The following is a 57,671-nucleotide window of genomic DNA, read 5'->3' as shown; positions in this document are numbered from 1 at the left end:
GGTAAATAGTGAGGTACCATTGCCGTAAGGGCTTTCGTTAATAAGCGCAATGGCTTCTTCAAGGGTATCAACAAACATACACGCCAATACTGGGCCAAAAATCTCTTCTTTGTACAAGTTCATATCTTTGGTTACATCAGTAAATAACGTAGGACCTACCCAGTTACCTTGCTCGTAACCTTCAACGCTAAAGTCAGAGCCATCAATTAAACAGGTAGCGCCTTGTGCTTTACCATCCGCAATCAGTGATAAAATACGTGCTTTTGCAGCAGGTGATGTTTGTGGGCCATAAGCGGCATCAGCATCATCCCAAACACCTGGGCGTACACCTTCAAAGCCTGCTTTAATTTCATCAACCCAGTCTTTTGCTTGACCAACAAATACCGCCACAGAAATACCCATACAGCGCTGACCTGCTGCACCTACAGAGGCACCCACAAGGTTATTAACAACATGCGATTTACTCGCATCAGGCATAATTACCATGTGGTTTTTAGCGCCAACACACGCTTGAACACGTTTTAAGTTTTGTGTGCCTTTAGAGTAAATGTATGCACCTACACCACATGAACCCACAAATGAAATAGCACGAACGGCTTTGTCTTCTAATAAGCGGTCAACTTGTGGTTTTGTACCGTGTACTACTTGTAACACGCCTTTAGGTGCACCGGCTTCAATAAATAGCTCAGCTAAGCGCATAGGAGTAAGTGGATCTTGCTCAGACGGTTTTAAAATAAAGGTGTTACCACACACAATTGCCAGTGGGAACATCCACAATGGGATCATTGCCGGAAAGTTAAATGGCGTAATACCTGCACACACACCCAATGGTTGCATGTAAGAATACGTATCAATTTTGCGTGCTACGTTTTCCATGGTTTCACCCATCATTAACGACGGCGCATTTGCAGCTTGTTCAACTACCTCAATACCACGCCACACATCACCTTTTGCATCTTCAAACGTTTTGCCTAGCTCATGACAAATAATAGTGGCTAGTTCATCATGGTTTTCTTTTAATAGCGCCGCGTATTTCATCATAATGCGCGCACGCTCAGTAATAGGCACATCTTTCCATGTTTTAAATGTTTCGCTGGCTGATGCAATCGCCGCATCCATCTCTGCGTCTGTAGCGCATGGCACTTGCGCGAGCACTTCTTGATTAGCTGGGTTTACAACATCAATTAATTCATTTGACGTTGACTGAACGAACTCGCCGTTAATTAGTAAGGGTACTTGGTGCATAATAAATCCTATTGACTCAATTTAATTGCCGCAGCGCTGTGATTGTTATAGTTGCTGCGGCTTTGTTATCAGTTAAAGTGCTTCGACTGCCATAGCAACGGCTTCACCGCCACCTATACACAAAGACGCAACGCCTTTTTTAAGGCCTCGGTTTTTAAGCGCATGAATGAGTGTTACTAAAATACGTGCGCCACTAGCACCAATTGGGTGACCCAAAGCACACGCACCACCATTAACATTCACTTTGCTTTCATCGAGCTTTAATTCGTTAATAGCCAACATAGTAACCATGGCAAACGCTTCATTAATTTCCCATAAATCAACGTCGGCGGTTGTCCAGCCAGCTTTTTCAAGAACGCTGTTCATTGCGCCCACTGGGGCTACGGTAAATTCACTTGGTTTTTGAGAGTGAGTACTGTGAGCAACAATTCTACAAAGTGGTGTTAAACCCTCAGCTTTTGCTTTTGATTCGCTCATTAGTATTAACGCAGCACCACCATCTGATATAGACGATGAATTAGCGGCAGTAATAGTGCCATCTTTTTTAAATGCAGCTCTTAAGCTTGGAATTTTTTCAGGGCGTGCGTTGCCAGGTTGCTCATCAATAGAAACAGTGACATCGCCTTTACGCGTTTTAATAGTGTGCGGAGTGATCTCGTTATCAAACCACCCATTGTCTATGGCTGCGTTTGCTTTACTTAATGAACCCAGTGCAAACGTATCCATTTGCTCACGACCAATACCGTATTCATCGGCTGTGTCTTGAGCAAAGCAACCCATTGCTTTATTGTCGTAGGCGTCTTCTAGGCCATCACTCATCATGTGATCTTTAATTTCGCCATGTCCCATACGCATACCGCCACGGGCTTTAGGAATAAAGTAAGGTGCATTGGTCATGCTTTCCATACCACCAGCGATTGCAGATTCAATAGAACCTGCTTTAATAAGGTCATTCGCTAACATCGCGGCTTTTAAGCCCGAGCCACATACTTTATTAATAGTGGTAGCGCCGGTGCTTAGTGCAAGCCCCGCTTTAAGCATTGCTTGACGTGCAGGCGCTTGGCCTAAGCCGGCTGGTAATACGCAGCCCATAATTACTTCATCAATTGCATCATTGCTTAAACCCGTTTGAGCAAGTGCACCTGCAATTGCCGTAGCACCAAGCTCGGTAGACTGCGCATCACTTAGTGCGCCCATAAATCCACCCATTGGGGTGCGTTTTGCTGCTACAATTACAACGCTTTCGAAAGACATAAAAGGCTCCATTTTCAATTAACGCAAACATGTTTTATTATGTTTAGCTTAATGTTTAAACTAATCTGATAAACACGAGCATACATAAAATTTACGTTTACGCCAACGTAAATCTAAAATCAACTTTCTAATTAGTGTAAAAACTGTAAAGTTAGCTTGCTAAAAAATTATTACATACTGTCTAACTGGCTTATAACGTTTATAAACACTCAACTTCTGCTATATTTCCGCTTTTATTTTATACGTCTAAAGTATAACAACCAGATCGCACTTTACCTTTACGTAAACTTCACTTATATTGGAGTTATTCGAATGAGGTAAACATTACAATGAAATCAGATAATCAAACAAACTTTGCAAATTCAGCCAACGAGCCGGCTAAAAACGAACAAACTTTTAGCATTAGTGAATTGGCTAAAGAATTTGATATTACCACCCGCTCTATCCGTTTCTACGAAGACCAAGGGTTAATATCGCCAGAGCGCAATGGCCAAACACGTATTTACTCAAAGCGCGACAAGGTTCGCCTAAAGCTAATACTGCGCGGTAAACGTTTAGGTTTCACCTTAGCTGAAACAGGTCGTTTGTTTGAACTGTATGATGCTGATAAATCAAGTGCAAAACAGTTAGTTACTATGCTTGACCTTATCAGTGAGAAAAAAGCCGATCTTTCACAACAGATGGATGACATTAAAGTGGTTCTTATGGAACTGGTCACCGCTGAACGTCGCTGTCGCGACACGCTTAGCAAAATAGATGAATAAAATATAACAACGTCATCAACACACAGGAATTAATCATGAGCACTATTTCACTATATAAAGAAATGAACTTTGGCCTTGGCGAAACTGCAGATATGATCCGCAGTCACGTAAACAGCTTTGCCAGTCAAGAAATTGCCCCACTAGCTGAAAAAACTGACCTTGATAATGCGTTCCCCAATGAACTTTGGCCGCAAATGGGTGAAATGGGCGTGCTTGGCATGACCGTGGATGAAGAGTTTGGTGGTGCTGGTTTAGGCTATTTAGAGCACGTTATTGCCATGGAAGAAATTAGCCGTGCAAGTGCCTCTATTGGTTTAAGTTACGGTGCGCATTCAAACCTGTGTGTTAATCAAATAAACCGTAATGGTTCACAAGCACAAAAAGAAAAATACTTACCTAAACTTATTAGTGGTGAGCACATTGGTGCACTGGCTATGAGTGAGCCTAATGCGGGCTCTGATGTTGTTTCTATGAAACTTAAAGCAGAGAAAAAAGGCGATAAATACATTTTAAACGGTAATAAAATGTGGATCACTAATGGCCCTGACGCTGATACGTTGGTAATTTATGCAAAAACAGATTTAAACGCCGGCGCTAAAGGGATTACAGCCTTTATTGTAGAAAAAACATTTCCTGGTTTTTCAACCGCACAAAAGCTCGACAAACTCGGCATGCGTGGCTCAAATACCTGTGAATTGGTATTTGAAAACTGTGAAGTACCTGAAGAAAATATTTTAGGTAACTTAAACGAAGGCGTTAAGGTACTTATGAGTGGCCTTGATTATGAGCGTGTTGTTTTAGCGGCTGGCCCACTTGGCATAATGCAAGCGTGTATGGATATTGTGGTGCCTTACATCCATGAGCGTAAGCAATTTGACAGCCCTATTGGTCAATTTCAGTTAATACAAGGCAAAATTGCTGATATGTATACACAAATGAACGCAGCTCGCTCATATGTGTACACAGTAGCAAAAGCATGTGATCGCGGCGAAACCACCCGTAAAGACGCTGCTGGCGCAATTTTATATGCCGCTGAGCTTGCAACTAAAATGGCATTAGACGCAATTCAAATTTTAGGCGGTAATGGTTATATAAATGAATACGCAACAGGTCGCTTGCTGCGTGATGCGAAATTATATGAAATTGGTGCCGGCACCTCAGAAATACGCCGTATGTTAATTGGTCGCGAATTATTCACTGAAAGCCGCTAAGGATTAGTTATGACGATTTTAAAATCGAGCGTTAATCCGCATGATCCAAATTTTGTGCAAAATCACAACAACATGTCGGCGCTAGTGGATGATTTACGCAGTAAAGCAGCAACAATACGTTTAGGCGGCGGCGCTGCTCTAAAAGAGCGCCATGAAGGCCGTGGTAAATTGTTTGTCCGTGACCGTATTACCACTTTGCTAGATGAAGGCTCGCCATTTTTAGAAATATCGCAATTTGCTGCCTTTGGCGTTTATGAACAAGATATTCCTTGTGCCGGTGTGGTTGCAGGTATTGGTCGCGTTAAAGGCGTTGAATGTATGGTGATTGCTAATGATGCGACAGTAAAAGGCGGCACCTATTTCCCGCTGACTGTTAAAAAGCATTTACGCGCTCAAGACATCGCCGAACGTTGTCATTTACCGTGTATTTATTTAGTTGACTCAGGTGGCGCAAACTTACCTGAGCAAGACGACGTATTCCCTGACAAACTGCATTTTGGTCGTATTTTTTACAACCAAGCGCGTATGTCGGGTAAAGGCATTCCACAAATTGCTGTGGTTATGGGGTTATGTACTGCAGGTGGTGCGTATGTTCCTGCTATGGCCGATGAAAGTATTATTGTAAAAGAGCAAGGCACTATCTTTTTAGCTGGTCCGCCGCTGGTAAAAGCTGCCACCGGGGAAGTAGTTACTGCAGAAGAGCTTGGTGGCGCCGATGTACACTGTAAAACATCAGGTGTGGCCGATCATTACGCAGAAAATGATGCTCATGCATTGTCGATTGCTCGCCAGTGTATTGAACGAATTAACTATTCGCGTCCTACCTCACCATTACTCGAAGAAGTAAAAGCCCCTCGTTATGATATTAACGAACTTTACGGCATTGTCGGTACTGATCTTAAAAAGCCATTTGATGTCCGTGAGGTCATTGCACGTACTGTTGATGACTCATCGTTTGATGAATTTAAACGCTACTTTGGTGAAACACTGGTAACAGGTTTTGCCAGCATTTATGGTCATCCCGTAGGCATAGTGGCCAACAACGGTATTTTATTTAGTGAGTCAGCGCAAAAAGGCGCACACTTTATTCAATTATGCGCTCAGCGCAACATTCCACTGGTATTTTTACAAAACATCACTGGCTTTATGGTCGGTAAAAAATACGAGTCTGAAGGCATTGCTAAACACGGCGCTAAAATGGTAATGGCGGTATCGTGTGCCGATGTACCCAAATTTACTATTTTAATCGGTGGCTCATACGGTGCAGGTAACTATGGTATGTGTGGCCGAGCATTTGAACCGACCATGATGTGGATGTGGCCAAATGCCCGTATTTCGGTTATGGGTGGTGAACAAGCCGCTGGTGTGATGGCGCAAGTAAAACAAGATGGTTTAGCCCGCAAAGGCGAAAGCATGAGCGAGCAACAAATTAACGATTTTAAAAAGCCAATCATCGATCAATACGAACAGCAAGGTCACCCTTATTATGCCAGTGCCCGTTTATGGGATGATGGCATTATTGACCCGGCCGATACACGCAATGTTCTTGGGCTTGCACTTAGCGCAGCTAAAAATGCCCCTGAGCGTGAATCGAAATTTGGCGTATTTAGAATGTAATGGGAGCTTAAAATGTCAGTAACACTACAAATAACAAAATCTAATGTGGCTGTACTTGTTTTAAGTCGCCCAGAAAAACGTAATGCCTTTAATAGCGACGTTATCCATGAGCTTATTCAATGTATTGAACATGCTAATACGCTCGATATTCGTGCCCTAGTATTAAAAACTGAGGGTAAACACTTTTCAGCCGGTGCCGATTTAGCCTGGATGAAATCGATGGCAGATAACAACTATAACGATAATTTGGCCGATTCAATGCAGCTGGCGAAGCTAATGCAAGTATTAGCACAAAGCCCACACCCTACTATTTGTGCGGTACAAGGTGCTGCATTTGGTGGTGCATTGGGATTAATTGCTTGCTGTGATATTGCGCTCAGCAAAGATGACGCTCAATTTTGTTTAAGTGAAGTTAAATTAGGCTTAATTCCTGCTGTTATAAGCCCTTATGTAATAAAAGCTATTGGTGAGCGCGCTGCTCGACGTTATTTTTTAACGGCTGAAGTATTTGATGCGCATACAGCCAAACAGCTGGGGCTAGTTCACCAAATTACAGGGAATTTAGACTGTGCACTGGATAACCTATTACAAACGCTGATAGATAATGGCCCGGTAGCGGTTAAAGCAGCTAAAGCGCTTATTAATGATGTGGCAAACAAAGAAATCGATAACGAAATAATTGCGCTCACTGCAGAACGTATAGCCAAAATTCGTGTATCAGACGAAGGTCAAGAAGGTCTAACTGCCTTTTTTGAAAAACGCCCTCCCCAATGGCAACTCTAGGACGCATTATGAACACAGTACACTTACAAAAAATTCTGATTGCTAATCGCGGAGAGATTGCTTGTCGTATTATGCGAACAGCAAAGCAAATGGGCTTGACCACGGTTGCGGTTTATTCAGATGCAGATAAAAACGCGCAACATGCAAAAATGGCCGACGAAGCCTACCATATTGGTGCCGCCCCAAGTAAAGATTCATACCTAGTCGCAGATAAAATTTTGCAGGTTGCTAAAACCAGTGGCGCTGATTGCATTCATCCAGGCTACGGCTTTTTATCAGAAAACAGTGAATTTGCTAAAGCCTGTGAAGCAAATAACATTGCTTTTATTGGCCCACCAGCAACGAGTATTGAAGCAATGGGTTCAAAAACCCGTGCTAAAGAAATAATGGCCGCGGCAAACGTTCCTTTAGTACCTGGTTACTATGGTGATAAACAAGACCCTGTTTTTTTGCAATCTGAGGCTGAAAAAATTGGTTACCCTGTTCTTATCAAAGCGGCCTTTGGCGGTGGCGGTAAAGGGATGCGAGTGGTAGAAAAGCCGAAAGACTTTATAGCTGCACTTGAAGGCGCTCAACGTGAAGCCATTGCCGGTTTTGGTAACGATTTAGTGCTATTAGAGCGCTACGTTAATCAACCTCGCCATGTTGAAGTACAAGTATTTGCAGATAATCACGGTAACTGTGTTTATTTGGGTGATCGTGACTGTTCGTTGCAACGCCGACACCAAAAGGTGATTGAAGAAGCCCCTGCTCCAGGTTTATCTGACGCGCTGCGTAAAGAAATGGGCGAAGCGGCTGTTCGCTGTGCATTAGCCATTAATTACCGTGGTGCGGGTACTGTTGAGTTTTTACTTTGCGGTAATGAATTTTTCTTTATGGAAATGAACACTCGCCTGCAAGTAGAGCACCCAGTGACCGAAATGGTAACCGGCGTTGATTTAGTGAACTGGCAAATTAATATAGCGGGCGGGCAAACACTGCCGTTAAAGCAATCTGATATTCAACTGCAAGGCCATAGCTTTGAAGCGCGTATTTACGCCGAAGACCCTGCAAATGACTTTATTCCGTGCTCAGGCACCATTGAAGCGCTACATGTCCCCGTTAATAGTGAATTTGTTCGCATAGATACCGGGATTGCCCAAGGTGATGAAATAAGCCCCTACTACGACCCAATGATTGCAAAGTTAATTGTTCATGATGATAATCGCGAACAAGCGCTTTCTCGTTTGCAACAGGCGCTTGAGCAATTTCATTTAGCAGGCTTTAGTACAAATATTGGCTTTTTACATAACTTAGCTTGCCACGCAAGTTTTAAACAAGGCGCGCCAAGTACACACTTTATTGCTGAGCAAGGTGATTCACTCGCTGCAGTTGATGAGTCATTATTGCTATCAAGCCAGCTTATTGCCGCTTTTGCCTATTTAGAGTCGTTAAACACGCGCCAAGCACAAAACAATAGTGCCAGCCCTTGGCAACAACTGAGTGGGTTTACTTTAAATGCACCGCAGGCAATTAAAATCCCATTTGTAGATTTACCGCTAAGCGCTATCAAAACTGCGCAGGGTTACAATGTGACACACAGTACGGGCGTATACAGTGTTCAAGGGACGTTAAATTATGGTGAGTGCTGCGTATTTATTAACGGTGAAAAGCACAGTGCGCATGTCAACATAACTGATAATGAAATTACTGTAATGAATAAAGCACTGCAAACTAAGTTTGAATGTGTTGATAAACATTATATTAGTTCACACGAAAATGACGCGCTGCCGCTCGCTGCGCCACTCAATGGCACGGTAGTAAAACATTTAATTGAATTAGGTAGCACTATCACCAAAGGTGATGCCGTTGTTATTATTGAAGCCATGAAAATGGAATATACACTTAATGCACCGCATGACGGCATATTACAGAGTTACTGCTTTGGTGAAGGTGAACTAGTTTCACACGGCGCACTGTTAGCCATTGTTGAAGATACGACTGTACAGGAAGGTGCTTAATGAGTGCCTTTGCAAACAAAGTTCGTATTGTTGAAGTGGGTGCACGTGATGGTTTACAAAATGAAAAAACCGTCAGCACTGAAGATAAAGTAACACTTATTAATGCCCTCGCCGCCGCGGGATTAAAAGACATAGAAGCTGGTGCGTTCGTATCCCCAAAATGGGTGCCACAAATGGCAGACTCAAGCGAAGTGATCAGTGCCCTTGATCTTCCAGAGATTAATTTAAGTGCCTTAACGCCAAATTTAAAAGGCGCACAAGCTGCGCATGCTGTTGGTATTAAAGAATTTGCTATATTTACGGCGGCCAGCGAAGCGTTTTGTCAAAAAAATATAAATTGTTCAATAGCGCAAAGTATTGATCGTTTTAGCGAGGTAATGACTTTTGCTAAAGCGAATAATATACGCGTTCGAGGCTATGTAAGCTGTGTTTTAGGCTGCCCTTATGAGGGAGACGTTGACCCTCAGGTTGTTTTAAACGTGGCACAAAAGTTATTAGCACTTGGCTGCTATGAAGTGAGCCTTGGCGATACTATTGGTGTCGGCACCGCAGGTAAAGTGACTGAGCTGCTTACATTGCTGCTCAAGCATATTGATAAAAGTAAGCTTGCAGTACATTTTCATGATACCTATGGACAGGCGCTCACAAATATTTACGCTGCCTTAAGCCTAGGTATTTCAACGGTTGACGCTGCCGTTGCTGGCCTTGGTGGCTGCCCTTACGCTAAGGGTGCGTCAGGAAATGTTGCCACCGAAGATGTTGTTTACTTACTGCAAGGGCTTGGCATTGAACATGGAATTGATTTAAAAAGGCTTGCACAAGCAGGTTGGCAAATTACTAATGCGCTTAATAAACAGCCTGTTAGTAAAGTTTCAGTGGCATTACACACACAATAATTGCAATAGCATAGAATGAGGAGTCACTCATGGCCGGTTTTGATAAAGTAGTTTCGAGTTACGAAGCTGCAATGGAAGGTTTAAAAGACGGCGATACTATCATCGCTGGTGGTTTTGGTTTATGCGGTATTCCCGAGGGATTAATAGCCCAAATTAAAAAAATGCAAACCAAAGAGTTAACGGTCGTATCGAACAATTGCGGCGTTGATGACTTTGGTTTAGGACTTTTATTACAAGACAAACAAATTAAAAAAGTGGTTGCCTCTTATGTGGGCGAAAATGCTCTTTTTGAGCAACAACTACTGAATGGCGAAATTGATGTAGAGCTAACACCGCAAGGGACTCTAGCAGAAAAAATGCGTGCTGGTGGTGCCGGTATTCCTGCTTTTTATACCGCCACGGGTTACGGTACGCCAGTAGCTGAGGGTAAAGAAGTAAAAGAATTTAATGGTCGCCCTTATATTTTAGAAGAGTCAATCACGGGTAAATTTGCCATTGTAAAAGCATGGAAAGCAGACCGTTACGGTAATTTAGTATTTCGCCATACCGCAATGAACTTTAACCCAATGGCCGCAACCGCAGGTAAAATTACCGTTGCCGAAGTGGAAGAGATTGTTGAACCCGGTGAGCTAGAGCCAAGTCAAATTCATACCCCTGGCATTTTTGTAAATCGCGTGATCAAGGGCAACTTTGAAAAACGCATTGAACGTGTTACCACACGAGATTAAGCAGGAGCACTTAAAATGGCATTATCACGTGAACAAGTCGCAATGCGCGTCGCTCAAGAGCTACAAGATGGCTACTATGTTAATTTAGGCATAGGTATTCCGACACTCGTCGCAAACTATGTACCCGATGGCATAGAAGTTATGCTACAGTCCGAAAATGGCCTATTAGGTATGGGTGAATACCCAACCAAAGACACTGTAGATGCAGATATGATCAACGCGGGTAAAGAAACCGTGACGGCAGCTACCGGTGCAGCTATATTTAATAGTGCAGATAGTTTTGCCATGATACGGGGTGGTCATGTAGACTTAACGGTTCTGGGCGCATTTGAGGTAGACCAAAACGGGTCTATAGCCTCATGGATGATCCCTAAAAAATTAATAAAAGGCATGGGCGGAGCAATGGATTTAGTTGCTGGTGCAAAAAACATTATTGTTACTATGACCCATGCCAGTAAACACGGCGATTCTAAATTATTAGAAAGCTGTACGTTACCGCTGACGGGCGTTAACTGTGTTAAAAAAATAGTAACCGATTTAGCCGTATTAGAAGTTAAAGACGGCGCATTTCATTTGCTAGAACGCGCACCAGGCGTATCAGTTGATGAAATTATTAGTAAAACGGCAGGTAAATTGCTTGTTGACGGTGATATTCCTGAGATGGTGTTTTAAACTACTCACAATTTCACCCTGTACCGACCTCATTCCCAGTGCCAATGGCGCTGAGTTACCCAAAATCCCTCGCAAGAGGGATTTTTTTTGCCTTTATTTTAGTTTTTGCACTATAGTGAGAATTTAACGCACCACTTAGGTGAATTCGCCCTAATAAAAAAATTAAATAACTGATATAGTTAACTTTTATTTTTGGTTTAATAATTGCCTGTAATAAGGTGATTGAAATAACTTTATATTGGATACCATGCAAACACCTATTCGCGGCCTTCGCTCTTTTTGTTTTGCCGCAAAAAGCTTAAGTTTTAAACATGCCGCCAAAGAGCTGTATTTAACGCCATCGGCGGTCAGCCATCAAATAAAGCAGCTAGAAGAGCAGCTGGGCATTGATTTATTTCAAAGGCAAACCCGTTCCATAAGCTTAACGCCAGCTGGAAAAAACTTTTTTGAAGCGATTTACCCCATTATAAATATGCTGGAAAGCACCATTACCGAATTTAGTCAGTTACAACAAAATGTAAATTTAACCATTACCCTGCCCGAGTTTTTTGCCAGTGAATTGCTAATGCCAAAACTCAGTGAGTGGACGAGTGAGCATCCTAATATTAATTTACACATGGACACCCTTAAAACGCGCAAAGAGCTGACTCGCCAAAGTGATTTATCAATCATTTTATCTTCAAGTAAACCGCTTGATGGGCTGGCTACTGAGTTATTTAATTTAGAATATATTCCAGCGTGTAATAAAAAGCTGCTCGATCAGTGGCAAAACGATCACTGCCAAGCGCTTAATCAAGTGCCGCTTATTGTGCATAAAGCACGCCCTTGGGCTTGGCATCAGTGGGCTGAAAAAGTCGGTATTGATGACTTTTCCCCTGCACAAATTATTCAAATAGATAGTATGTTTGGCGTTGCACGCGCTGCACAGCAAGGTATGGGCATCGCGCTTATTCCTTTACCAATAAGCCAAAGCTGGCTGGATGAGCAATGGCTTTACAAACTGTTTGAGCAACCACTAACAACAAAAGACAAATACTATTTAGTTCAGCATGGCTCAAGTACCGCTAATCACCCTCTCGATTTGTTTGCGAAATGGGTGATTAACACCTTTAGGCAAACTAAATAGCACATTCAATTAAGCGCTCCTTGTTGAGCGCTTATTAGCTAATTTTAAAGTGTGCAACTTTTATTTCTTAAAATCCCCCTACCGGAAAAACAACAAAAGCATCTATTTATCAGTGCTTTACATATTGTAAAAATCTAAAACCCCATAAGTTAGTTTTTTTCACTTATTAGTTTTGTTTTTATCGCTTGTCGAAATTGAGTAAAAGCTCTAAAGTTAACTCAACCAAACGGCAACACGCTAATAAATATAAAACGTGTTACCAAAATCAGATTTCATTAGTTTGTAACAACGAGCTAGTAAAAAAGAATCTTTATTGTGTGTGAAGATGTTGTCAGTGTAAAAAACAGCTCAAGTTCGGTGGTGACTTAGCTTGAGTTGTTTTTATTTTTACCCTTGCACCCGCCAATAAACTTAAGAATCTTTATTGTGTGTGAAGATGTTGTCAGTGTAAAAAACAACTCAAGTCCGGTGCTGACTGAGCTTGGGTTGTTTTTATTTTCATTCTCATCAACAACAATAAGCCAGAGTTAGTTTTGTACTAATACAACCCCCCCGAATCTTTGTTGTGTGAAGATGTTGTCAATTGAAATGCAGCGACCGTTAAGTATCTACTTAATCATCGCTGCTTTTTTTTGCTTAAAATTTACTGTTTTCTGGCTACAAATTCTAAAACAGTCGCATTAATACAATATCTATCTTGCCCTCTAGGCCCCTCACCCGGAAATAAATGCCCTAAGTGAATACCGGTACTTTTAGACTTAAGCTCAATGCGCTGCATTCCCCAGCTATTATCTTCATGTTGGGTTACACTGTCTTTTATTGGGTGGGTAAATGAAAGCCAACCGGTGCCTGAGTTAAATCTATCGCGGGTATCAAATAATGGCTCACCGCTTAGTTTATCAATAAAGATGCCATCGGGCGTGTTTTTAAAAATAGCATATTCTTTGCAGTAAGGACTGTCGGTTTTAGCATTAAAAGCCACCTTATAAGCTTCACTGTTGCCAAGCTTAAACGCACCTAATGCTTTATAAAATTGCTCTGGGTTCATGTAGCCTTGGCGAGAATAGACCTCAACCCCATTTTCTAAAAATAATATGGTAGATGTAGCCCATGTCGCCGATTTAATCGTTAACCCATCAAGCTGATCAGCATGGCGGAAAGTCATTGGAATTGTGCCTTTATAATCATTGGCAACGGCCGCTTTAAACTTTTCGCAGTAAGGGCAATAACTTTGCGAGTCTAAAATGACAATCTGTTTGCCATTTAATAATGCAGTATTATCTACCTTAGGTTTATCACTTTGGGTAAATACAACACCGGTTGAATGATCAGGGCAATAGCCGTTTGGATTTTTTTCAAGGTAATTTTGATGATACTCTTCAGCCGAATAAAAGCGCTCAAGTGGCTTTATTTGCGTCACTATTTTTCCATAATCGGCTTTACTTAATAATTGCTGATACTCACTCGTGACCGCTTTTGCGATGCTCGCTTGCTGATCGGTAGTGGTTAAAATAATAGAGCGATATTGCGTGCCTACATCATTACCTTGACGATTCTTTTGCGTAGGATCGTGGCTCTCATAGTAATTTTGCAACAGCTCTCTTGCTGAAATAATATTACTATTAAAGGTAACCTGCACCACTTCGGCGTAATTATCTTCATCAAAGCGACGGGATAACTTAGTGATATTTCTATAGGTTGGCTTAAACCCCCGGCCATCGGCGTAACCCGATTCAGCGTCTAACACACCATTAAGTGCTTCGTAGCGTTTTTCTGCACCCCAAAAACAGCCCGAACCCAGCACTATTTTTTCAACATGCATGGTTGCATCTAAATCAGTTGGTTTGATTATTTCATCTGACGATATAGCACTCATTGCACTTAGTAAGCCCACAATGGCAAACGCCGATAGTATTACCCGCTTAAACATACGATGACCTCTTAGTTTTAGTTACCTTTGAGCAGACCTGTAAACTCAACAATAAATTTCACACTCAATAAAACTTTACGAAGACGGGAATTTAATCGATCCGAGTTTGTCTATTAATATCGTAATAGCACAACGACTGTGATAGCTTAAATACAAACAATATTAATAAGTTATCTGTATGAGCACTTTGCCAAGTATAAAAATATTAACAAATTCTAGTCTGCTTTTTGATGTTTCTCACTACAGCGAAGAACACATACTTGCGACGCAAAAAAAACTATGGGCGCTGTCACAGTATTGTAAAAACACCAATGAGTTTATAGATTTAGTCCCCGGAATGAACTCATTAACCTTGTATTTAAAATCAGCCAGTAATTTACATCAATGGCAAAACACCTTAACCAAACTATGGGATGAGGTTGATGATTACGCCTTTGAAAGTCAGCATCATAAAATAGACACCTATTATCAAGGTGAGGATTTAAACTATGTGGCTAATTATCACAAGCTAACAATAGATGAGGTAATTAACTTACACAGTAAAGAAATTTACCATGTGTTGTTTTTAGGTTTTGTGCCCGGTTTTCCTTATTTACATGGGCTCAATTCTCAACTGTTTACCCCAAGGCGTGATAACCCACGAGTCAGTGTTCCTAAAGGCGCGATTGCGATTGGGGCAGACCAAACAGGCATTTATCCTGAAAACTCACCTGGTGGCTGGCATATTATTGCTCATACTGATGCCTGTTTATTTGATGCAACCGCCTCAAACCCTTGTTTATTTAAACCCGGTGACACCCTTGAATTTGTGCCTGTTAAAAGGAGTAAACAATGATTAAAGTAATCAAACCCGGTATACAGCTTACAATCCAAGATTTAGGCCGTGTGGGTTTTCGTCATTTAGGGGTTAGCCGCTCGGGTAGCTTAGACGCCTATGCGCACATTATTGCCAATCGCTTAGTAAATAATCACGATAACGATGCCGTACTTGAACTCACCGTTGGGTTATGTGAATTGCAATTTGAGTGCGATACCGTCATTGCTCTGCATGGAGCCGACTTAAACGCTAAACTTGACGCTCAAGCCGTTTACCCCGGGTGGAGTTATCCGGTAAAAGCAAAACAAACACTTAAATTTGATACAGGACGCGGTGGCTCCAGAGCTTACATTGCCGTAAAAGGTGGAATTGAATGCCCTGAAGTTATGGGTTCTAAATCAACCGACTTAGGGGCAGCCATTGGTGGTTTTAATGGCCGAGCATTACAAAGCGACGATATTATAAAAATAACCCCATATACTCAGCCTTGGCTATGCAATAAAGGTGCATTAACACCGCCTAAACGAAAAGTTATTCGGCTACATCAAGGCCCACATCATGAACTACTTACACCTGAGTGTATAAACGCTTTCTGTACCACCTCATTTACTATTAACCCGAATAGTAATCGAATGGGAGTACGCTTAGATCATAATAACAGCCAAATAATGCAACACTCGCTCTCACTGCACTCACTCGCGGTAGCACCGGGAAGCGTGCAACTCCCACCTGATGGCAACCCAATTGTGCTGTTAAATGATGCACAAACAACGGGGGGCTACCCATTGATAGGCCATGTAATAGAGGCGGATTTACATCAGTTTGCTCAGTTTAGAACCGCCGATTCTATTACTTTTGAGTTTGTAACGCTTGAACAAGCAACCGCGGCAAAAAGTAAACTCGATGCGCATCTATTTCAGCTTAAACTGAGTTTAAATCGCTATTGGGCTAATTAACATAATACGATAACGCTGTTTTCTTAATGATTATATTTGCACCCACTTGGTGCAAATATAAATTTTCATGAGCATTAAATGCTAAACCCTGCCTGTTTTAAATTAAAAATTGTACAATCAGTTGCTATCACACTATCAACCTCACCATGTTGGTGCACCAGTAACTTGTTTGGTGCATAAATTATTCTTATTAATTTAAAAAAGCCGTGTGACTTAGTTATTTATTTCTGATAAAACAAGGTTAGTCTTTAGCAAACTCGCTATCGTAGGCACTTAATAGGAATGAGGAAAAATTATGTGTTCAATTTTTGGTGTACTCGATATTAAATCGGATCCCAGCCAGTTACGCACTCAGGCAATCGAAATGTCTAAACTGTTACGTCATCGTGGGCCAGATTGGTCTGGTGTATATTCATCTGATAAAGCAATTTTAGTGCATGAGCGCTTAGCCATTGTTGGCGTATCAAGCGGTGCTCAACCCCTTTACAACCCAGAAAAAACCCATATTTTAGCGGTTAATGGCGAAATTTATAACCACAAAGAGCTGGCCGCTAACTTAGAGGTCGACTTTGATTTTCAAACCCAGTCAGATTGTGAAGTGATTTTAGCCCTGTATAAACAAAAAGGGCCGGCATTTTTAGATGACTTAAATGGTATTTTTGCTTTTTGTTTATATGACGAAGAGCAAGACGCGTACTTAATTGGTCGCGATCACATTGGTATTATTCCACTGTACACAGGTCACGATGAGCACGGTAACTTTTATGTAGCGTCAGAGCTCAAAGCGCTCTCACCTATTTGTAAGTACATTGAAGAGTTTCCGCCGGGGCATTACCTGTACAGCAAAGACGGCAAATTAACCCCTTACTATCAACGTGATTGGCAACGCTTCGACGCTGTTAAAAACAACGATGCCAAAGCAGAAGATGTAAAAGATGCATTGGAAGCGGCGGTTAAGCGCCAGCTTATGTGTGACGTACCCTATGGCGTATTGCTATCGGGTGGCTTAGATTCATCGGTTATTTCCGCTATTACCCAACGCTTTGCTGCAAAACGTATTGAAGATAACGATGAAAGTGATGCTTGGTGGCCTAAACTGCATTCCTTTTCGGTGGGTTTAGAAGGCTCCCCCGATTTAGCCGCAGCGCAAAAAGTAGCTGATATGATAGGGACTATTCACCACCCTATTATCTTTACTATTCAACAAGGTATTGATGCACTTAAAGAAGTGATTTACCACATTGAAACTTACGATGTAACCACCATTCGTGCATCAACTCCAATGTACTTAATGGCCCGTCAAATCAAAGCCATGGGTATAAAAATGGTGCTCTCAGGTGAAGGTGCAGATGAATTATTTGGCGGTTATTTATATTTTCATAAAGCGCCTAATGCACAAGAATTTCATGAAGAGCTGAACCGTAAAGTTTCAAAGCTCCATATGTTTGACTGTTTACGTGCCAACAAATCAATGGCCGCTTGGGGCGTTGAAGCACGCGTACCATTTTTAGATAAAGAGTTTGTTGATGTGGCAATGCGCATTAACCCTGAAGCTAAAATGTGTAAAGACGGCAAAATTGAAAAACACATTTTACGTGCAGGCTTCGACGGCTACCTCCCAGATGAAGTGTTATGGCGTCAAAAAGAGCAATTCTCTGATGGCGTTGGCTACAGCTGGATAGATACCTTAAAAGAGTTTGTTAATGAGCAAGTAACGGATCAAGAATTGGCGAATGCCAAATTTAAATACCCAATTAACACGCCAGACTCTAAAGAAGCGTATTTTTACCGCAGTATTTTTGAGTCGCACTTCCCAGGCGATGCCTCGGCTAAGTGTGTACCACATGGTAAATCAGTTGCGTGTTCAACCCCAGAAGCACTTGCATGGGATGCATCATTTCAAAATAATGCCGATCCATCAGGGCGCGCTGCGGGCGTTCATAACGAAGCGTACAAATAAAAATTTAACCATCCTAAGCTGCAGTGTTAGAGCTGCAGCTTTTTTTGGTGTCTTTGTGCGTAATTTTCTTAAAATGCTTATTGCACTGAGAGAAGTGAATGAGAAAAAAATGAGAAAGTAAAAGCCATTATGCCTCATCATTTTTGTTTAATTATGTGGCTTTGTTACTTCTCTAAAAGCGCAGCGTCTCTTTACCCTCTTTGTGAGTTAATCTGTTAAGACTCAAAATAAATGAGAAAGCAAATTAGTTTAAACTGCAAAATAAGTATGCTACCTTTTTATAAAAACTACTTTAACATCGCTATTTTCATTGCTGATTCTATTAACCTCCCCTTGGCTAAAAATCCAAAGCTATAAAAATGTAATTAAAAAGTCATAAAAAAGCCCATTTAACAAATTACTCTTAGTTTTAAAAATCAGAGTACGCTTTTAGCGTATCCAATTAAGTGATTTATCTGTTTATACGCCCTATTAATATGAACATTCATTAACTTAGCTTTTGCATTCATTGCTATTTACGACTATAAAATAAAGTGCTAACGCGTTAGTTTTCATTTTCTTAGCGACCAGACATGTACAATAAAAAGACAAAATCAGCTCAAAATTTTAGCAAAGTGTTAATTCTTTCGTATTTAATATTTAACTCCCCTAGCAGTAAAGGTATGATGGGCAATTAAATTAGTTAGTCTTCTAATTATTCGTGTTATTAGCTTTGGCAAAGAATCTAATAAGACGAATACAGTGAACTATAAAAAACTGGCATTAAGCCAGCCTGTTTCATTAACCAATGAGGTATTGCATGAGCGAGAATCATGACAAGTACAGTATTGACAATACGGACTACACCGTAGGTCAAGACAACGTGCAAAAATGGGGGTTTGATATACATAACCCTGTATTCGGAATAAGTGCAGGGTTAATAGCGCTGTTTTTAATTGCCGTATTAGTATCTGATGCCGAAGTTGCTAAAACAACGCTAGATGGTATTAAAACCGATATTATTAATAATTTTGACGGCCTGTTTATGTGGGCTGCTAACTTCTTTGTTATTTTTTGTTTAGTTTTAATTTTTTCGCCTTACGGCAATATCCGTTTAGGCGGCGACGATGCTAAACCATCTCACTCTCGTATTTCTTGGCTGGCAATGTTATTTGCAGCAGGTATGGGTATTGGCTTAATGTTTTGGGGAGTTGCTGAACCGGTGGCTTATTACACCGGCTGGTATGAAACACCGCTTAATGTGGCTGCCAACACCCCAGAAGCAGCAAAGCTTGCAATGGGCGCAACTATGTTCCACTGGGGTCTTCATCCTTGGGCTATTTATGCGGTTGTCGCGCTTTCTTTAGCGTTTTTCACATACAATAAAGGCTTACCGCTTTCTATACGCTCAATTTTTTACCCTATTTTAGGTGATAAAGCATGGGGCTGGCCGGGGCATATAATCGATATTTTAGCTGTGCTTGCGACCTTATTTGGTTTGGCAACGTCTTTAGGATTAGGTGCTCAACAAGCTTCAGCGGGTATTAACCACGTATTTGGCCTTGAAGGTGGCGTAGGTTCACAAATTCTGGTTATTACAGGGGTGACGTTATTAGCCATTGTCTCAGTTATTCGAGGCATTGATGGTGGCGTTAAGCTACTAAGTAACGTCAATATGCTTATTGCTTTAGTGCTACTGGTATTTGTATGTTTAGTTGGTTTTGCTGTATCTATGGGTAATATACCAAACACGGTAATGGGCTATGTAGAAAACATTATTCCGTTAAGTAACCCACATGGTCGTGAAGATGAAACATGGATGCATGGATGGACAGTATTTTATTGGGCTTGGTGGATTTCGTGGTCACCGTTTGTAGGTATGTTTATTGCCCGTGTTTCACGTGGTCGTACAATTCGTGAGTTTTTAACCGCTGTACTACTTATTCCTACAGCAGTCACTATCTTATGGATGTCTATTTATGGCGGCATCGCAATTGACCAAGTAGTTAATGGAATTGGTGCCCTAGGAACTGACGGTTTAACAAGTGTGCCTATGGCGATGTTCCAAATGCTTGATGAAATGCCAATGGCAAACGTTTTATCTTTCATTGCTATTGTTTTAGTACTGGTATTCTTTATTACTTCTTCTGATTCAGGGTCACTTGTAATCGATTCAATCACAGCAGGTGGTAAGATTGATGCGCCGGTACCACAGCGTATTTTTTGGGCGTCTGTTGAGGGTGCTATTGCTGCTGCATTACTTTGGATTGGTGGCACTCAAGCGATTGAAGCACTGCAAGCGGGGGCTATATCAACCGGTCTGCCATTTACCATTGTATTGTTATTGATGTGTGTAAGCTTAATTTTAGGTTTACGAACTGAGCCTCGCCCAGTTAAATAACACAACACATTCCATAATAAAAAAGCCGCAAATTGCGGCTTTTTTTGTGCTCTATTTTTAACAGTAATGCTTCAATAGCTAAAGCCAAATTTCACTCACTGGCGTGTCTGATCTATAGTGGTAACTTAGCTGCGCTTGCAGCAGCTCGGCAGTGGCTAGTGCATCAGTAAGCGCATTATGGTTTTGATACAGTGGCAATGAATAACGCTCCCGTGTATCACTTAACCTAAGTGATCCTAGCTTTGAATTAAACAGCCTGCCTAATAACCCCTGTCGCGCTTTAAGCGCCCGCCTTTCTATTTCCATCGTATCAACTAGTGCAAACTCAATGCCCTCTTTTATACGCATAAGTAGCGCGTTATAAAAAAAATGACGTTCTATTGCAGCATAATGTACCACCACCACTTTGCCTTTAAGGGCATCAAGCAGTGGCGCTAAAATTCGATTAAGATCAGGGGCTTCATCCACTTCTGAATGAGTAATTCCATGAATAACTATTGACTCTTCACTTAAATCTCGTCGTGGTTGCACCACCCAGTGACGGCTCTCTTTACAATAAATACGATTTACATTAAAAGGCACCAGCCCCACACTAACAATATCATCGCTATTCGCATCAAGGCCGGTTGTTTCAAAGTCGAGCGCCACAAAAGGGACATCTTTAAGTGGAGCAGCCTGATTGGTAAACGCTTGTTGATAAAAGTCTTTAAGTAACGGGTTTTGCGCAGTTTGCAATAACTGCTCGTAGCGCTGTGACCAATCTAACGGTGATTTAGCCATAACTTATTTCACACCCGGGTGCGCAGAATAGCTAAATTTTAAAAAGCTTTGCGCTTTTTCTAAAATAGCAAAGGCTTCTTTTAAATTACTTTGCTCAAAGGGTGAAAGTAAATGGGGGTCTAGATCGTTATCAGGGGCTTCACCCTGCTCTATTTGCCACGCCTGATGACGAATACGCACTGTGGCAATATACTCAAACGCATCACGTAAATCTTGTGCTTTACCTTTAGGCAGTAAATTTGCCTCTATAATATCTTCTAAGCGCTCAAAGGAGTTTTGTTTACGTGAGCCAACCGCTAAGGCGTGCACGCGCACCACATCAGATAGCGGCGCCGTACCACGGCGTTTTAAGTTCATTGACCGCTTATGCTGGCCATTATGCTCAAGCACAAAACCGTTAAAGAATCCTAGTGGCGGCGTTCTATTGCGGGCATTGGCAGCAAGGTTCGCTAAAAAGCGTTTGTTTACTTTGCTTTCTTTGGCCACCAGCGTTTTAAGCTCATCGGCCCATTTTAGCTTGCCCCATACACCATCTAAGTCAAAAAATATCGAACTATTAAGCAGTGCTTGCGGTTTCGGCTCGGCCATCCAACTAGCAAATTTTTCTTTCCATTGTGTACGGGTCATACGCCATTTTTTAAACGACGCCATAATTTCACCGTCACAATAGGTATAGCCACATTTAGCTAAACCATCACACACAAAATCTGATAGGTTTTGAAAATACTCATCGTGCAGTGCTTCATCAAAACTATTATCCAAAATGAGAGCATTATCTTGATCAGTCACAATTAGCTGCTCATCGCGGGCCATTGAGCCTAAGGCTATAAAACAATAAGGAATAGGCGGCTCGCCAAATTTTTCTTCGGCCAGTGCTAACAAACGCTGTTTAAAGGTACGGCCTATGACCGCCATAGCGGTTCCTATCATATGCGAATTTGCATCTTCATTAACCATACGTACAAATACATTAGGTAATTGGCGCGCGTAATGAACTAAGTCATCAACTGATTGCTGCGCTAAAATACCGCGTACTAACAGTAAGCTACTTTGTGATTCATAACGTAAAATGTCAGACAGCGATATTACCCCAATAGGCCGTTTTTTATGTACCACAGGTAAATGATGTAAGTTATCTCTTAGCATGGCTAATACGGCTTCAAACACATAGGCGTTGCTATCAAGTAGTACTAAGCTTGATGTCATTACTTCTTTGGCGGGTGTATCATATGTTAACCCTTGGGCAACCACCTTAGTGCGAATATCTCTGTCGGTTATGATCCCAACAACTTGACCGTCGTCTTCTTCTGGGTCGTCGCTTATTTGTTTTTCTATGTCGGTAACTAACACTGAAGAGACCGATTCTTGCGTCATTAAAAATGCGACGTCTTGAATAGCAGTTTGCATTGTTACTGTGACCACATCACGGTGTAATAATGACTTCACTTTCGCGGTGGTTAAATCATTGCTGTCGGCTTGCTCTACAATGGCTTGGTGCAAACGTACGTTACCATCCACTTCAAAAAAATCGGCAAAGGTTTCGTATTTATCACAATATTCGTTGAAGGTATTAACGTTAATACAATAGGTTAAGGTGTCTTCTAGGGCTCGAGCCGGAAAGCGCACTTTGCGGTTCATCAATAGGCCCATTTGGCCAAAAATGCCGCCTGTGGCTAAACGATTATAGAGCTCGCCATTACGACGTGAAATTTCAACCGAGCCACTACGAATAATATATAAGTCACTAATATCTTGGCCTAAATGTAAAATATCAGTTTGCGCACGAAAATAAGCAACTTCAATTTGCATTGCTAGTTCGTTTAGTGCCTCGCTCTCAAGCGTATCAAAGGGGGGGTGTTCAACTAAAAATTGGGCTATTTCAACTTGCTCGGCCTGCATGGGTGATCCTTGTGGCTTTAATCTAGTTGAATTGTGGGCTTAATTGGCTATTTTTTCAAAGAAAAATAGCCAATTAGCGTAATTAGTTAGTCAAGTTGCTCCAGCTCTTGGGCTAATTGCTTTGACTCATCGCCACGAGGACTGGTAAAGCGAGCTAATCCTAAATAAATCACCGGTGTTAAGTAAAGCGTAAACAATACTGCTAACGCAAGTCCACCAAATACCACCCAACCAATGGCATTACGTGCTTCTGCTCCGGCACCTGTTGACATAATGAGGGGTAACGCACCGAGTAAGGTCGATATTAAGGTCATGGTGATTGGTCTTAAACGTACCAATGCAGCTCGTTCAACCGCTTTTCGAACACTCAGCCCCTGATCTCTTAATTGATCAGCAAACTCGACCAATAAAATTGCATTTTTAGCGATTAACCCAATTAACATCACTAGGCCTATTTGCGAGTAAATATTCAGTGAGGTACCGGTTAAATACAGCGCTAGAATGGCCGATGTAATCCCAAATGGTACAGTGATCATTACCACGATTGCACTGTTAACATTTTCAAATTGCGCCGCAAGTACTAAAAACACAATTAAAAATGCCAATACGTAGGTCATTAATACTTCGTTGGAGGTTTCTTCAAATGTCAGTGCTTCCCCTTTAAATGCAAGAGTAATACCTGCTGGTAATGATTGCTCAGACACTTGCTTTATTTGTTCCACTAAGGTGGCAATTGTTAAGCCCTCAGGCAGCTCCATACTGAGCTCTATGGCACGGCGCTGAGCATGACGCTCAAGCTCGGCAGCAACCCCTTCCTCTGAAATGTTAGCGACACTACTGAGCGGCACCAATTGATTATTACGAGCTCTAATAAACAAGTTTGCTAAATCACTTGAGTCGTTAATAGTTTGATTTTGTGCCTGTAGCATAATAGGAATAGATTGATCGCCAATGTTTAAATCAGCGATATCGTCACCATTAATAGCGGCTCTTAATGTAATTGCGATATCACTTAAAGACACGCCAAGTTCTTCTGCGCGTCGTCTGTCAATATTAACACGCAATTGCGGCTGCGATGGCTGATACGATACTCTTACCGGCGCAACTTCTGGCACGGCTTTTTCAAGATCAGCTGAGAACTGCTGTGCAGCCTTAAATATTTCAAGATAATCTTGTCCAAGTAAAGCGATTTCTATGCCGCCACCTTGGCCACGTAAATTTAAGCTATTTGCCCCACCAGGGTAAGCTGGTGCGCCTGGGATGTTGCCTAAAGGCTGGCGAATTTTATTAATAATTTCTTGTTGGCTAAAGTTACGTTCATCCCAATGCTTTAATGGCACAGTAATAAACACAATATTGGGATCCCATTGCCCAACAACAGTGTAAATAGACTCAATTTCACCACTTTCAACGAAAGGCAATAAGGTATCTTCCATTTTAATGGCTTGTCTATCCATAAAGTTTAAGCCTACGCCATCAGGTCCGCGGGCAAATATTCTAATTTTACCGCGATCTTCAGTAGGGAGCAGTTCGTTATCTAAACTCATATACAAAGCACCCGAACCGCCTGCAACTAATAAACAAACAATAAAGGTAACCCACGCATGATCCAGTACTTTATGAATTGTTTTGGTATAAATATTGGCAAGCACGTTACCAAATTTCGCAAAGGGGTGAAAACCACCTTGCTTAAGCTTTAGTTTTGAGGTGAGCGCCGGTACTAACGATAAAGCAACAAAGCTAGATATAATTACCGCACCAGCTAGTACGCCACCAAACTCCCTAAATAAACGCCCTGCTGTAGAGGGTAAAAATGCGATGGGTACAAACACAGCCGCTAATACTGCAGTGGTGGCAATAACGGCAAAAAATACTTCGCGGGTACCAACAACCGCTGCGGCACGCCTTCCAAGGCCTAACCCTCGCTGGCGTTGAATGTTTTCACTCACTACAATTGCATCATCAACAATTAATCCTGTCGCTAATACCAGTGCTAATAAGGTTAAAATATTAATTGAAAACCCAAGTGCCCATATCAGTGCTAATGAACCTATAAGCGCAACAGGAATGGCAAATGCTGGGACTAATGTTGCACGCCATGAGCCAATAAACACCCACAAGGTGATGATCACTAGCAGTACCGTCAGTACCAATGAGTTAATCACTTCATCTACTGAGCTTCTAATAAACTGCGCGTCATCTGATGTTAGCGTAAACTCCATCTCAGGAAAGCGCTCCCGCATCCCCTCTATAAGGTTGAGTACTTCATCAGAAATTTCGATAGTGTTGGACTGTGCTTGGCGAATAATTTCCATACCAATAACAGGTTTACCATTAAGTCTTACCATAGAGCGCGGATCGGCCGGACCAAAGTACACGGCAGCAATATCGCTAATGCGAGTATCGCCCTGGATTATAATGTCGCCCACCTGTGCGGGGGTAACAGACGTTGCATCAGCGCGCACTATTATTTGCTGATCGTTTGATTTTAAACTCCCTGCAGGCACATCAAAGGGGGCTTGCCTGAGTACATCGGCAACATCTGGAATCGTTAAATTAAAACTGCTGAGCTTTAATGGATCAATGCGAACCCTGAGCACACGTTCTCTATCGCCGTTTAATCGTACGTCGGCAACGCCAGGAATAGTTAAAAACTGCGGCGCTAAGTCAACATCAACCCGCTCTGTTAAAGCCTCTAACGATAAGCTTTCACTTGATACTGTTAATGAAACCACCGCTTCAGCGTCGTTATCAGCCTTAATAATAGAAACGCGCTCTACCTCTTCAGGGAGCTCTCTTTGCACTCGAGCAACGGACTCACGCGTTTCATTCGCGGCGTCGTCAAGATTAACACCCGGTCTAAATTCAACCACAATGCGTGAATTACCTTCTTCACTTTGTGCACGAATCGATTTAACACCGCTCACGCGGGCCACGGCACCTTCAAGTTTACTGGTAACTTCGGTATCAACGGTTTCAGGTGAACCACCAGGGAACGAGGCTGATACAGTAATACGGGGTCTGTCTACATCTGGAAGCTCTCGAACTTCTACGCCAGCTATGGCGGCAATTCCGGCAATAATAATCAGTAAATTCAGTACCACAATAAGCACTGGGCGGCGAATAGCCATTGATGGCAAGTCTTGCATCATAGGTTGCTGTTTCATGGCTACTCCTGCGTATTAGCGATTGGCGCTGAGAAGCTTAGCTCTTGGTTCGCACGTAAGCGTTGTACGCCCTCTACCACTAAGTTATCTTGTTCTTTTAAAGCCCCCGAAACTAATAAACGACCAGCAAGGCGCTGTTCAATTTTCACATCAATTCGAGTGGCTTTTTTATCAACACTTGTCCAAACGTAAGGGCCTGTTGCTCCCCACAGTAATGCCGCCTCAGGTACAGCAGCAAAACGTTGCCCTTCTACTTCAATATGAACACGAAAACTCATGCCGGGTAAGAACTTTTGCTGCAGGTTTTCAAGCTCCGCTTTTACACGTAAGGTGCGGGTTTGTGGGTCTATTCGTGAATCTAGATAAGCAATTTTTGCGTTTACAGCATTTTGTGACTGCCAAGGGAATACTTTTACATTGCCTTTATTGCGCAGCATATAAACGGCCGATTCTGGGGCGTTAAAGTTTATATATAAAGCACGCGTATCATCAATACTTGCAATCGCCGTTTGGGGAGTAATTCTGTCACCCACTTCAACGTCGGTAAGTCCCATAGTGCCGTTAAAAGGCGCACGAACTTGGCGGTCTTCAAATTCTGTTTCTGCTTGGGTAAGGGTCACTTTTGCTAATTCAACAACTGTTTTTGCATCATCCACATCACTTTGTGGCACAGCCCCTTTTGCTTGGCTTTGCTTTAAAAGTGCGAGGGTTCTTTGGGTGTCAGCAAGTTTTATTTTTGCCTCTTCAAGTGCCGCTTTTTGTCTGCGTGAATCAAGTTCGAGTAACACATCACCGGCCTTTACGCTATCACCCGGTTTAAAATGCACCGCCGTTACTTTATCGCCCACAGCCGGATATAAAATAACCGAATGAATTGCTTCGGCGTTACCGACAGCCTGAACTTGCTCTTTAGCACGTTCCATCGCTACCTGCTCCACCACGACATTGGCACTCTTTACAGATAAACTTAACGACATTAAAGAAAAAAATACGCTGGTAAAAAGAATTCGCGATTTCAAAGGATCACCCTAATTAATTATTATTTGCATTATGTTACGCAGTTTAACAGCTCTATGATCAATAAATAGCTAAGTACGACAAATTAGCAAAACAATAAGCTGAAATTAAGCATGTTAGCCACTCTACATATTTTTACAGCAGCATACAAAATCCACACATATTTAAATTACATTTATGACTATGATTTAGCTCATCAATATTTTTAATAAAGGCAACATTTATGAAAAAGAGTTTAATTATGGTGATCTTGCTATCAGGCTGTGCATCACCAGGGATTGATCGGGCAGATCAAAATCAAGTTGTTAAACGTTATTATGCGTCTGTTGAATCAATACAAAAAGTAACACTCTCCTCAGAAGTGGGAACTGGAATAGCTGCTGGTGCGGGGTTTGGCTTTGTAGATAGCTTAGATGGCAATAAAGAAGAAATGATTGGCGGCGCCATTGTTGGTGGATTAGTCGGTGGATTATTTACTGCTTTATTTGAAGGGGGCAACACCGCGTATCAGTATAATCTATATGCTGCTGATGAAGGTAAATTTACCGTTATTCAAAAGAAAAAGCTCGATAAAAACACAAAATGTGTGCTCGTCAATGCTGCCAACAAGGTCACGCTCTCTACTACAGATACAAGCAATTGTGAAAAGAGTATAAAATAAAAAACCTCAGTTGAAACTGAGGTTTTTATTAATAACGTACAAACAAAAAGTACCGCTTATTTATTTCGCTGTGCGTCTTTTTGCGCTTTTTTAGCTTCTTTACGTTGTTGTAAAACAGCTTGTGCTTCGTTACCAATGTGGCCTTCACCGCGCGCTTGAGCAAGCTCTATTTGCTTTTGGCGCTCTGCAAAGCGAGCGCGTTGTTCATCGGTTACATTGTCAATACAGTGGTGACACGACACCCCTTCCATGTATTCTGGCTTTTGCTTTTCTTCTTCTGTGATAGGCATGCGACATGCATGACACTGATCGTATGAGCCTTTTTGTAAGTCATGATTTACCGCTACACGGTTATCAAATACAAAACACTCGCCTTCCCACATGGTTTCTTCTTTTGGCACTTCTTCTAGGTATTTTAATATGCCGCCTTCAAGGTGATATACCTCATCAAAACCTTGCTCTTTCATATAGGCTGTTGATTTTTCACAGCGAATACCACCAGTACAAAACATGGCTACTTTTTTATGTTTTGATGGGTCTAGGTTTTCTTTGGCCCACTGAGGAAATTCACGGAACGTTTTAGTGTTTGGGTCTACTGCGTTTTGAAACGTACCAATTTCAATTTCGTAATCATTACGGGTATCAACAAGGATCACCTCTGGATCAGAAATAAGGGCATTCCATTCATGTGGCTTAACATAACTGCCCACTACTTTTAATGGGTCTACGCCTTCAACACCCATAGTCACAATTTCTTTTTTCAGCTTAACTTTTGTGCGGTAAAACGGGCATTCGTCATCAAATGATTCTTTGGTAACAATGTTGTCTAAATTTGGTTGGGTGTCTAACCACGCAAGTAAATTATCTATGCCTTCACGTTTTGCAGAGACAGTACCGTTAATCCCCTCTGCGGCAATTAATAAAGTGCCTCGTACTTCGTTTTGCTCCATTACATTAAGTAAAGGTTGGCGAAGTGCTTCAAAATCCGGTAGAGAAACAAATTTATACAGAGCGCACACAACAAAGTGTTCGCTGGTTACATTATCTTTATGGACAGCAGTCATGGTATTCCTATTTTGCTTTTAAAACCCGCAAGGGGCGTTTACCGAATCGTAAATCCGGCGCATATGGGGCGCGTATTTTACGCTTTTTTTATTTAAATGCAAAAAAATGGATGATAATGCGCTTTTTACTGTTAGCGCAGTAGCTCAGTGGGCTATAATGCGCTGATAAATTTATACAGACTTGCTCATATTGGAGAAACATACATTGCACTTTACTGAACTTGGGATTGATACTCGCCTAGAAACACAATTAGCGCACCAAGGGATCACCCAGCCTACAGATATTCAAGCCCATGCTGTGCCAACGGCGCTGGCGGGACATGACATTTTCGCTCAGTCAAAAACTGGGTCAGGCAAAACTTTAGCGTTTTTATTACCGGCTGTGCAGCGTGTAATGAAACAAAAAGCACTCAGTAAACGTGATCCTCGTGTACTTATTGTTGCTCCAACTCGTGAGCTTGCGACCCAAGTTTTTACTCAACTTCGATTACTTATTGCCGGTACCAACATAAAGGCCGTTAAAATCCTCGGTGGCGAAAATTTTAACGACCAAATTAAAGCACTGCGTAACGACCCTCACTTTGTGGTCGCCACACCGGGGCGTTTAGCCGATCATTTAAAGCAACGTTCATTACAATTAAGTGGCCTAGAGTTACTTATATTTGATGAAGCTGACCGTATTTTAGATTTAGGTTTTACCGATCAACTTAAATTAATTAATGAACTGGCCGATCATCGTCTTCGTCAAACTTTGTTGTTTTCGGCGACATTAGATCATGCTCAAGTTGATGCGTTATCGCGTAATTTATTAAAAAAACCAAAACAGATTATGCTCAGTGCAGCCAATGAGCAACACAGTGATATTAAACAAACACTGTATTTAGCTGACCATCTTGATCATAAAGAAGCACTGCTTGAGCACTTTTTAAATCAAGATAACGTTGGCCAGTGCATTATATTTACTGCCACACGAGCTGATACCAGCCGTTTAAGTGAATCATTAAATAGTAAAGGCTTTAAATCTGTCGCATTAGCTGGGGATTTAACTCAAAGTAAGCGCCTTGATATTATGGATGCGTTTAGCCGTGAAAACTTTAAAATTTTAATTACTACAGATGTTGCTTCGCGCGGTTTAGATTTACTCAGTGTTACCCATGTTATTAACTTTGATTTACCAAAACACGCAGAAGAATACGTTCATCGTATTGGTAGAACTGGTCGTGCTGGTTTTAAAGGTAACGCATTATCACTTGTGGGCCCTAAAGATTGGGCAAGTTACTTGGCAATAAAATCATTTTTAAATGATGAATTATCGTTTGCTGCTGTTGAGGGTTTAAAAGCGAAATTTAAAGGTATTAAAGAGAAAAAAGTAGCGCCAATTAAACCGACTAAAAAAGCAGTGACCGCGAATAAGCCACAGCCAAAACGAAAAGCAAAACCGAAAAAGCCAACGGCCCCAATTAAAGCACCTCTTAATATTGATGGTGATACCCCGATGCGTCGTAAAAAAAAGCCTGAGCAGGAATAATTATGAGTTACCTAGGAACCACCCAAACCCTTTTTGTTAAAGAAGTCAGCAACGAAGGTGCCTATTTAGATGGGCACGACTTAGGTGAAGTTTTTTTACCTAAACATGAAATAAAACATGAGCTTGAAGCCGGCGATAGCATCAGTGTATTCACATTTTTAGATAATGCAAACCTGCCAACAGCCACAACTAGAAAGCCGCATGCTCAAGTGGGTGAATATGCCCTACTGCGTGTAAAAGAAATAAACAGCATAGGCGCGTTTTTAGATTGGGGCTTAGAAAAAGACGTACTCGCACCGTTTAATGAACAAAAACCACGTATGCAAGAAGGCTACTCATATTTAGTGCGTTTATATCTTGATAACGCCAGTCAGCGTATTTGTGCCTCAACTAACTTTAACCGTTTTTTATCAAAAGATGAGCCTCAGTATAGTCACTTACAAGAAGTTGACTTAATTGTTGCAGGCAAAACTGATATTGGTTACAAGGTGCTTATTGAAGAGTCCCATTTTGGCGTCGTGTTTTATAACATGGTGTTTAAAAACCTGTTTGTTGGTCAAAAGCTAAAAGGATTTATTCAAAAAGTACGTGAAGACGGAAAAATTGACGTCATACTTGAAAAACCAGGCATGGGTAAAGTAAGCGAGCTTGGTGAAAAAATAATGGAAAAACTAAAGGATGAGGGTGGCATTTTAGCCATAGGCGATAAGTCTGATCCTGAATTAATTAAAAAAGTGTTTTCGACCAGCAAAGCAAATTACAAAAAAGCCATTGGCGGTTTATTTAAACAAGGCTTAATTGATATTGAAGCTAAGTCTATTCGTTTAAAATAATTAAATAAAAAGCCACTTAAGTTTTAAACCTAAGTGGCTTTTTAGTATCTGAAATTTATAACCTAATATTTTTATAAGGTAAGGTACAGCGAGAATATTCATTTGAGTATTCAATTAATTCTTTTTTAGAATCTAGATTTAACGGCGCTAGCCTAAAAACTTTTTCTGTACACTCATTTTGCATTTCATCATGTGTCGCAACACAGTCTCTGCTGCTAACATCTATTCCTGCTAACACACCTTCATTGGTGTAACACAGATGCTGGGCATAATTTTGAGCAATTTTTTTAAACTTGAATAAATCAACGGGGTAACCAGATACCAAGTCAGTAACGTTTGAAACATCATCATACATTTTAGTTGAAAAAACATATTTATTAACAGCAAAGCCACTAATGATAATTACAACTAAAAATATTATTATACGCAAAGCAAATCCCTCACTGCACACCCATAATTTAAATGTAGCACAAAGAAAAGCAGTTGTAAGGAACTACACTCAATTATGCTAATTTTTAATTTAAGCTATTGATTCATTTACATCATTTAGTACTTTTACAGGGTTTTGTGCCTGAGTGATCGGACGCCCAATCACTAAATAGTCACTACCCGCTTCAATCGCTTCTTTAGGTGTCATAATACGTTTTTGATCGCCTGCATCACTTCCCGCTGGGCGAATACCTGGCGTAACTAATTTAAACTCTTTCCCTAAAGCAGCCTTTAAACTTTTCGCTTCTTGCGCGGAACAAACAACACCGTCAAGTCCTGCTTGCTTTGTTAATTTAGCTAAATGCATAACTTGCTCTTGGGGTGATTTAGTTATACCTAAACGCTCAAGTTCAGCTTCGTCCATGCTGGTTAATACAGTTACCGCAATCAGTAATGGCGCTTTATCGCCAAACTGCTCGAGTGCTTGTTTAGCTTTATGCATCATTTCATAACCGCCCGATGCATGTACATTGACCATCCATACACCCATTTTAGCCGCAGCAGTCACCGCTTTAGCAACGGTGTTTGGAATATCGTGAAACTTTAAATCTAAAAATACATCAAAACCTAAATCGACCAATTCTTTAACAAATGCAGGACCAAAATAAGTAAACATTTCTTTGCCCACTTTTAATCGACAGGTATCTGGTGATAACTGTTTTACAAATGCTAAAGCAGTTTGCTGATCATCATAATCAAGCGCGATAAGAATTTTTTTTGATTTTTCGAAAGACATAACTATCCTACTAGTGAGCGAAAAGTATAAAGATTAAAATCCGTCTAAGCCTCTGCTAGGCACAATGGTTTCCCAGTGTTTACATGAAGGGCAATTCCAATAAATGGTGTAGCTAGTAAAGCCACAATGCTGACATTGAAAGTCAGGTTTAGTGGCAATGTAAGAAGTAACAAGTTTATCGATTTGATTAAGCACGTCTTTTGTATTTTTATTTTCTGTACTCATTAACTGTAATAAAAAACTAAAGCCACGAATAGTGGGTTGACGTTTTAAATTATCAGTCAAAAATTCAAAGGCTTGTTCAGTGTGTCCTTGCTCAAGCAAGGCTTGGCAATGCTGTATTTTTATCATCACCCCACCCTTTTCTAGTAACTCAGTAATGAGTTCATGAAATTGGTGAGTTAATTTTAATTGCTTATAGCTGTGAGCTAACTTTTCAATAAACAATGGCGCAAAAAAAGTAAATTGGCAGATTAATTCTCGCCAATAGTAAATTGCTTTTACGTAATCTTCTTTGGTGTAAGCTGACAGTCCAAACTCATATAAAGGCCTAATTGTTTTAAAGTTTAAGCTAATGGCTTTACGCATAAGTTGTGGGTTATTACTGGCAATGGCATGCTCACAGTAAAAATTAGCGATGGCTTTAAAGTGTTGTTCTTTTGAAAAAAGCTCAGTATGCGCTTCAAACATATTAATGCCTTTTTCCCATTCACGGGTTTGTGAATATAAAGAAATGATAGGATCGAGTGCATCTGCATGGCTATTTTTTACCAGCCATATTAAATGTTCTTCTGCGCTGTCTAATAAGCCAGCCATAATATAATCTTCGGCTAGTTCTAAACGGCTATTTGCGGCTTGTTTTTCGTTAAGACTTGGGTGTTTTAGCAGTAGTTCGTGAATTTTTATTGCGCGGTCGAGCTCACCACGACGGCGAAACATGGTGGCCAGTGTTGAATAATGTTCAACAGAGTCAGCAGCTACTTCGAGCAAATTAATTAAATGCTCAAGCCCCTGATCTTCTTCTCTATCCAGTAAAAACTTTAAGCCTTTACTGTACTCAGAAGTAATTTGACGATTAAACTGATGAGCCTGATTTTTTGCACTGTTTTTCCCCATGATCCAACCATAACCGGCAGCAACGGGAAGCAGTAAAAACAACAGCTCAATCATAATTAGGTGTCTTTGTTGGCAATACGCTTTTTATTATCTTTTTCAGGCGTTAATTGCTTTTTTAAACGGTAATTTTGCCACTTTAATTGCGTGAACAATTTAAAACTCACAAAACAACCCACTACAACACCTAGCAAAAAGCAGATACTTATTATAACGGCTAAAGGTAATGTATTACTGGCTATTATGTAGTTAATTTGTGTTAATTGTGGATTTTGAGAACCCAATACAAACGCACCAATTAAAAAAAGTGCCGCCAGAATAATTTTTAATACCTTGAACAAGTAACTACTCCAATAAGTTTACTAAGCAATGCTCTCGTTTACACGGTCACGTAGTTCTTTGCCTGGTTTAAAATGAGGTACATGCTTACCATCTAACTCTACAGTTTCACCTGTTTTAGGGTTACGGCCTGTACGAGGCGCACGGTAATGCAAAGAGAAACTTCCAAAACCTCGGATCTCAATACGATCTGAAGAAGATAATGAGCCGGCCATTTGTTCAAGAATTTCTTTAACAGCGTTCTCAACATCTTTCACAGGAATATGTGAATGTTGTTCAGCAAGTGTTTCTATCAGTTCTGACTTAGTCATAGCGTTTCCTTAAAAAGAAATAGTGGAAGGGCATAAACTGCCCTTCCAATTAAAAGACTATAATTAATTAGTCTTTTTGTGCATTTGCGAAAGCAGCTGCCATTGCGTTTTCAAACACTGGCTCTTCTTTCTTAAGCTTCTCTAGTACTTCTTTCTCTTCTGCTTCGAAAAGAGCTTTAACAGATAAGCTTAAAGTGCGGTTCTTACGATCAACACCAACGTATTTAACTTCAATCTCGTCGCCTACAGAAACAACAGTAGTTGCATCTTCAACGCGCTCTTGAGCGATATCAGCTACACGGATGTAACCTTCAACGCCTTCGATAAGTTCAACAGTTGCGCCTTTCGCATCAACTTCAGTCACTTTACCTTTAACAATAGCACCTTTTTTGTTTGCATCAAGGTAGTTATTGAATGGGTCAGCTTCGATTTGCTTAACACCTAGAGAGATACGTTCACGCTCTGGGTCAACTTGCAATACGATAGCAGTGATTTCGTCGCCTTTCTTGAATTCACGTACAGCTTCTTCGCCAGGTGTGTTCCAAGAAATGTCTGAAAGGTGTACAAGACCATCAATACCACCGTCAAGACCGATAAAGATACCGAAGTCAGTGATTGATTTGATCTTACCAGTAACTTGGTCGCCTTTGTTTTGTAGACGAGCAAATTCCTGCCAAGGATTAGCAATACATTGCTTAAGACCAAGAGAAATACGACGACGTTCTTCGTCGATTTCAAGAACCATAACTTCAACAGTGTCACCTAGTGATACAACTTTTGAAGGGTGGATGTTCTTGTTAGTCCAATCCATTTCAGAAACGTGTACTAGACCTTCAACGCCTTCTTCGATTTCTACGAAGCAACCGTAATCAGTAAGGTTAGTTACACGACCAGAAAGTTTAGAACCTTCTGGGTAACGACCAGCGATAGCTGCCCATGGATCTTCGCCAAGCTGTTTAAGGCCTAGAGATACACGAGTTTTATCTTTGTCGAATTTAAGAACTTTAACTGCGATTTCGTCGCCAACATTAACGATTTCTGAAGGGTGTTTAACACGCTTCCACGCCATATCAGTAATGTGTAGTAGACCATCAACACCACCAAGGTCAACGAATGCACCGTAGTCAGTAAGGTTCTTAACGATACCTTTAACTTCTTGACCTTCAACAAGGTTAGCAAGAAGCTCTTCACGTTCTTGTGAGTTTTCTGATTCGATAACTGCACGACGTGAAACAACAACGTTGTTACGTTTTTGATCAAGCTTGATTACTTTAAATTCAAGCTCTTTGCCTTCAAGGTGAGTTGTGTCACGTACTGGACGAACATCAACAAGTGAACCAGGTAGGAAAGCACGGATTGAATCAACTTCAACAGTGAAACCGCCTTTAACTTTACCGTTGATAACACCAGTAACAGTCTCTTGCTCTTCACATGCTTTCTCAAGACGGATCCACGCTTCGTGACGCTTCGCTTTCTCACGAGAAAGGATAGTTTCACCAAAACCGTCTTCGATTGCATCTAGTGCAACATCTACTTCGTCGCCAACAGCAACTTCTAGTTCACCAGCAGCATTTTTGAACTGCTCTGCAGGGATAGCACTTTCTGATTTAAGACCAGCATCTACAAGTACAATGTTGTTCTCGATTGAGATTACTGTACCTTTAACGATAGAGCCTTGCTCTGCTTCAAAACCCTTTAAGCTTTCTTCAAATAACTGCGCAAAATTTTCTGACATACGAATATACGTCTCATATATTAATACCAATAAGCAACCATGCTGCATGGGGTTGTTAAAATAGCACTGGCATCCTGCTGGTGCATAAAATGTATTTAGCTTCGTTTAGGAAGCTTACCTTCTGAGATGCTCGCATCTAATAAAGTTATAACTTTATCAAAGACTTGCTGTGCGTTGAGTTCGCTAGTATCAAGCTCAATCGCATCCTCTGCAGGTACAAGCGGCGCAACGGCGCGATTCATATCGCGATCATCACGTGCTTGAATGTCCTGTAATAGACCACTTAGTGTAACATCAAGCCCGCGCTCATTCAACTCAACAAAACGTCTGCGAGCACGTTCTTCTGCACTTGCGGTTAGAAATATCTTTAATGGCGCATCTGGAAATACCACAGTGCCCATATCGCGGCCATCGGCAATTAAACCGTTTTCTGTTCTAAACGCACGCTGGCGGCGAAGCAACGCTTCTCGAACACGCGGCAATGCGGCCACTTTCGACGCTGCAGCACCCACTTCTTCATTTCGAATAGTGGTGGTGACATCTTCGCCTTCTAAAATAATCTTTCCTGCATTAGTGTCACTGTCTATCAAAAACTGCACATCAAGATTTGCAGCTAGTGGGACAAGTGCTTCTTCGTTATCTAACGCAATTTGGTGATGAAGTGCTGCAAGTGATAGTACGCGATAAATTGCTCCGCTATCTAACACATCCCAGCCTAATTTTTCAGCCAATAGGCGACAAACAGTTCCTTTACCAGAACCACTTGGGCCATCTACGGTGATTACGGGCATTAATAACGCCGGCATTTAAAACCTCCTTCAATGCACACCAAAATAAACCGCCACATTATACGCCAATTAATAAAGATTATCCGCTTTTAGTATGTAACTTTTTATAAATACTTATAAATAGCCTATTTACTGACAGATGCTAACACTTTGAAAAATGTTGGGAATGTCTTATAAGTACAGGCCGGATCGTTAATCGTTATGGGCTTACCCCCTACCGCTACCATTGCAAAGCACATGGCAATACGGTGATCGTCGTAGGTATCTACAGCCACATTATTAAATTGCTTTGGCGGTGTGATCTCAATAAAGTCGTGCCCTTCAACCACTTCAGCCCCTACTTTTCTAAGCTCGGTGGCCATTGCATGTAAACGATCAGTTTCTTTTACCCGCCAGTTATAAATATTACGAATAGCGGTTGGCCCTTTAGCAAACAAGGCAACAGTCGCCAAGGTCATTGCAGCATCAGGTATCGCATTAGCATCTATATCGATACCGTTAAGCTCGCCTTTACGAACAACTAAACGCTCGTCATACCAATCAATTTTGGCACCAACCTGCTCCATCACTTTAGCAAAGCCAATATCACCTTGAACTGATTTAGCGCCAACGCCTTTAATTTCTATTTCGCCACCGGCAATTGCTGCAGCAGCAATAAAATAAGAAGCCGATGAAGCATCACCTTCAACCATTATGCGCTCAACCGCTTGGTATTGCTGAGCACCTTTAACGAAGAACGTGGTGTAATTATCATGCTCAACAGTTACACCAAAGCGCGCCATCACATCCAGAGTAATATCAATATAAGGCTTAGAGACTAAGGTGCCTTTAATTTTAATGTGTGTATCGCCTTTAAATAACGGCGCAGCCATGAGCAGCGCCGTTAAAAATTGACTTGAAATACTGCCGTCAATTTCGACCTCACCGCCGGCTATTTGCCCACCGATAATTTTAAGTGGCGGGTAATCTTTATTTTTTAAATAACTAACATCACCCCCGAGCGCTTGTAAAGCATCAACTAAATGCCCTATAGGGCGCTCTTCCATACGTGGCTCACCAATTAACTCATACTCCCCAGCAATCGCTGCAAGCACTGCCGTTAACGGACGGTATGCTGTACCTGCATTACCTAAAAACAGTGGTTCAGTTGGCGTTTTAAATACGCCACCTACACCTTCTACGGTCGCGATGGTTCGCTCATCATTAAGTGTCACATTCACACCGAGCTGCGCTAAGGCGCCCAACATATGACGAATATCATCACTGTCTAATAAGTTTTCTACAACCGTAGTGCCGTTTGATAGTGCAGCCAATAATAGAATGCGATTTGACAAGCTTTTCGAACCAGGCAGAGTAACACTGCCATTAACCTGTGAAATAGGCGCTAAAGAAAGTTGCTCCATTAACTATTCTCCTTGGCGAAGTTAGCCATAAAATCAACTAGGGCTTGTACGCCTTCCAATGGCATCGCGTTATAAATACTGGCACGCATCCCGCCAACAATACGATGACCTTCAAGCGCTAACAAGCCTGCTTCTTTTGACTCTTTTACAAACTTATCATTTAAGCTTTCATCAACCAGCCAAAATGGCACATTCATACGTGAACGGCAATGCTTCGCTACTTTATTGGTATAAAAATCTGAATCATCAATAAAATCATAAAGCAGCTGCGCTTTCGCAATATTATGTGCTTCCATGGCTTTTACACCGCCATTTTGTTCAAGCCATGCAAATACTTCAGCTGCTAAATACCATGCAAATGTAGGTGGGGTATTGAACATGCTACCTTGTTTTGCTTCAAGGGCATAATCTAAAATACCCGGCTTAGCTAGCCCTTCACGCTCAAGTAGCGTTTTGCGAACAATCACAATAGCAATGCCCGATGGACCGATATTTTTTTGCGCACCAGCGTAGATTAAGTCAAATTGATTAACGTCAATTTCGCGCGATAAAATAGTCGACGACATATCAGCAACAATTGGCGCCGTTGGGTGACGTGGTACATCAAAAATCTCTAGGCCATCTACTGTTTCATTGGGGCAGTAATGAATATATGCAGCATCGGCTGGTAAAACCCAATCGGCTACCTGCTTGATAGAAAATAAACCGTTATCATCATTACGTACATCAATAGCGTGGGTTTGAGTGAACTTATCGGCTTCGCTAGTTGCACTTTTTGACCAAACGCCATTTTCACAATACACCGCCTTTTTTCCATCAACGTGGAGGTTTAAAGGCACGGCACTGAATTGACCTCGACCACCACCGTGCATAAATAGCACTTCAAACTCATCACTAATATTCATTAAACGACGCAGACTAGCTTCACACTTCGCCGTTAATGCTAAAAATTCTTTACTGCGATGGCTCATTTCCATTACTGAAACGCCAAGCCCTTGCCAGTCTAAAAACTCTTTTTGTGCTTTTTGCATTACAGCCGGTGGTAACATTGCAGGACCCGCACAAAAATTATAAATACTCATTACCTTTTCCTCATTCCAGTAATTTACTGTTTAACTTGAATTAAACTAATTCAAGTGTCTTTAGTTTTTTTCAACCATATAAAAAAAGCGGCCAAGGCCGCTTTTTTCAATCTAATTATTCTGAAGGAGGATTGTCATCCGCCACTTCATCAATAACTGTATCTACTGTTTCAACGTCTTCGATATCAACCAAGTCACTTTCAGTCACTTCAATCTCTTCTATACGTTGTAAACCAACTACTTGCTCTTCGTCAATAGTTCTGATCAAAATAACACCTTGGGTGTTACGTCCAACCGTAGAAACTTCATTAACGCGAGTACGTACTAAGGTACCACGATTCGAAATAATCATTATTTCGTCGTTGTCATCAACCTGTACAGCACCAACAACAGCACCGTTACGCTCACTCACTTTGATTGATACAACACCTTGAGTTGCACGACTCTTAGATGGGTAATCTTCAAGTTGGGTACGCTTGCCGTAGCCATTTTCTGTCACTGTTAATATTGCACCATCATTCTTTGGTACAATAAGTGATACAACACGCTGATCGTCTGGCATCTTAATACCACGAACACCCGTTGCAGTACGGCCCATAGGACGTACACCTTTGAAACGGATTTCAGGCTTACCTTCTTCATCAAGAACAGGGTTACCATTTTCATCAACAACAGCTGTTTCTTCAGCTTCTTTAAAGCGAACAACTTTACCCGCATCAGTGAACAACATAATTTCGTTGCTGCCATCGGTAATATCAACACCGATTAAGCTATCACCTTCGTTTAAGTTAACCGCAATAATACCGCTTGCACGTTGACGACTGTATGCCGTTAATGGCGTTTTCTTAACCGTACCGAACGCCGTAGCCATAAAGATGTATTTATCATCTTCATAATCGCGTACTGGCAGGATTGCAGTAATACGTTCATCTGCTTCAAGTGGTAATAAGTTAACAATTGGCTTACCGCGCGCTGCACGACTGGCAAGTGGCAACTGGTATACTTTAAGCCAATATAAACGACCCGCTGTAGAGAAACAAAGAATAGTATCGTGCGTATTGGCAACCAATAAACGTTCAATGAAATCTTCATCTTTCATCTTAGTTGCTGATTTACCTTTACCACCACGACGCTGCGCTTCGTAATCAGTTAATGCTTGATACTTAACGTACCCTTCATGTGAAAGCGTAACAACTACGTTTTCTTCGTTGATTAAATCTTCAAGGCTTATATCGTGTGCTGCAGCATTTATTTCAGTGCGGCGCTCATCACCATATTGCTCTTTAATTTCAACGAGCTCATCACGAATAACTTCCATTAAACGCTCTGGATTTGCCAAAATGAATAATAACTCGGCAATCAACTCAAGTAATGATTGATATTCGGTAAGAATTTTTTCGTGTTCAAGACCAGTAAGTTTGTGTAAACGTAAGTCTAATATTGCTTGAGCTTGTTGCTCAGAAATATAGTACTGACCATCACGAATACCAAGCTCGCTTGCTAACCAATCTGGGCGTGCTACGTTGTCTTCGCCTGCTTTATCAAGCATGGCTTTAACATTACCTAATTCCCATGGACGCGCTGTTAATGCAACTTTTGCCTCAGCAGGTGTTGGCGACTTACGGATAAGTTCGATAATTGGGTCAATGTTAGCCAGTGCAATCGCTAAACCTTCTAGCGTATGCGCACGGTCGCGGGCTTTGCGTAAATCAAATACCGTACGACGGGTAACAACTTCACGGCGGTGGATAATAAATTCTTCAAGCATTTCTTTTAAGTTGAAACACTTAGGTTGGTTATTAATTAACGCAACCATATTCATACCAAACACTGTTTGTAACTGAGTTTGTGAATAAAGGTTGTTTAAAATAACTTCACCTACGTCACCACGTTTGATCTCGATAACGATACGCATACCGTCTTTATCTGATTCATCACGTAATGCGCTGATCCCTTCAATTTTTTTATCTTTAACTAGCTCGGCGATTTTTTCAATCAAACGTGCTTTGTTAACTTGGTAAGGGATTTCATGAACAATAATGGTTTCGCGACCCGTCTTTTCATCGGTTTCGATGTCAGCACGCGCACGCATGTACACTTTACCACGACCGGTTTGATAAGCTTGTTCAATGCCTTTTTTACCGTTAATAATCGCCGCAGTTGGGAAATCAGGCCCAGGAATGTAATCCATTAACTCAGTAATGGTCAATTCAGGGTTTTGAATAAGCGCTAAACAGCCATTCACGACTTCTGTTAAGTTATGTGGCGGAATATTTGTTGCCATACCAACCGCAATACCTGATGAACCATTAACTAATAGGTTAGGTATTTTAGTGGGTAACACATCAGGAATTTGCTCTGTGCCATCGTAGTTAGGCACAAAATCAACCGTTTCTTTTTCAAGATCGGCTAATAATTCGTGCGACATTTTTGCCATACGTACTTCTGTATAACGCATTGCCGCTGCTGAATCACCATCAACCGAACCAAAGTTACCCTGACCATCTACTAGCATGTAACGCAGTGAGAATGGCTGAGCCATACGTACGATGGTGTCATAAACTGCACTGTCGCCGTGTGGGTGGTATTTACCGATTACGTCACCGACCACACGGGCCGATTTTTTGTAAGGCTTGTTCCAGTCATTACTAAGCTCGTTCATTGCAAACAAAACGCGGCGGTGAACAGGTTTTAAACCGTCACGTACGTCTGGTAATGCACGTCCTACAATTACACTCATGGCGTAATCTAAGTAGGAGTTTTTTAACTCGTCTTCAATATTGACTGGCAGAATTTCATTGGCGAGATCAGTCATTTGATATCACATTCCTTCAGTATCAGCTCTTAACAACCCAGTATTAGGTATTAAGAGTGTTTGTTATTATTTCTAAGTAACCATGCTATCACAATTAATTTTAATTTACAGGCGCAAAACTTTGCGATTTATCAATTTAGGCCTATATAATGGCCTCAGATTGACGAGGAAGTATTTTATGACCGAACATCAAAATGTAGATAACGCAGAAATAGCAAAGTTTGAAGCCATCGCAGAACGTTGGTGGGATTTAGAAGGCGAATTTAAGCCGCTTCACGAAATTAATCCATTACGATTAGATTTCATCGCAGACAAAACCAAAGGATTATTTGATAAAGAAACCCTAGATGTAGGATGTGGTGGTGGCATTTTAAGTCACAGCATGGCGCGAATGGGCGCAAACGTAACAGGTATCGATATGGGGCAAGAGCCTTTAACTGTCGCCAAGTTACACAGCTTAGAAACAAGTGTCCCCGTTGAGTATATAAAAGTACCTGCAGAGCAGTTTGCAGATGAGCACCCTGAGCGCTTTGATGTGATCACTTGTATGGAAATGTTAGAGCACGTCCCCGACCCTGCTTCTATTATTCATGCGGTGGCTAAATTAGCAAAACCTGGGGCTGATGTTTTTTTCTCTACTCTTAATAAAACCCCAAAAGCTTACTTATACGCTATTGTCGGTGCAGAAAAACTGTTAAAAATGGTCCCAGAGGGTACCCATGACCATAAAAAGTTTATTAAACCTGCACAATTAATTGCATGGGCAGAGCAAGCTGGCTTAAAAGTACGTGCCAGTGCTGGTTTAAGTTACAACCCGCTTTCTAAGCAATACACAATGAATGATGATGTAAGCGTAAATTATATGCTGCATTTTGAGAAGTTAGCGTAATGGCAAGCTCTCAAACCCCCATTGTCCCAATGGAATATCAAGCATTGCTGTTTGACTTAGATGGCACTTTACTCGATACCGCTGATGATTTAGGCGCCGCACTAAACACCGTGCTGCAAAATCATCAACAGCCCCAAGTGGGCAGTGATATATATCGCCCCGCGGCTTCAAACGGTGCTGCCGCTTTATTGGCTGCTGGTTTTAAAGAAAGCTGGGCACAACAGCCGCAAGAGCAACTTTTACATGAGCTAGTCACGCAATACGCTGCCAATATTGCCACCCATACTCGATGTTTTGTAGGAATAGAGCAATTACTAATCGCACTTGATAACAAAGCAATACCCTGGGGAATTATGACTAATAAGCCCGGATTTTTAACTGATCCTTTAGTCAAGGCGATTCCTGCATTAAAAAATGCACGTATTGTGATAAGCGGTGATACCTTAGCTGAATCTAAGCCCTCACCCCTTCCTTTACTGTATTGCGCTGAGCAAATGAGTGTTGATCCTTCGCGCTGCCTATATATAGGTGATGCGCAGCGTGACATTCAAGCAGGTAAAGCAGCCAATATGCACACCGCAACCGCACTATGGGGATATGTACCGAGTGTTGACGAGGCATTGGCTTGGAATGCGGATTTTAATTGGCACAGTCCTATAGATGCATTTAACCACATATAGTGCCATGTTAATTAATAAACACTACATATTGTGATTGTGTTAGTTTTTACGCAAAGCTTGATGATAAAAAAAGCAGACAAAATTTATTTTAAAAAAGCGTAAATTTAATCTTTCCTTAGTTGATTTTTACAAATTTCAACTTAACCGATTGATCAAAGGTTAATGCCTACTAACACAATTACGTTATCCCAACGTTATCCACAATGAGAGCGGTTTCTGTCCCTTGCAAAAGATACCAGACCACACTATCTTGTGATCTCTAATTTGAACAACACCAGATATTGTGGCTAAATGTTATTCAATTAAATTCACCAAACCGGTGAAAATAACAATAAACGAATAGGCACTGCGCTTTTTTAGGTGCACGCATTGGTCAAAAATATTTAATTCCCAAGGAATACAGGCAAAGCTATGAACCAACAGTTATCTGTAAGCAAACGTGACGGTCGTAAAGAGCCACTCGATCTTGATAAGATCCATCGCGTTATTGAATGGGCCGCCGAAGGTTTAAATAACGTTTCGGTTTCACAAGTTGAACTTAAATCGCATATTCAATTTTATGACGGTATTCGTACTAAAGACATCCACGAAACGATTATTAAAGCCGCTGCGGATCAGATCTCAAAAGAATCACCTGATTATCAGTATCTTGCTGCTCGTTTAGCTGTATTCCATTTACGTAAAAAAGCGTATGGCCAATTTGAGCCACCGCGTCTTTTTGACCACGTTACCAACATGGTTGAACAAAAACGCTACGACGCACATTTGCTTGTTGATTACACAGAGCAAGAACTTGATGAACTAGATGCTTACTTAGATCATTCACGCGATCTTAACTTTAGCTATGCAGCCGTGAAACAGCTTGAAGGTAAATACCTAGTTCAAAACCGTGTTACCGGTGAAATTTACGAAAGCGCACAGTTTTTATACATCTTAGTAGCGGCAAGCTTATTCTCAGATTATCCACGTGATACGCGTATTGATTACATCAAACGTTTTTACGATGCGGTTTCATTATTTAAAATTTCTTTACCTACGCCAATTATGTCGGGTGTACGTACGCCAACACGTCAGTTCAGCTCATGTGTACTGATTGAGTGTGGTGACAGCTTAGATTCAATTAATGCGACATCATCAGCGATTGTTAAATACGTTTCTCAACGTGCTGGTATTGGTATTAATGCCGGACGTATTCGTGCATTAGGTAGCCCTATTCGCAATGGCGAAGCGTACCACACTGGCTGTATTCCGTTTTATAAGCATTTTCAAACAGCCGTTAAAAGCTGTTCGCAAGGCGGTGTACGTGGCGGAGCCGCTACTTTATTCTACCCGCTTTGGCATTTAGAAGTAGAAAACCTACTGGTACTTAAAAACAACCGTGGTGTTGATGATAACCGCGTACGTCACCTAGACTACGGTGTGCAGTTTAATAAACTAATGTATTCGCGTTTAATTAAAGACGATTACATTACCTTATTCAGTCCATCAGACGTGCCGGGCCTTTACGATGCATTCTTTGAAGATCAAGATGAATTTGATGCACTTTATGTAAAGTATGAGCAAGACGAGTCAATTCGTAAAAAACGTATTAAAGCCATTGAACTGTTTTCTATGTTTGCTCAAGAACGTGCCAGCACCGGTCGTATTTACTTACAAAATGTTGACCACTGTAATACGCATAGTCCATTTATCTCGAAAGTGGCGCCTATTCGTCAATCTAACTTATGTTTAGAAATTGCATTACCGACTAAACCACTAAGTAATGTAAACGACGAAGAAGGTGAAATTGCCTTATGTACCTTGTCTGCATTTAACTTAGGCGCGATTGAGTCACTGGATGAATTAGAAGAGTTAGCTGAGCTTGCCGTTCGTGCACTAGATAACTTACTTGATTTCCAAGACTACCCAGTACCGGCGGCAAAAAATGCCACTATGGGACGTCGTACCCTAGGTATAGGTGTGATTAACTACGCTTACTACTTAGCTAAAAACGGTAAGCGTTACTCAGATGGCAGCGCAAATGCACTCACGCACAAAACATTTGAAGCGATTCAGTACTACTTAATGAAAGCATCTAATGAGCTTGCAAAAGAGCGTGGAGCATGTCCTAAATTTAACGAAACTACGTACTCACAAGGTATTATGCCAACAGATACGTACAAGCGTGATTTAGATAAAATTTGTGATGAACCACTGCACCTTGATTGGGATACGTTACGTGCCAGCATTAAAGAGCACGGTATGCGTAACTCAACGCTGAGCGCATTAATGCCATCAGAAACATCATCGCAAATCTCAAATGCAACCAATGGTATTGAGCCACCACGTGGCCATATTAGTGTTAAAGCAAGTAAAGACGGTATTTTAAAGCAGGTTGTCCCTGAGTACGAACGCCTTAAAGATAACTATGAATTACTGTGGGATATTCCATCAAACGATGGTTACTTACAATTAGTAGGCATAATGCAGAAATTTATCGACCAAACAATTTCAGCAAATACTAATTATGATCCAAACAGATACGAAGGCGGTAGAGTACCTATGAAAGTCTTACTAAAAGACTTACTTGGTGCCTACAAGCTAGGTGTTAAAACACTGTATTACCATAATACCCGCGATGGCGCATCAGATGCTCAAGAAGACACTCCAGAAGTGGAAGATGATGATTGTGCAGGCGGCGCGTGTAAAATTTAATAGTTAAACTTAAAGCGGGCGCCTTGCCCGCTTTGTCCTGATAGTTTTAGTGATAGTTTTTTGAGTGATAAACATGTCTTATACTACTTTTAGCAGAAATCATAATAACCAAATGCAAGAGCCAATGTTTTTTGGTCAAACCGTTAACGTGTCACGTTACGATCAACAAAAATACCCTATTTTTGAAAAATTAATTGAAAAACAATTGTCTTTCTTTTGGCGACCTGAAGAAGTTGATGTAAGTAAAGACCGTTTAGACTTTCAAGCGCTTCCCGATCACGAGAAGCATATATTTTTAAGCAACTTAAAATACCAAACGTTGCTTGATAGTGTTCAAGGTCGTTCGCCTAACGTAGCACTATTACCAATTGTGTCTATTCCTGAGCTAGAAACATGGATTGAGACATGGGCGTTTAGTGAAACTATTCATAGTCGTTCGTACACCCATATTATTCGTAACGTAACTCAAGCACCTGAACTCATTTTTGATGACATTGTTAGCAATGAAAAAATTAGTGAGCGTGCCGATGCCGTTACTACTTATTATGATGACCTAATCAATTCTGTATCGCTTTACAACCTATACGGTGAAGGCAAACACGAAATTAATGGCCAAACCGTAGTCGTTAATTTATTTGAGCTGAAAAAGAAATTGTACCTGGCCATGATGTCAGTGAACATCCTTGAAGCTATTCGCTTTTATGTGAGCTTTGCCTGTTCATTTGCGTTTGCAGAGCGTGAATTGATGGAAGGTAATGCTAAAATTATAAAGCTTATTGCCCGTGATGAAGCACTTCACCTTTCAGGTACTCAGCATATTTTAAATATCATGCAAGATGGCAAAGATGACCCTGAAATGGCGATTGTTGCCGCACAATGCCGTGAAGAAGCAATTAAGATGTTTGTTGAAGCCGCAGAGCAAGAGAAAGAATGGGCCGAGTACCTATTCAAAGATGGCTCGATGATTGGTTTGAATAAACACATTCTATGTCAGTACGTTGAATACATTACCAATGCGCGTATGACCGCGATTGGTCTACCTGCACAGTTTGAAAATAACAGCAACCCTATTCCGTGGATCAACTCATGGTTAGTGTCGGATAATGTGCAAGTTGCTCCTCAAGAGGCCGAAATTAGCTCATACTTAGTTGGTCAAATTGATTCACAAGTAGATGCCGATGAATTTGGTGACTTTGATTTATAATGACTGATAGAACGACTGCAAGTATTACGCTTGCAGATAACAGCCAGCGTATTGATTTTGCCGCTGGCTGCCCTTCTCTTTTACATTGCCTAGAATCGAATAAAATTGATGCCGCTTACCAGTGCCGTGAGGGATATTGTGGTGCGTGTCGTGCTACGCTTGTCTCTGGTGAAGTCAATTACAATGAAGAACCGTTAGCCTTTGTGCGTGATGGTGAAATACTATTGTGTTGCTGCAAGCCCAATGGTGATATCAGTATTAATTTAAAGTAACTAGCAAACCACACAGTATAATGCCTAACAGCTCGCTTTATTCACTTACCTGTTTCTGCAATTATTACTCAAGTAATCGCGATTATAGCCGTGTTATTTACTCTGAATAAGCAGCAGGTACAAATCGGTAATGACCCGTAATTGTATAAGCAAAAAGCATATCGCTCATTTCAGGTCCGCGACCAATATTGTGCACAATAAGCGGGTGACCACTGTCCTGCGCTATTTGATTAACGACCATACCTATGTGCGGTAAATTGCCTGGCAGCATCCAAGTGACTATGTCACCGGTTTTATAATCTGCTGCATTAAGCGATTTAGTTAACACTTGAGCATGGCGCTCAAAGTAAACCTGTAAGTTAGGTACACGTCGATGATCAATGTTTTTATCTGGCTTGGTTAATCCCCAAATACGCTTAGAAGGATATGCGCGAAAATTGGCCTGCATGTCTTCATGTACTAACTTTTGCAAATCAATACCAAGCTGTCGATAGGATCGAATTATAACATCGGTACATACACCAATATTAGCGGGTACATCGCCACCAGGGTATTCAAGCCTATGATAGGCGCCATCGTAAGTTACTTGTTGCGTTGTTCTGTGTATCAATGCGTTGACAATATCATGATTAAAATCGGCTGCCTTTACATCAAGGGCAGATAAAGCTAGTAAATAGAGCACAAAGCGCGACATATAAATTCCTTTTATAATATTTATTAACTAAAGCTGTTGAGTAATATAGTCAGGAATATTAAATTTATTTCCATTGCTGGTAAAGTGCGCATCAAGTGCATAGGCCATTTTTTCAAGCGGAGCATCATCATAACCACAGGTTTGGATTTCATTGATGTAGCGCATAATAAAAGCGTGAGCACCGAGCTCGCGCCATTGAACGACATGAGCCAGCTCATGAAAATGCACTCTTAAATTACGCGCAACATGAGGTAATATGTAATAAGTGTTTTTATAGGTGATCCCTGCTACATCCATGTCAATAAAATCGCTTAAACCAATTTCACGTAAACCAGTAAAGTCAGGCTTGGGAATGTGTTCAACAACCACATAAAATGCAGTTTTCAAAAAATCATGCGGGTAAAAGCCAGCAAATTCGCTAACAAATGTATCACAACATATTCTTTGATCAACATACTCGCTATTCGTTTTATCAATCCATTGTTCTATTTGCGCTAGCATGTTTTCTCCAAAAAATTTGCTTAGTGACTTAATTTAAGCATAAACATTTAATGACGCAGAATTTGCTTTTATCAATAAAAAAGCGCCAATGGTATTATTACTGACGCTTATTAGAATGATAAATACAAAGTAACGCTTTAAACTAACCTTCTTCTTCAACCAATGATTCTAATAACTCATGGATCTCTGATTTTAATTCTTTGTCTTCAATTTTATTTGCATTGATTTTAGCATCTTGCAGATTTTTAATTGCCGCTTCTTTATCACCCAGCTCAAGCTGTAAAGTAGCCATAGAAAAGGCAACAGACGACATATGATCTTTGTTATTAATTTCTATCGACTTCTGTAACGCTTTTTCGTAAGTCTCGATAGCTTCTTCTAGCTCTTCGGTGAAATCAGCCAATGTTTCCCACTGAACAGGGTGATCTTTCGCTGTATTTTCGTTTTCAATACAAATAGCTTTTAGCTCAGCATATAAAGATTCAAACTGTTTAGTATCATTTTTATTAGCCGCTGCCATCAGCTTTTCCGCCAAATCGTGAACCGCTTTGTATACTTTAGTATTCATAATTACTCGCTACCTTATTAACGCGCCTTTTTTGACTTATTAAAGGCATCGTATTCGAAATATATTCCCTAATAGTACATTATTATTAAGCGCTGCGTTGTTACAAAAGTATTATAAGCGATAAAAACAGAGGTTTAATTTAAAAACCTGGATATTACAGTGCTACACTTAACGCTTAATTTAAGTCGCAATAGTAAATACCTACCCTATGCAAAATTGCAATCAATGCGGTAAATGCTGCACTAAATATGGTGCGGCAGATTTAGATACAAATCAGGATGAAATTGAAATGTGGGCGTTATTCAACCCAGAAATATTTCAATATGTTAAAAACGATCAGTTATGGTTTGATCCCAAAACAGGCGAGCAATTAACGCAATGCCCATTTTTAGTACTTAGCAGTAAAAAATATCCACAAGAAAAAGATAAATATACATGCAGTATTTACCATGACCGTCCTCAAGATTGCCGACACTACCCAAGTTTAATTTCAGAAATGATAAACGATGACTGTGAAATGCTTGAACCAATCGATAAACAAAATCCTTTCAAAGCACAAAAAAAATTAGACATACTAATGATAGACAGCCGCTCTTAAGCGAATAAATATAACAAATGCACTGATCTGTAATAATGAGCTGGTAATGTAAATTTAACGCGATTATTTTGCCATTCAACGCAAAATTAAAAGTTATAGTATAACATTGTTGATGATGCCATTTTGTAGTGTTATATTATATCACAACATAACAACCACGATTCGAAGTAATTATGACAAAGTTAACACTCATATCCTCAGCGCTACTGTCTGTTTTGTGTTCTCACTCTGCCCTAGCAGCAACGATTAACGGCACAGTAACAGATTCAAAAAAACAACCTATTGCTAATGCAACTATCCATGTTCATGGAAAGTCACAAAGCGTGAAAAGCAATGAACAAGGTCAGTTTAGCATCGACATAGATGCTAAAAGCCAATTACATATTAGTAAAGATAACTACATCGATTCACGTATATCGCTTGAGAATGTAGACGATACAATTACTGTTACATTAAAGCCGTCTTCGGTTGAAACTGTGGTTGTGTATGCCTCGGCACTGCATAAAAATAGCTTAGAAATGATTTCACCTGTGAGCGTACTATCAGGGGATGAACTAAAAAATAAAGCGAAACCGACCCTAGGTGAAACACTTAAAGGAATACCAGGAGTAAACGCGAGTTATTTCGGCCCAGTGTCTTCAAGTCCGATTATTCGTGGCCTAGGTGGTCCTCGTGTTAAAATTACTCAAAACGGTTTAGATAGCAGTGATGCATCACGTATTGGTCCAGATCACGCGACATCAAGTGATAGCTTAGCCGCTGAACAAATTGAAGTACTACGAGGCCCAAGCACCCTACTATATGGCTCTGGTGCTATTGGCGGTGTAGTAAATGTGGTTGATAACCGTATTCCAACCAATAATATTGACGCACTCTCGGGAGCGGCACAATACACACACGATACCGTTTCAAATGCGAACACCTATGCGGCAAAATTAGAAACAGGCAGCAATAACTTTAATTTTCATTTTGATGGCACCAAACGCAGTGGTGATGACTATCAAACGCCTCGCTTTAACCTACCAGATGAACATGAAGAAGGTGAAGTACACATTGAGGGCGATGAAGAAACAGCCACTTCAGTTGAAAATACTTTTATCGACAGTGAAACAGTGAACTTTGGTACCAGCTATGTCGGTGAGCATTTAACCGTTGGCTTTTCATACGGCAATATTGAAACAGACTATGGCATTCCAGGGCATTCACATGATCACGGTCATGCCCATGAAGAAGAAGGCGATCATGAAGATCATGCGGATGAAGAACATATAGAAACTCCCGTTTATGCTCATTTAGAGCAAGATCGTTGGCAAGGACTGGTAAGTTATGCATTTCATGATAACTGGATTGAATCGATTAATCTTCGTCTTGGCTACACCGACTACACTCACAGTGAAATTGAAGATGGCGCGATTGGCACCACGTTTAGTAACGAAACCACAGAAGCACGTTTAAATGTAGAGCATCAGTTAAGCCAATGGCATGGCATGATTGGCTATCACTATAGTGAATCTGATTACGATGCAATTGGCGAAGAAGCGTTTACGCCTGCAAGTGTCACTACCACCCATGCGTTATATCTACTTGAAGAACGCACATTTGGCGATGTCACCGTAGAGCTTGGCGCCCGCCTAGAAGATTATGATATCAAAAGTGATGTAGATACACATCAGCACAGCCATGATGAACAACCTGTATCGGCAGATGAGACCATTAACTACACCGAAAGCTTTACTAATGTAAGTGCCTCAGCAGGTGCGATTTGGGAGTATATGCCAAGTCACAATCTAGCCGTTAGCTTGTCACATTCAGAGCGTGCACCTCTTTCAGCTGAGTTACTCTCTAATGGTGTGCATGTTGCCACAGGTACTTATGAGCTTGGCTTGGGCTATCATATTGAAGGGGCAGAAGCGCATTTTGAACCTGAAGAAATTAAACAAGAGACCTCTACCAATCTTGATATTAGTTTACGTCGTTTTAGCGGTGACTTTGGCTACACCGTCAACTTTTTCTATAACGATATTAAAAACTTTTATTATCAACAAAACACCGGATTAGTGTTTGATGAGATGGATGGCTTTGAGTCTGCTGCCAATGGACACAGCGATGCAATTGATGTTTATCAATTTACCAGTAAAGATGCGCAGCTTTATGGTTTTGAATTTGATGCACATTATCAAATAAACCCCAGCGCCATGGTAAAAGTATTTGGTGACTCTACTCGCGCCAAACTAAAAGATAATGAAGGTAATTTACCACGTATCCCTGCCAATAAATTGGGCTCAGAACTACAATATACCCTAGGTAATGCGCAATTTACCTTAACAGGAACCCATTACTTTGAGCAAAATGATATTAGTGCTTACGAAACGGCAACGGATGGCTATACATTAATTGATTTACAAGCCAATTATCAACTTGATTTAGGCGCAGTTGACACGCAGCTATACCTAAGTGTTGATAACATTACTGATGAACTTGGTTTTGTACATAGTTCATTTATTAAAGATACGGCACCTCTTCCTGGACGTAACTTCCAATTTGGCGTTAGAGGCTACTTTTAAAACGCGCTCATTTTTAATCAGACAATAAAAAACCGCATTCGTAATAATGAATGCGGTTTTTTTACAACTAAATTCTAATTAAAGAATCGCGTGTAACTCAACGTCAAATACTAGAGTTGAGTAAGGTGCGATTGCAGCACCGGCACCACGTTCACCATAAGCAAGCTCATGAGGAACGTATAAACGCCATTTAGTACCTACTGGCATCATTTGTAATGCTTCAGTCCAACCTTTGATCACGCCACCTACTGGGAATTCAGCAGGTTGACCGCGCTCGTATGAGCTATCAAAAACAGTACCGTTTACTAAAGTACCGTGGTAATCAACACGTACTGTAGACTCTGCAGTTGGCTTTTCGCCTTCACCTGTTGCAAGTACTTCGTACTGAAGACCTGACTCAGTAACTGTAATTTCAGGACGTTTTGCGTTTTCTTCTAAAAATGCAATACCTTCAGCAGCCAATACTTTAGCTTCTTCTTCACGACGAGCTTGGATCTCTTCGTTGATTTTCTCAAATGCAGCTTGGATCTCAGGGATCTCTACTTGAAAAGCACTGCCTGCATACGCATCTTTCATGCCTTCAAATACTGAATTTAAGTTTAAACCTTCAAAAGGGTTAGCCTTAAGTTGCTCACCCATTTGTAAGCCAATACCGTAACTTGCTTTTTCAGCATCTGTAGTAAAATTATCTGACATAATGTGTTATTCACGTTTTGTTAGTTAAAAGACCCGTATATGCTATCACAAAATAAAAGCCGTTTGGGGCTAGTTTTTATTGAGTTTTTCTTTAATTAAACCAATAGCAAAGGTACACACAGGTAAACTGAGCAAAATTCCAACAAGTAAGCTCATCGGCAACAATCCGACCACGCCGATCAACAAAAGAGGCACAGCCACCAAACCGATAATGCCAATGTAAAACGCGCCCCACACTGGCCAAAAATGATCGTATTTTGTGATTAAATGCCCGGATAAAAGATTAAACCCGATGCCATATAAGAAAGTCATCATCAGCGCATTATCTGGGTATGCATCAATGGCCATTTTTTGTAATAACGATATGGCACTTTGGTAACAATAACCAAACACAGTCCATAGCAGGATGTGCTTAAGTAAACGTTTAGAGAAGGATAACTCCGGGGACTGTGACATAATAAAGCTCCAGATAGCAAAAAACCGCCAATAAGGCGGTTTTTTAAATAATGGTGGAGAGATAGGGATTTGAACCCTAGAGGGGCTATAAACCCCTGCCGGTTTTCAAGACCGGTGCATTCGACCACTCTGCCATCTCTCCGTACGGCGCGCATAATAAGATCATACGCTTAGCTTGTAAAGCCCTATTTTACTAAAACTGATTAAATAGTTAAATATTAACCAAGATAGTCATAAACCCTAGTAATATTGTTTAGGTCTGCGGGCAATCCAAGAACATACTAAACACACCAATAAGCTGGCAGTTAAAAATGCAATACTTTGAAATATTAAATCGAAGCGGTTTAAATCATCACTTGGGATCACAACTAACACAAACGAAGGTAGGACGGTGAATAATAGAACATAGCAGCATATTTTAAAGGCTCTGCCAAAATCAAATCGTCGAGACTGTTGCATCCACCATGTTAGTAGTACTAGGACGCCCATCGCAGTTGCAGCAATAAAGTGAGCTGCTTGTGTATTCATTGCAACATAAAATGTCGCAAGCGCGCCAACAACACCCCAGATTGACCAAGCAAACCAGTTTTCTTTTTCACGTAAAAATAAATTTCCCATCATTTTCGTCTTCTTTATCGTTATTATTGGTAAGACTTTCCATACATTACCAAAAAACAACCGATTAAAAAACAAACTGAAGAAGATTTATTGCGTATGGTGCTTCCGTGCGCTTCTCGCAGCTACAATATTAACCGCGGTAGTGTAACACGATTAACTTAATGAATTATGACTATATTGAATATAAAAAGTTCATCCTATTGCTACAAAAAACTAAAATAGTTTTCTGGCTTATGGCGCGGTGACTTTTTACACTCAACTGCTGGCGTCCCTAAATACAAATAACCCACTATTTCATCATCATTATTTAAGTTAAGCGCGTGTTTAACACTGGGGCTTTGTGCAAAGTAACCTGTGCGCCAAATACCGCCAAGCCCTTGTGCAAATGCGGCTTGTTGCATAGCCAGCACGCCACAGCCTGCACTTTGAACTTGTTCTATTCTTGGTACTTTTGGATGTTGTTGATATTTTGCAATGGCAATAATGATCATGGGTGCTCTAAGGGGTAACTCTTTAGCACGATTAATTACTTTTTCAGCTTGCTGCTCGGCCAAAGCGCTTTGATAATAAATTTCACCCAACTTATGACGTGCATCCCCTTGAACAATGATATATTGCCAAGGCGCAATACAGCCATGATCGGGAACTCTGAGCCCAGCCTGCTGAATAATGTTTAGTTGTTCTTCATTAGGGCCTGGCTCTGTCAGTTTTGCATCTGACTGGCGGGTTAATAAAAGCTCAATAGCATCCATTATAATTACTCAAAAGACAAAACAATAGCATACCATTGAAACCCTTAGGTTAAAATATAATGGGCACCCCGCTGTTATTATTTGCTTATCAAGAAAGTACCTAGGTTAAAAAAGCACACAAATAATATCGCAACCCAAATAGCCGTGTATTTGTGCCATTACAAAATGGCGCTAGCCTTTTGCGTGTAAATAATTAGGTCGAACTAATGAGGGGCTTTATAGATTTAATTTTGCCAGTTAAGCGTTGTAGCCGAGGCACCATTGAAAGTCGCAATAGCGTATTTATTAGCTATACAAGGAATGGGATAAGGTAAAAATCAACAATATAAGGGTCTGATTATAAGTTAACTATCTTTAAAAAATAATCAGACCCGTGTACTTACTTAAATTGCATATTAGATACTGCGTGCAACTTGTAAAGCTTCAAATATAGCGCGCTTGGCATCAATAGCCGCTGCCAGTTTAGCGCCACCAATAACATGAACCTTGGCATTCTCTGCTTGCGCCTTAAATAGTTCGTCATTAGACACTTGGCCAATACAAGCAATCACAGTATCAACTGGCAATACTTGCGTTTCGCCAGAAACACTTATAGTTAGGCCGTTTTTATCAAAACGATGGTATTGGCAATTGGCAATTTGCTTAACGCCATGTTGTTTAGCAACTTGACGATGTATCCAACCGGTTGTTTTACCTAAATCACCACCAAAGCGCCCTTCACTGCGTTTAAGCATATAAAGTTGACGCTCATCTTTATGAGGCTGAGCATCGCACTCTATTCCCCACTGGGTTTTAAAGTCGCTGATACTTTGTGATTTATGTTCACTTAAAAATGCCACCATATCAAAACCGATACCGCCTGCGCCTAAAATCGCAATCGAGTTACCAAGTTCAACCTCACCGCGAATGACTTCATCGTAGGCAAAAACACGTTTGTCATCACTACATTCTATAGAGGCTTCACGTGGCCTTACACCCGTGGCAAAAACCACATCGTCAAACTGACTCAGCATACTATCATCAAATGCTTTTCCTAATTCAATGGTGACGTTTAAACGCTTAAGTTCATTGGTAAAGTAAGCCAATGTATGGTTAAAGTCTTCTTTACCAGGTATTTGCATGGCTAAATTAAACTGCCCACCCATATGCTGCTTTTGGTCAATAAGCGTTACATTGTGACCTTTTTGCGCTAAGTAGCAACTTGAAGAAAGCCCAGCAGGACCCGCTCCAACCACTAATACATTTTTAGCTGTTGCGGCTTTTTCTAGAGGGTAATCAAGTTCAAAACCCGCTTGTGGGTTAACTAAGCAAGTGGCACGTTTACCTTTAAATACATGGTCTAAACAGCCCTGATTACACCCTATACAAATATTAATATGTTCAGAGCGCTTGGCTTGATATTTATTAAAGAACTCAGGATCGGCAAGTAAAGGGCGCGCCATAGAGATTAAATCAGCTTCACCCGCCGTTAAAATATCGTTGGCAATCTCTGGTGTATTAATGCGGTTTACGGCAATAACAGGCACGCTAATAACATCTTTCAACCGCTTTGACGCTTCTTTAAATGCGCCTGGGGGTACCATGCTTGCAATTGTCGGTACCCGTGCTTCATGCCAACCAATGCCAGTATTAAAAATATCAACACCTGCTTTTTCAAGTGCAATAGCTTGTTGTGTTACTTCCTCAGGAGTTGAGCCATTCGGAATTAAATCGATAACAGACAGTCTAAAAATAATTAGAAATTTATCTGAAACTTTAGCTCTTACTGCTTTTACAATCTCAACAGCTAAACGCATTCTGTTTTCAAGACTGCCACCAAACTCATCGTCTCGTTTGTTTGTATGCGGTGCCATAAATTCATTAATTAAGTAACCTTCAGAGCCCATCACCTCTACGCCGTCGTAACCTGCTTTTTCTGCTAAATATGCAGAGTGAGCAAAATCTTTAATGGTTTTTTTAATTGAACTTAAAGACATAGCCTTAGGTTTATAAGGATTGATCGGTGCTTTTATCGCACTTGGGGCTTGATTGAATGGATGATAAGCATAGCGCCCAGCATGCAATAACTGCAGGCAAATTTTACCACCATGTTGATGAACAGCTTGTGTATAAGCGCGGTGTTTAAAAACATCATAATAACTATTAAATGATGATGAAATAGGCGTTAACTTGCCGCGAAGATTAGGGCTATATCCCCCCGTAATGAGCATTGCTGTGCCACCTTTAGCACGTGCTTCATAAAAAGCACGAAGGCGATTACGATTATGCCATCCCTCTTCGAGGCCGGTATGCATTGATCCCATTACTAAACGGTTACGTAATTGTGTGTGTTTTAGTTCTAATTTTTGTTCTAACATCCTGTGCCCCAATAACTGGTCTAACCTGT

Annotated in this window: 49 protein-coding genes and 1 tRNA gene (1 of these 50 only partly in view); 23 read left to right on the top strand and 27 right to left on the bottom strand. The window is 40.9% G+C overall.

All coding sequences use genetic code 11. The features are described from left to right. A protein-coding gene (locus tag QL984_RS03530) for a CoA-acylating methylmalonate-semialdehyde dehydrogenase (protein ID WP_010389954.1) crosses the window boundary here: on the bottom strand, positions 1 to 1,245 show its 5' portion. 246 nt of this gene lie to the left of the window's left edge; 1,245 of the gene's 1,491 nt are visible here — the first part of the coding sequence; it begins with the start codon at positions 1,243 to 1,245; its stop codon lies beyond the left edge, outside the window. A gap of 72 nt (positions 1,246 to 1,317) precedes the next feature. Beyond that, positions 1,318 to 2,499 carry a thiolase family protein gene (locus QL984_RS03525; protein WP_010389953.1) on the bottom strand — a complete coding sequence of 394 codons (1,182 nt, stop codon included), beginning with the start codon at positions 2,497 to 2,499 and terminating at the stop codon, positions 1,318 to 1,320. A 329-nt stretch (positions 2,500 to 2,828) separates the two neighbouring features. Between QL984_RS03525 and QL984_RS03520 the strand changes: the two genes are divergently transcribed. The 9 genes from QL984_RS03520 to QL984_RS03480 all read left to right on the top strand — a co-directional run bounded on the left by QL984_RS03520 (position 2,829) and on the right by QL984_RS03480 (position 12,296). Continuing rightward, on the top strand, positions 2,829 to 3,263 hold the full coding sequence (locus tag QL984_RS03520) for a MerR family DNA-binding transcriptional regulator (protein ID WP_008114692.1): 435 nt from the start codon (positions 2,829 to 2,831) through the stop codon (positions 3,261 to 3,263). Between the two features lie 35 nt (positions 3,264 to 3,298). Then, positions 3,299 to 4,474 carry an isovaleryl-CoA dehydrogenase gene (locus QL984_RS03515; RefSeq protein WP_008114693.1) on the top strand — a complete coding sequence of 392 codons (1,176 nt, stop codon included), beginning with the start codon at positions 3,299 to 3,301 and terminating at the stop codon, positions 4,472 to 4,474. Between the two features lie 9 nt (positions 4,475 to 4,483). Next, a complete protein-coding gene (locus tag QL984_RS03510) occupies positions 4,484 to 6,091 on the top strand; it encodes a carboxyl transferase domain-containing protein (protein ID WP_138569627.1) in 1,608 nt (535 codons plus the stop codon). 12 nt (positions 6,092 to 6,103) lie between these two features. Next, positions 6,104 to 6,874: an enoyl-CoA hydratase/isomerase family protein gene (locus tag QL984_RS03505; protein WP_010389950.1), complete on the top strand. Its 771-nt coding sequence runs from the start codon at positions 6,104 to 6,106 to the stop codon at positions 6,872 to 6,874. An 8-nt stretch (positions 6,875 to 6,882) separates the two neighbouring features. Then, positions 6,883 to 8,874: an acetyl/propionyl/methylcrotonyl-CoA carboxylase subunit alpha gene (locus QL984_RS03500; RefSeq protein WP_138764573.1), complete on the top strand. Its 1,992-nt coding sequence runs from the start codon at positions 6,883 to 6,885 to the stop codon at positions 8,872 to 8,874. Then, positions 8,874 to 9,770, top strand: a complete 897-nt coding sequence (locus tag QL984_RS03495) for a hydroxymethylglutaryl-CoA lyase (protein ID WP_013464897.1) — start codon at positions 8,874 to 8,876, stop codon at positions 9,768 to 9,770. The genes QL984_RS03500 and QL984_RS03495 overlap by 1 nt, the downstream gene beginning before the upstream one ends. 29 nt (positions 9,771 to 9,799) lie before the next feature. Continuing rightward, a complete protein-coding gene (locus QL984_RS03490) occupies positions 9,800 to 10,498 on the top strand; it encodes a CoA transferase subunit A (protein WP_036956468.1) in 699 nt (232 codons plus the stop codon). 15 nt (positions 10,499 to 10,513) lie between these two features. Then, complete coding sequence (locus tag QL984_RS03485) at positions 10,514 to 11,170, top strand: 3-oxoacid CoA-transferase subunit B (RefSeq protein ID WP_013464895.1); 657 nt, start codon at positions 10,514 to 10,516, stop codon at positions 11,168 to 11,170. A 247-nt stretch (positions 11,171 to 11,417) separates the two neighbouring features. Next, positions 11,418 to 12,296 carry a LysR family transcriptional regulator gene (locus QL984_RS03480; protein ID WP_013464894.1) on the top strand — a complete coding sequence of 293 codons (879 nt, stop codon included), beginning with the start codon at positions 11,418 to 11,420 and terminating at the stop codon, positions 12,294 to 12,296. 643 nt (positions 12,297 to 12,939) lie between these two features. On the opposite strand, the gene msrA is transcribed toward QL984_RS03480, so the two are convergent. Further along, on the bottom strand, positions 12,940 to 14,226 hold the full coding sequence (gene msrA / locus QL984_RS03475) for a peptide-methionine (S)-S-oxide reductase MsrA (RefSeq protein ID WP_138764104.1): 1,287 nt from the start codon (positions 14,224 to 14,226) through the stop codon (positions 12,940 to 12,942). Between the two features lie 178 nt (positions 14,227 to 14,404). Here msrA and pxpB point away from each other — a divergent pair, with 178 nt between their 5' ends. The 4 genes from pxpB to QL984_RS03455 all read left to right on the top strand — a co-directional run bounded on the left by pxpB (position 14,405) and on the right by QL984_RS03455 (position 20,339). Continuing rightward, complete coding sequence (pxpB, locus tag QL984_RS03470) at positions 14,405 to 15,061, top strand: 5-oxoprolinase subunit PxpB (RefSeq protein WP_138764103.1); 657 nt, start codon at positions 14,405 to 14,407, stop codon at positions 15,059 to 15,061. Beyond that, positions 15,058 to 15,999, top strand: a complete 942-nt coding sequence (locus QL984_RS03465; protein ID WP_138764102.1) for a biotin-dependent carboxyltransferase family protein — start codon at positions 15,058 to 15,060, stop codon at positions 15,997 to 15,999. The genes pxpB and QL984_RS03465 overlap by 4 nt, the downstream gene beginning before the upstream one ends. Positions 16,000 to 16,294: 295 nt before the next feature. Then, positions 16,295 to 17,959: an asparagine synthase B gene (gene asnB, locus QL984_RS03460; RefSeq protein ID WP_028835272.1), complete on the top strand. Its 1,665-nt coding sequence runs from the start codon at positions 16,295 to 16,297 to the stop codon at positions 17,957 to 17,959. 799 nt (positions 17,960 to 18,758) lie between these two features. Further along, positions 18,759 to 20,339, top strand: coding sequence for a BCCT family transporter (locus QL984_RS03455; RefSeq protein ID WP_013464887.1), 1,581 nt, complete (start codon positions 18,759 to 18,761; stop codon positions 20,337 to 20,339). Between the two features lie 78 nt (positions 20,340 to 20,417). Here the strand turns inward: QL984_RS03455 and QL984_RS03450 are convergent, their stop codons facing one another. From QL984_RS03450 to QL984_RS03435, 4 genes are all read right to left on the bottom strand, one after another. After that, positions 20,418 to 21,119, bottom strand: a complete 702-nt coding sequence (locus QL984_RS03450) for a 3'-5' exonuclease (protein WP_013464886.1) — start codon at positions 21,117 to 21,119, stop codon at positions 20,418 to 20,420. Positions 21,120 to 21,122: 3 nt separating this feature from the next. Further along, a complete protein-coding gene (locus QL984_RS03445) occupies positions 21,123 to 23,018 on the bottom strand; it encodes a putative nucleotidyltransferase substrate binding domain-containing protein (RefSeq protein WP_016899937.1) in 1,896 nt (631 codons plus the stop codon). Positions 23,019 to 23,104: 86 nt separating this feature from the next. Then, positions 23,105 to 26,185, bottom strand: a complete 3,081-nt coding sequence (locus tag QL984_RS03440; protein ID WP_138764101.1) for an efflux RND transporter permease subunit — start codon at positions 26,183 to 26,185, stop codon at positions 23,105 to 23,107. Between the two features lie 2 nt (positions 26,186 to 26,187). Continuing rightward, positions 26,188 to 27,204 carry an efflux RND transporter periplasmic adaptor subunit gene (locus QL984_RS03435; protein WP_138764100.1) on the bottom strand — a complete coding sequence of 339 codons (1,017 nt, stop codon included), beginning with the start codon at positions 27,202 to 27,204 and terminating at the stop codon, positions 26,188 to 26,190. Positions 27,205 to 27,425: 221 nt separating this feature from the next. Between QL984_RS03435 and QL984_RS03430 the strand changes: the two genes are divergently transcribed. Further along, entirely contained in the window at positions 27,426 to 27,863 is a 438-nt protein-coding gene (locus QL984_RS03430) for a hypothetical protein (RefSeq protein WP_016899934.1), read from the top strand. 56 nt (positions 27,864 to 27,919) lie between these two features. Here the strand turns inward: QL984_RS03430 and QL984_RS03425 are convergent, their stop codons facing one another. Continuing rightward, a complete protein-coding gene (locus QL984_RS03425; RefSeq protein ID WP_028835275.1) occupies positions 27,920 to 28,927 on the bottom strand; it encodes a rhodanese-related sulfurtransferase in 1,008 nt (335 codons plus the stop codon). 205 nt (positions 28,928 to 29,132) lie between these two features. Between QL984_RS03425 and QL984_RS03420 the strand changes: the two genes are divergently transcribed. Beyond that, positions 29,133 to 30,455 carry a DEAD/DEAH box helicase gene (locus QL984_RS03420; protein ID WP_138764099.1) on the top strand — a complete coding sequence of 441 codons (1,323 nt, stop codon included), beginning with the start codon at positions 29,133 to 29,135 and terminating at the stop codon, positions 30,453 to 30,455. Positions 30,456 to 30,457: 2 nt separating this feature from the next. Further along, positions 30,458 to 31,288 (top strand): S1-like domain-containing RNA-binding protein, encoded by an 831-nt coding sequence (locus QL984_RS03415; protein WP_138764098.1) that lies wholly within the window; start codon positions 30,458 to 30,460, stop codon positions 31,286 to 31,288. A gap of 55 nt (positions 31,289 to 31,343) precedes the next feature. Here the strand turns inward: QL984_RS03415 and QL984_RS03410 are convergent, their stop codons facing one another. The 10 genes from QL984_RS03410 to gyrA form a co-directional block, all read right to left on the bottom strand. Then, entirely contained in the window at positions 31,344 to 31,718 is a 375-nt protein-coding gene (locus QL984_RS03410; RefSeq protein ID WP_016899933.1) for a hypothetical protein, read from the bottom strand. A gap of 90 nt (positions 31,719 to 31,808) precedes the next feature. After that, a complete protein-coding gene (pyrF, locus tag QL984_RS03405; RefSeq protein ID WP_028835277.1) occupies positions 31,809 to 32,513 on the bottom strand; it encodes an orotidine-5'-phosphate decarboxylase in 705 nt (234 codons plus the stop codon). Positions 32,514 to 32,546: 33 nt separating this feature from the next. Beyond that, complete coding sequence (gene lapB, locus QL984_RS03400) at positions 32,547 to 33,683, bottom strand: lipopolysaccharide assembly protein LapB (protein WP_138764097.1); 1,137 nt, start codon at positions 33,681 to 33,683, stop codon at positions 32,547 to 32,549. Between the two features lie 2 nt (positions 33,684 to 33,685). Then, a complete protein-coding gene (locus QL984_RS03395) occupies positions 33,686 to 33,967 on the bottom strand; it encodes a LapA family protein (protein WP_008114742.1) in 282 nt (93 codons plus the stop codon). 21 nt (positions 33,968 to 33,988) lie between these two features. Then, entirely contained in the window at positions 33,989 to 34,276 is a 288-nt protein-coding gene (gene ihfB / locus QL984_RS03390) for an integration host factor subunit beta (protein WP_008114744.1), read from the bottom strand. A gap of 67 nt (positions 34,277 to 34,343) precedes the next feature. Further along, positions 34,344 to 36,011: a 30S ribosomal protein S1 gene (rpsA, locus tag QL984_RS03385; RefSeq protein ID WP_002961176.1), complete on the bottom strand. Its 1,668-nt coding sequence runs from the start codon at positions 36,009 to 36,011 to the stop codon at positions 34,344 to 34,346. A gap of 95 nt (positions 36,012 to 36,106) precedes the next feature. Beyond that, positions 36,107 to 36,817, bottom strand: a complete 711-nt coding sequence (cmk, locus tag QL984_RS03380) for a (d)CMP kinase (RefSeq protein WP_016899929.1) — start codon at positions 36,815 to 36,817, stop codon at positions 36,107 to 36,109. A 107-nt stretch (positions 36,818 to 36,924) separates the two neighbouring features. Continuing rightward, on the bottom strand, positions 36,925 to 38,202 hold the full coding sequence (gene aroA / locus QL984_RS03375; RefSeq protein ID WP_138764096.1) for a 3-phosphoshikimate 1-carboxyvinyltransferase: 1,278 nt from the start codon (positions 38,200 to 38,202) through the stop codon (positions 36,925 to 36,927). Continuing rightward, a complete protein-coding gene (gene serC, locus QL984_RS03370; protein WP_138764095.1) occupies positions 38,202 to 39,284 on the bottom strand; it encodes a 3-phosphoserine/phosphohydroxythreonine transaminase in 1,083 nt (360 codons plus the stop codon). Before serC ends, aroA begins: the two co-directional genes overlap by 1 nt. A gap of 115 nt (positions 39,285 to 39,399) precedes the next feature. Further along, positions 39,400 to 42,099: a DNA topoisomerase (ATP-hydrolyzing) subunit A gene (gene gyrA, locus QL984_RS03365; protein WP_008465686.1), complete on the bottom strand. Its 2,700-nt coding sequence runs from the start codon at positions 42,097 to 42,099 to the stop codon at positions 39,400 to 39,402. Positions 42,100 to 42,277: 178 nt separating this feature from the next. Between gyrA and ubiG the strand changes: the two genes are divergently transcribed. The 5 genes from ubiG to yfaE all read left to right on the top strand — a co-directional run bounded on the left by ubiG (position 42,278) and on the right by yfaE (position 47,838). Continuing rightward, positions 42,278 to 42,988, top strand: a complete 711-nt coding sequence (gene ubiG / locus QL984_RS03360) for a bifunctional 2-polyprenyl-6-hydroxyphenol methylase/3-demethylubiquinol 3-O-methyltransferase UbiG (protein ID WP_028835280.1) — start codon at positions 42,278 to 42,280, stop codon at positions 42,986 to 42,988. Then, positions 42,988 to 43,668 carry an HAD-IA family hydrolase gene (locus tag QL984_RS03355; RefSeq protein WP_058154559.1) on the top strand — a complete coding sequence of 227 codons (681 nt, stop codon included), beginning with the start codon at positions 42,988 to 42,990 and terminating at the stop codon, positions 43,666 to 43,668. The genes ubiG and QL984_RS03355 overlap by 1 nt, the downstream gene beginning before the upstream one ends. A gap of 411 nt (positions 43,669 to 44,079) precedes the next feature. After that, on the top strand, positions 44,080 to 46,362 hold the full coding sequence (gene nrdA, locus QL984_RS03350) for a class 1a ribonucleoside-diphosphate reductase subunit alpha (protein ID WP_076919570.1): 2,283 nt from the start codon (positions 44,080 to 44,082) through the stop codon (positions 46,360 to 46,362). A gap of 73 nt (positions 46,363 to 46,435) precedes the next feature. Next, on the top strand, positions 46,436 to 47,566 hold the full coding sequence (gene nrdB / locus QL984_RS03345) for a class Ia ribonucleoside-diphosphate reductase subunit beta (protein ID WP_131690997.1): 1,131 nt from the start codon (positions 46,436 to 46,438) through the stop codon (positions 47,564 to 47,566). Next, positions 47,566 to 47,838, top strand: a complete 273-nt coding sequence (gene yfaE, locus QL984_RS03340) for a class I ribonucleotide reductase maintenance protein YfaE (protein WP_076919572.1) — start codon at positions 47,566 to 47,568, stop codon at positions 47,836 to 47,838. The genes nrdB and yfaE overlap by 1 nt, the downstream gene beginning before the upstream one ends. A gap of 97 nt (positions 47,839 to 47,935) precedes the next feature. On the opposite strand, the gene QL984_RS03335 is transcribed toward yfaE, so the two are convergent. The 3 genes from QL984_RS03335 to QL984_RS03325 form a co-directional block, all read right to left on the bottom strand. Continuing rightward, positions 47,936 to 48,532, bottom strand: a complete 597-nt coding sequence (locus tag QL984_RS03335) for a DUF1287 domain-containing protein (RefSeq protein ID WP_013464871.1) — start codon at positions 48,530 to 48,532, stop codon at positions 47,936 to 47,938. Between the two features lie 27 nt (positions 48,533 to 48,559). Then, entirely contained in the window at positions 48,560 to 49,033 is a 474-nt protein-coding gene (locus QL984_RS03330; RefSeq protein WP_013464870.1) for a hypothetical protein, read from the bottom strand. A 142-nt stretch (positions 49,034 to 49,175) separates the two neighbouring features. Continuing rightward, positions 49,176 to 49,601 carry a tetratricopeptide repeat protein gene (locus tag QL984_RS03325; RefSeq protein WP_171046527.1) on the bottom strand — a complete coding sequence of 142 codons (426 nt, stop codon included), beginning with the start codon at positions 49,599 to 49,601 and terminating at the stop codon, positions 49,176 to 49,178. Positions 49,602 to 49,809: 208 nt separating this feature from the next. Here QL984_RS03325 and QL984_RS03320 point away from each other — a divergent pair, with 208 nt between their 5' ends. Then, entirely contained in the window at positions 49,810 to 50,199 is a 390-nt protein-coding gene (locus QL984_RS03320) for a YkgJ family cysteine cluster protein (protein WP_008465669.1), read from the top strand. A gap of 173 nt (positions 50,200 to 50,372) precedes the next feature. Continuing rightward, a complete protein-coding gene (locus QL984_RS03315) occupies positions 50,373 to 52,763 on the top strand; it encodes a TonB-dependent receptor (protein ID WP_058154556.1) in 2,391 nt (796 codons plus the stop codon). 78 nt (positions 52,764 to 52,841) lie between these two features. Here the strand turns inward: QL984_RS03315 and QL984_RS03310 are convergent, their stop codons facing one another. The 6 genes from QL984_RS03310 to QL984_RS03285 form a co-directional block, all read right to left on the bottom strand. After that, on the bottom strand, positions 52,842 to 53,459 hold the full coding sequence (locus QL984_RS03310) for an FKBP-type peptidyl-prolyl cis-trans isomerase (protein WP_008112467.1): 618 nt from the start codon (positions 53,457 to 53,459) through the stop codon (positions 52,842 to 52,844). A 69-nt stretch (positions 53,460 to 53,528) separates the two neighbouring features. Continuing rightward, positions 53,529 to 53,852, bottom strand: coding sequence for a hypothetical protein (locus QL984_RS03305; protein WP_013464868.1), 324 nt, complete (start codon positions 53,850 to 53,852; stop codon positions 53,529 to 53,531). A gap of 114 nt (positions 53,853 to 53,966) precedes the next feature. Continuing rightward, a tRNA-Ser gene (locus tag QL984_RS03300) sits at positions 53,967 to 54,057 on the bottom strand. Between the two features lie 98 nt (positions 54,058 to 54,155). Further along, the gene (locus tag QL984_RS03295; protein ID WP_024601029.1) at positions 54,156 to 54,533 is read right to left on the bottom strand and encodes a hypothetical protein; all 378 of its coding nucleotides are present in this window, start codon (positions 54,531 to 54,533) and stop codon (positions 54,156 to 54,158) included. A gap of 203 nt (positions 54,534 to 54,736) precedes the next feature. Further along, positions 54,737 to 55,285: an NAD(P)H nitroreductase gene (locus QL984_RS03290; protein ID WP_013464866.1), complete on the bottom strand. Its 549-nt coding sequence runs from the start codon at positions 55,283 to 55,285 to the stop codon at positions 54,737 to 54,739. 395 nt (positions 55,286 to 55,680) lie between these two features. Continuing rightward, positions 55,681 to 57,642, bottom strand: coding sequence for an NADPH-dependent 2,4-dienoyl-CoA reductase (locus tag QL984_RS03285; RefSeq protein ID WP_138764093.1), 1,962 nt, complete (start codon positions 57,640 to 57,642; stop codon positions 55,681 to 55,683). Between the last annotated feature and the right edge of the window lie 29 nt (positions 57,643 to 57,671).

This window comes from Pseudoalteromonas sp. APC 3495 (assembly GCF_030407645.1).
GTDB lineage: Bacteria > Pseudomonadota > Gammaproteobacteria > Enterobacterales > Alteromonadaceae > Pseudoalteromonas > Pseudoalteromonas tetraodonis.
The sequence above is the reverse complement of the archived record's forward strand: the minus strand, read 5'-3'. Positions and strand labels throughout refer to the sequence as shown.

Coding starts and splice junctions, on each gene's coding strand:
- QL984_RS03525 (WP_010389953.1), bottom strand. CDS start 2,499: ATGTCTTTCGAAAGCGTTGTAATTGTAGCAGCAAAACGCACCCCAATG.
- QL984_RS03520 (WP_008114692.1), top strand. CDS start 2,829: ATGAAATCAGATAATCAAACAAACTTTGCAAATTCAGCCAACGAGCCG.
- QL984_RS03515 (WP_008114693.1), top strand. CDS start 3,299: ATGAGCACTATTTCACTATATAAAGAAATGAACTTTGGCCTTGGCGAA.
- QL984_RS03510 (WP_138569627.1), top strand. CDS start 4,484: ATGACGATTTTAAAATCGAGCGTTAATCCGCATGATCCAAATTTTGTG.
- QL984_RS03505 (WP_010389950.1), top strand. CDS start 6,104: ATGTCAGTAACACTACAAATAACAAAATCTAATGTGGCTGTACTTGTT.
- QL984_RS03500 (WP_138764573.1), top strand. CDS start 6,883: ATGAACACAGTACACTTACAAAAAATTCTGATTGCTAATCGCGGAGAG.
- QL984_RS03495 (WP_013464897.1), top strand. CDS start 8,874: ATGAGTGCCTTTGCAAACAAAGTTCGTATTGTTGAAGTGGGTGCACGT.
- QL984_RS03490 (WP_036956468.1), top strand. CDS start 9,800: ATGGCCGGTTTTGATAAAGTAGTTTCGAGTTACGAAGCTGCAATGGAA.
- QL984_RS03485 (WP_013464895.1), top strand. CDS start 10,514: ATGGCATTATCACGTGAACAAGTCGCAATGCGCGTCGCTCAAGAGCTA.
- QL984_RS03480 (WP_013464894.1), top strand. CDS start 11,418: ATGCAAACACCTATTCGCGGCCTTCGCTCTTTTTGTTTTGCCGCAAAA.
- msrA (WP_138764104.1), bottom strand. CDS start 14,226: ATGTTTAAGCGGGTAATACTATCGGCGTTTGCCATTGTGGGCTTACTA.
- pxpB (WP_138764103.1), top strand. CDS start 14,405: ATGAGCACTTTGCCAAGTATAAAAATATTAACAAATTCTAGTCTGCTT.
- QL984_RS03465 (WP_138764102.1), top strand. CDS start 15,058: ATGATTAAAGTAATCAAACCCGGTATACAGCTTACAATCCAAGATTTA.
- asnB (WP_028835272.1), top strand. CDS start 16,295: ATGTGTTCAATTTTTGGTGTACTCGATATTAAATCGGATCCCAGCCAG.
- QL984_RS03455 (WP_013464887.1), top strand. CDS start 18,759: ATGAGCGAGAATCATGACAAGTACAGTATTGACAATACGGACTACACC.
- QL984_RS03450 (WP_013464886.1), bottom strand. CDS start 21,119: ATGGCTAAATCACCGTTAGATTGGTCACAGCGCTACGAGCAGTTATTG.
- QL984_RS03445 (WP_016899937.1), bottom strand. CDS start 23,018: ATGCAGGCCGAGCAAGTTGAAATAGCCCAATTTTTAGTTGAACACCCC.
- QL984_RS03440 (WP_138764101.1), bottom strand. CDS start 26,185: ATGAAACAGCAACCTATGATGCAAGACTTGCCATCAATGGCTATTCGC.
- QL984_RS03430 (WP_016899934.1), top strand. CDS start 27,426: ATGAAAAAGAGTTTAATTATGGTGATCTTGCTATCAGGCTGTGCATCA.
- QL984_RS03425 (WP_028835275.1), bottom strand. CDS start 28,927: ATGACTGCTGTCCATAAAGATAATGTAACCAGCGAACACTTTGTTGTG.
- QL984_RS03415 (WP_138764098.1), top strand. CDS start 30,458: ATGAGTTACCTAGGAACCACCCAAACCCTTTTTGTTAAAGAAGTCAGC.
- pyrF (WP_028835277.1), bottom strand. CDS start 32,513: ATGTCTTTCGAAAAATCAAAAAAAATTCTTATCGCGCTTGATTATGAT.
- lapB (WP_138764097.1), bottom strand. CDS start 33,683: ATGATTGAGCTGTTGTTTTTACTGCTTCCCGTTGCTGCCGGTTATGGT.
- ihfB (WP_008114744.1), bottom strand. CDS start 34,276: ATGACTAAGTCAGAACTGATAGAAACACTTGCTGAACAACATTCACAT.
- rpsA (WP_002961176.1), bottom strand. CDS start 36,011: ATGTCAGAAAATTTTGCGCAGTTATTTGAAGAAAGCTTAAAGGGTTTT.
- cmk (WP_016899929.1), bottom strand. CDS start 36,817: ATGCCGGCGTTATTAATGCCCGTAATCACCGTAGATGGCCCAAGTGGT.
- aroA (WP_138764096.1), bottom strand. CDS start 38,202: ATGGAGCAACTTTCTTTAGCGCCTATTTCACAGGTTAATGGCAGTGTT.
- serC (WP_138764095.1), bottom strand. CDS start 39,284: ATGAGTATTTATAATTTTTGTGCGGGTCCTGCAATGTTACCACCGGCT.
- gyrA (WP_008465686.1), bottom strand. CDS start 42,099: ATGACTGATCTCGCCAATGAAATTCTGCCAGTCAATATTGAAGACGAG.
- ubiG (WP_028835280.1), top strand. CDS start 42,278: ATGACCGAACATCAAAATGTAGATAACGCAGAAATAGCAAAGTTTGAA.
- QL984_RS03355 (WP_058154559.1), top strand. CDS start 42,988: ATGGCAAGCTCTCAAACCCCCATTGTCCCAATGGAATATCAAGCATTG.
- nrdA (WP_076919570.1), top strand. CDS start 44,080: ATGAACCAACAGTTATCTGTAAGCAAACGTGACGGTCGTAAAGAGCCA.
- nrdB (WP_131690997.1), top strand. CDS start 46,436: ATGTCTTATACTACTTTTAGCAGAAATCATAATAACCAAATGCAAGAG.
- yfaE (WP_076919572.1), top strand. CDS start 47,566: ATGACTGATAGAACGACTGCAAGTATTACGCTTGCAGATAACAGCCAG.
- QL984_RS03335 (WP_013464871.1), bottom strand. CDS start 48,532: ATGTCGCGCTTTGTGCTCTATTTACTAGCTTTATCTGCCCTTGATGTA.
- QL984_RS03330 (WP_013464870.1), bottom strand. CDS start 49,033: ATGCTAGCGCAAATAGAACAATGGATTGATAAAACGAATAGCGAGTAT.
- QL984_RS03325 (WP_171046527.1), bottom strand. CDS start 49,601: ATGAATACTAAAGTATACAAAGCGGTTCACGATTTGGCGGAAAAGCTG.
- QL984_RS03320 (WP_008465669.1), top strand. CDS start 49,810: ATGCAAAATTGCAATCAATGCGGTAAATGCTGCACTAAATATGGTGCG.
- QL984_RS03315 (WP_058154556.1), top strand. CDS start 50,373: ATGACAAAGTTAACACTCATATCCTCAGCGCTACTGTCTGTTTTGTGT.
- QL984_RS03310 (WP_008112467.1), bottom strand. CDS start 53,459: ATGTCAGATAATTTTACTACAGATGCTGAAAAAGCAAGTTACGGTATT.
- QL984_RS03295 (WP_024601029.1), bottom strand. CDS start 54,533: ATGGGAAATTTATTTTTACGTGAAAAAGAAAACTGGTTTGCTTGGTCA.
- QL984_RS03290 (WP_013464866.1), bottom strand. CDS start 55,285: ATGGATGCTATTGAGCTTTTATTAACCCGCCAGTCAGATGCAAAACTG.
- QL984_RS03285 (WP_138764093.1), bottom strand. CDS start 57,642: ATGTTAGAACAAAAATTAGAACTAAAACACACACAATTACGTAACCGT.